Raw genomic sequence first — 57,671 nt, 5'->3', positions numbered from 1 at the left:
CTGAGGCAGAAACCGCACTCATCACATCGACAGATGCCTGTTTATCGCTGTCAGAAAACAACCGAATGCCGGACAGGCGGATATGAATGCTTGCGCGTTTTGTCTTGTTGCTCCGATGCGGACCAATGGGATGACGGACCCTTGCTATTTACCTTGCCAAAAGCGGCTATTTACTTGCTAATGGTAATCATTATTGCCTGTCAGCAAAAATTAAGTCGCGTGTCGCGGCCCAACGGAACGAATTTCCAAAATGTCAGACGTCAGCCGATTGGCGTGCGGCCTCAGCCGCCGCACTGTTTTTGCGCATCCTGAATTCAAGGCACGCGGTTTGCGTACATTCTTGCTGACGACGGTGGCAGGGATTGTCCTGACGCTCGGTGCAGACCGCGCCGATGCCGACGAATTCAACTGGGGTGGCGTCACGGGTCATTGGAGCAATCCGGAGAAGTGGGATGAAAACGCGGTTCCGACGGCTTCGGACACGGCGAATTTTTCGTCTGGAGATGGCTCGATTGAATCGGAACATTCCATCGATACGCTCAATGTGAGCGGGGCCTTTCTGGAGATCAATCCCGATGGCGTCCTCAATGTGACCACGCTGCTCAATGTCACGTCGGGTCTGTTCGTCGGCGACGGAAGCGTCAATGTCGGCGATGACGGCACGATCACCCAGTCTGGCGGTACGGTTTCCGGACTGCATATTTCGACACCGAGCTACACCCAGTCCGGGGGCGAAAACACCGCCTTCGTGACGGCGTCGACCTACAACCATGCCGGTGGCGTCATGGGTGGCGAGTTGATTGCCGATACCTATAATCTGACCGATGCGTCGGCAACCTCGACCAACGGCTCGATTGAGGCCTCCGTTCTTTTCGCGCTGTCACCGACAAGCGATACGGCAACGGTTGACGCGCATCTGACGGGCACGGGCTCTCTCGTCAAATCCGGCGATTCAACCGTCGTGCTCACCAATGCCGCCAACGATTTTACCGGCACTGTCTCGATTGAAGCCGGCACGCTTGAGGTGGTGAACGACGCGCTGCCCGACGACGCTACGGTCAGCATCGACAGCGGTGCAACGCTGGCGATGAAAACGTTCATCGAAATGGCGTTCATGGGAACGATGAGCGGCGAGGGATCGCTCACGAAAGAAGAAGACGGAATCCTCACGCTGGGCGGCGAAGTCGCGCTCGGGACGCTGGCGGTCAATTATGGCACGCTCGAGATCGGGACAGGCACGAGCAAAAACACCGCCTCATTCGGTTCCGTGTCAATCGGCGAGGAAGGGACGCTATATATCGCGACCGGCGCTACGCTGACGGTCGACGCCGCAGGCGACCTCACCAATAACGGCACACTCACAAATTATGGCATCGTCAACGACGCGCTCAAAAATACGGCCACCGTTGAAAACTACTTTGAATACAATGCCGATATTGCCAGCAATACCGGCAACATCCGCAACCAGGCTTCCGGCGTGTGGACCGGCGATGTCATCAGTAATGATAGAAACGTCAACAATTTCGGAAGCTGGATCGGCCAGGTTTCGGCTAACGAAGACGCCATCACCAATGACGGCACCGATGCCGTTTGGACCGGCGATGTGGAGACAAACCAGGGTGAGATCTCCAACCAGAATGGCGCCAGCTGGATCGGCGATGTTTTGGCCAACGGCGGTTCGATCAGCAATGAAGGCGAAGACGCCGTCTGGACAGGCGATGTGGCTGCGAACAGCGGCCGGATTTCCAACCAGGACGGCGCCGCCTGGAACGGCGATGTTCTCGGTAATACCGATACCATCTACAATCGGATCGACAGTACCTGGACCGGCAACGTGGTTGCCATGGATGAAGGCACCATCCAAAATTTCGCAACCTGGACGGGCGACGTCGAAAGCAATAACGGCTGGCTCTACCAGTTCAGCGGCGCGTGGGAAGGTGATGTTCTCAGTAATAGCCGCGCCATCCTCATCATGGGCGGCACCTGGACGGGCGACATTGTCACGAATGATGGCGGCATCGTCAATATCGCCGGAACCTGGACCGGTGACGTACTGGACAATAAAGGCACTGTCGATAACGACGCCGGGTCGATCTGGATCGGCGACGTTACCAACAACGGCGGGATCACAAACCGCGGGAGCTGGACCGGCGATGTCGCCGGAAATACCGGCGTCCTCTTCAACAACGGCAGCGAAGCCATCTGGACCGGCGACGTGTTGGCATCCACCAATCAGATCTCCAATCAGAATGGAGCCGCCTGGAACGGCGACGTTCTCGGCAACAACAATGTGATCTTCAACGAGAGCGGCAGCACCTGGACGGGTGACGTGGTCGCCAATGGCGGCGGCAGCAACAAGCTCGCAAATATCGACAATGAGGCGACCTGGATAGGCGACGTCAAGGGTAATGCCGTCGCGATCTATAATTCCTTCGTATGGAAGGGTGATGTGGCCGCCAATACCGGCAGGGTCCTCAATCTCAGCGGCGCATGGACCGGCGATGTCACCACCAATGCAGGCACCGTCAGCAACCGGAGCGGCGCAACATGGACCGGCAATGTCGCCAGCAATGACGGCACCATCGAAAACCGGGCCGGCGGAACCTGGACCGGCGACGTATTGGCAAATGACGGCATCATCAGCAACAAAGGCATCTGGGCCGGCGCCTTCACCAATGCCGGCACGGTCAACGCCGAGAACCGGATCAACGGCGATTTCGATAATAGCGGCGTCCTCAATGTAACTGGCTCGCTGGCGGGCATCACGACATTGAACAACAGCGGCATGATCGACATGCGCGGCAACGGCGCGGCGCAAACGTTCTCGGCCGCCAATGCCACCTTCGGACCGCAATCGATTTACGCGCTCGACGTAAATGCAGCCGGCAATAGCGATCTGATCGCCGTGACCGGCACTGCGGAGCTGGGCGGCAGCGTCCGCGTCGCCGCAGCGACGGGCACGCCCTACAATGAGAGCACGATCTTCACCATCCTCACCGCCGGAAACATCGTCGGCGAATTCCAGTCGGTCACGACCGATCTGGCCTTTCTGGCGCCGCGGCTGAGCTATGCGACCAATGCCGTCGAGCTCACACTGTTGCGTAACGATGTCGGCTTCGGCTCCATCGGCACGACCGCCAATCAGAATACTGCGGGAACCGCCGTGCAGGCGCTTGGCAATGGCAACGAGCTTTATGACGCCGTTCTCTGGCTGAACTCCGATCAGGCGGCGCAAGCCTTCGACGCGCTTTCGGGCGAGGCCCACAACTCGGTCGAAAGCACCAATGTGGAAAACGCCAGCCCCCTCGCGGACATGCTGATCGACCGCATGGATGCCTCCCTCGATGTGCCGATGGGTGGTAACGCTCGCGTCGCGTCACTCGATGCGGGATTTGTTCCTTCGACGCCAGGACAGAGCGCAAAATTCTGGGGTCAGGTCTATGGCAGGCAGAGCAGCGTCGGTGCAAGCAGCACCGCCGGTTCTGACTCAAAGTCGGGCGGCTTCGCGGGCGGCTTCGACGACGCCTTTGGCGACTGGCGCCTCGGTCTCATGCTCCATCTCGGCCGGAGCCGCAGCGATGTGTCGGCTTTAAGTTCTTCCGCCGACAGCACCGATTACGGCCTTGGTGCCTATGGCGGACGAAAGTGGGGCGACACAAGGCTCTCGCTGGGCGCAAGCTACACGCGCCACGACATCAGCTCCGAGCGCCACATCGCGTTCCTGGGCTTCACCGACAAGGTCTCGGCCGATTATAAGTCGGGTACGGTACAGGTATTCGGCAAGCTGTCGCAGCGTTTCAATGTTGAGACAGTGTCCCTCTCGCCCTATGCAAGTCTTGCCTATGTGCGCAACGATACTGACGGCTTCACCGAAACCGGCGGAGCGGCTGCGCTCTCCAGCGCCGACAATCATCTCGACGCCGTCTTCACCACTCTGGGCCTTGAAGCGGAACGAAAATTCCGCATGGGCGACACCAGGTTGGCGGCGAGAGGAAAGCTCGGCTGGCGTCATATCTTCGCGGACGCGCCGGTCGCTTCCTACCGTTTTGCGAACGGAGCCGACTTCACCGTTTCCGGCGCACCGATCAAAGGCAATGCGATCGTCGCCGGTGCGGGGCTTGATATCAACGAGGTTTCATCGCTCGATGTCAGTTATGAGGGACGCGTCGGCGGCGTCGAAGGCCATGCCTTGATGGGCACATGGGCGATGCGCTTCTAAAGCGGCATTTTTCGATGGTCGAAAAGTTGGAGAATGCTTTGCGAAGGTCGGCATCCCGGCCGGAGATTGATCTTTATACTGATCTTCTCTGATCGCCGCCCGTAATTCTGACGCGAGAGGCCAAGCGCCGCCGAATGCCCGTTTTGGCTCTCGTCACATCGATACCGGCGACGGTTTGAGCCGGGGTATCTCAGACCGTCAGCCGCGTCGCGCCGCCTCGATCGCAGCGACGTCGATTTTCTTCATATCCATCATCGCCTCGAACGCGCGTTTGGCTTCGGCGCCGCCGGCGGCCATCGCCTCGGTCAGCACGCGCGGCGTGATCTGCCAGGAGACGCCCCATTTGTCCTTGCACCAGCCGCAGGCGCTTTCTTCACCGCCATTGCCGACGATGGCGTTCCAGTAGCGGTCCGTCTCCTGCTGATCGTCAGTGGCGATCTGGAACGAGAAGGCCTCGTTGTGTTTGAACGCGGTTCCGCCATTGAGGCCGATGCAGGGGATGCCGGCGACCGTGAATTCGACCGTCAGTACGTCGCCCGCCTTGCCGGACGGGTAATCGCTGGGCGCTCGGTGGACAGCACCCACCGAGCTGTCTGGAAAAGTCTCGGCATAGAAGCGGGCCGCAGCCTCGGCGTCCTTGTCGTACCATACGCAGATCGTGTTCTTGGCGATTGCCATTGCTTGTCCTTTCGCTTCTGAGGTCCGCCCCGACCCGGCTTCCGCCATACTCGAACGCGGTACACCGCAAACCGAGAACGCGCCGTGCCATATGCCGTTCCGGCAGCCACTCCCGAATTTGCTGCATAAGAGCAGAATTCCAAAATTCGTCCCAGTTGGCGACTTCCCTCGGAGCATGGATGCGGCTGTCCGGATCGACGGAATTTAGCTCCGCATGCGGCTGAAACCCCGGGGTGAGATCTTCATGGAGCGGGTTTGCAGAAACGGCTCAATCTCTCGCATGAAATCGCTCGAATTCGAACGAGGCATCAGCCTTCAGGCATCCGTGATGCGGATGCCTTATTCGCCGGTTTCAGCATCCCGCATCGGGCGACGGGCGCATTTTGATATCCCCGAAACAGCGGCGGTCGCGGTTACGCTGCGCGGTATCGCTTCTTGCCGAGTTCGCGGGCGGCCAGTGTCGCCTTCGCTGCGGAGGGGAATGAAGAGCCTTCAAGCGCCGAGTAGCGCGGGCTCGATGCATAGAAGCGGTAGTCCTCGCCTGTCCGGACGATGATCCCGGCGGCTTCATTATTCACTTCGATTACAAACGCGTCGGTCATGATTATTCCTCCGGCTTGCACGCGTTGAACGCATGCGCTGCCAATGCGCTCCATGGCGCTTTCAGAAAAATGAGGGGTTGGAGAGCGGCTTTGGTTCAGCCGCGACAACACATGTGCCCGACGCGACACATGTATGAGGTGCTCAATTTATTCATGAAAACGGGCATAGTGACCTCGTTCTCCGTTGCCGGATGCGGGCATAACTCGTCGCATGGCCGTCAGATCGGACGGCGAAACGGGGGATTGAAATGCGTTGTCTGCGTCGATCCTTATACTCTACTAATAAAGTAGAGTAAAGCCATTTTTCAGGCGACGCCCCTGATCGCAAGATTCAGCGGTAGTGAATTTTCACCGCCAAACGATTGGAAAATAAAGACTTTTTCAGGATTCGCCCATTAGGGTCGGAGGGCGTCGCAAGAGGCAATGAGGCTGAGGCGACTTCAGAGGATGCGATGAACGAGGCCATCATATCGCCGGGCTGCGCGCTTGCCGTCGATCTTGACGGTACGCTTTGCCGTTCCGATACGCTCATCGAAGCGCTGCTGGTGCTCGTCAAGGCGCAGCCGATGAGCCTGTTCCTGCTTCCCTTCTGGCTTTTCAAAGGCAAGGCGGGTTTCAAGGCGGAGATTGCGCGGCGCGTTTTGCTCGATGCGGCGGCGCTTCCCTATAATGAGGAAGTCGTCGATTGGCTGCGGGCCGAGCATGCGGCCGGGCGGCGAATCGTGCTCGCATCGGGTGCGGATCGCGCGATCGTTTCATCGGTCGCAGCGCATCACGGCATTTTCGAAAGCGTGGTGTCGAGCGACGGCGTAACGAACATGACCGGTCATGCGAAGGCCGAAATGCTGACAAGGCATCTCGATGACTTCGCCTATATCGGCAATGACCATGCAGACCTGCCCGTGTGGACGGCGGCGCGAATGGCGTTTCTCGCAGCGGCTTCGCACGACAGCGAAAAGGCGCTGTCCCGCAAGGTTTCTTTCGCGCGCGTCTTTCGCGCCGGAGGAGAGCGGGCGCCGTCGTTGCGGCTTTGGGTCAGGGCGCTCAGGCTTCATCAATGGGTCAAGAACACGCTGATGTTCGTACCCCTGGTGCTTGCGCATCAATTTCTGAATGGCGAGAAGATCGCGACGGTCGCGCTCGGCTTTCTCGCGTTCAACATATGCGCATCAAGCGTTTACGTGCTGAACGACTTGCTCGATCTCGGCGCGGATCGGCAACATCCACGCAAGAAATTGCGTCCATTCGCTGCCGCTGACCTGCCGCTTGCGCAAGGCGTCGCTGCCGTGCCTGTGCTTTTCTGCGCGGGCTTTGCGCTTGCCGTTTACGCGAGCCCGGCATTTGCATTGATACTTGCCGGCTACTATGCGCTGACATTGGCCTATTCCTTCGATCTGAAAAGGCGCGCCCTTCTCGACGTTTTCACGCTGGCGACGCTCTATACGCTGCGGATTATCGCGGGCGCCGTGGCGGCAGATGTGGTGCTTTCGCCCTGGTTGCTCGGGTTTTCGATTTTTCTTTTTCTCAGCCTTGGCGTCGTCAAGCGTGTGGCCGAAATCGAGTCCGGCCGTCAGCGCGGCGTCACGGAAGTTGCGGGGCGGGGCTATCGCGTCGACGATCTGCGGATACTCGAAATGCTGGGTGTCGCCGCCGGTTATGCAAGCGTCGTGGTTCTCGCGCTTTATGTTAGCGCGCCGGAGAGCCAGATTCTCTATCCGCGCCACGAGCTTTTGTGGCTCTTTGCGCCGCTGCTTCTTTACTGGATCAGCCGCATCTGGCTTGTCACGCATCGCGGCGAAATGCATGACGATCCGATTGTCTTTGCCTTGAAGGACCCGCCGAGCCGCATTGTCGGCCTGCTGGCAATTCTCGTGCTCGAATTTGCGGCGATCTGAAATATGGGTGGAACGGCAAACTGGGGCGGCTATCCCAAGGCGGTGCAGGAAATCCGCGCTATGCGCAACCGGCATGCACCGTTGCCGCTTCCCCAAACGGGGCCCGTTTTGCCCTACGGTAGTGGACGCAGCTATGGCGACAGTTGCCTGAACGATGGCGGCGCGCTTCTCGACGCGCGCGGTCTCGACAAGTTCATTTCATTCGATGAAGAAGCAGGCGTGCTTACTTGCGAGGCGGGCGTCACGCTCGGGTCGATCATCGATCTTGTCTTGCCGAAGGGGTGGTTCCTGCCGGTGACGCCGGGGACGAAATTCGTAACCGTAGGCGGCGCGATTGCAAACGATGTTCACGGCAAGAACCATCATCGCGAGGGGACGTTCGGACAGCATGTCATGGCGTTCGAGCTTTTAGGTTCCGATGGCGGACGGCGCGTTTGTTCAGTGCGTGAAAACGCGGATCTTTTTGCAGCGACCATCGGTGGGCTCGGCCTCACAGGCTTTGTCACTTGGGCGACGATCGGCCTCAAGCGTGCGCCCTCGGCTTTTCTCGTCGGCCAATCGATCAAGTTCGGCAATCTCGACGAGTTCTTTTCATTGAGTGCTTCGTCAGCATCTACTCACGAATACAACGTCGCCTGGATCGACTGTCTCGGGGCGGGCGCGTCGCTGGGGCGCGGTATTTTCATGCGCGCAAATCAGGCAAATGCTGAAGAGGTTTCGGCGCGTGGTGGCAAGGCGCGGCGTCATTTGCCGTTGATGGTTCCTTTCACGCCGCCGGTGTCGCTCGTCAACAGGCTGACGCTAAAGCCATTCAATTGGGCCTATTACAATCGACAGCAGGCGCGGAGCGTGGGCAAGCTTTGGCATTATGGCTCGTTCCATTATCCGCTCGATGCGATAGGTGGCTGGAACCGGATCTATGGGCCGAAGGGCTTTCTGCAATATCAGTGTGTTGTGCCCGCCGTCGATCAGCGCCGCGTGTCGGAAGCGTTGCTCGACGAAATCAGCCGTTCGGGGCAGGGTTCGTTTCTCGTCGTCTTCAAGACCTTTGGTGAATGCGCGTCGCCGGGCATGATGTCATTTCCGATGGCGGGGACGACGCTTGCGCTTGATTTCCCCATCCTCGGGCCTTCGACCTTCGCCCTGCTTGATCGGCTCGACGCGATTGTCGTTGAGGCTGGCGGGCGCATTTATCCAGCCAAGGATGCGCGCATGTCTGCGGAGGCATTCCGGCGCGGCTATCCTCGTCTTGAAGAGTTTCAACGGTTTATCGATCCGCGCTTCAGCTCGAGTTTTGAGCGGCGCGTCATGGGGAAATGCTGATGCTGCGCATTGCGATATTCGGGGCGACATCTGGCATCGCCGAAGCAGCGGCGCGCAATTTCGCCAAAGAGGGAGCGGCGTTCTTTCTGGTCGCGCGTGATGAAACGGCACTTGCCGATATGGCGAGCGACCTCAAGGTCAGAGGCGCCGCGGCCGTTGAGACGCATGTGGCTGACCTCGCCGATCTAGCGGCGTTGCCACCGCTTTGCGAGACGGCAAAGCAAGTGCTGGGGATGATCGATGTCGCCCTCATCGCGCATGGCGTATTGCCGGATCAGCAGGTATGCGAAACCTCCGCCGAGGCGACACTCGACGTTTTGCGTATCAATACGCTCAGTCCGGCGAGTTTGATGATCCATATTGGATCCATCTTGTCGGCGCAGAAAAGCGGCTCGCTGGTGGTTATCTCCTCCGTCGCCGGAGATCGGGGTCGACCCAGCAATTACATCTATGGCGCGTCGAAGGCGCTATTGTCGGTTATCGGCGAAGGCATGGCGCTGAAACTTGCCGCGAATGGCGTCAAGGTTCTGGTCGTAAAGCCCGGCTTTGTCGATACCAAGATGACTGCGGCTTTTCCAAAGGGGCCTTTATGGGCCTCGGCAGCTGACGTCGGCGGGGCAATTGCCGCCGCGGTCAAAGCCGGAAAGAGCGGCACTATCTATACGCCGGGCTGGTGGCGGCTTGTGATGCTCATCATCAAATTCGCGCCGGGCTTTCTGGTGCGGCGGCTGTAAGCCCTTCAGGCAACGCCTGCGCGAAGGAAGTCGTGAATATGCACGACGCCGACCGGCTTGCCATTTTCCACGACGAATAGGCTGGTGATCTTCTTCTCGTTGAGGAAGTTCAGCGCTTCAGAGACGAGCATTGTCGGCGGCACCGTCTTCGGCGACTTGTTCATGATGTCGCTGACGCGCTTTTCGAGAAGGTCGGGGCCCATATGGCGGCGAAGGTCGCCATCGGTGATGAGGCCGATCAAAGCGCCCTCCGCATCGACTATGCCAAGGCAGCCAAGACTTTTGCGCGACATTTCGATGAGCGCTTGCGTCATGGGTGTGTCGATGCCCGCAAGCGGCAACTGGTTTTCCTTGTGCATGATATTGCCGACATGGCGCAGCAGAGAACCGAGTTTTCCGCCCGGATGGAAGACGTGGAAATCGCTTGCCGTGAAGCCTTTGCGCTCGAGCAGGGCGACGGCCAGCGCATCGCCGAGAGCAAGCTGCATCGTCGTCGAGGTCGTCGGCGCTGACGTGGCGCGGCAGGCTTCTTCGACCTTGGGGAGCAGCAGGGCGATATCGGCAGCCTGGGCGAGTGCGCTCGTCCCCACGGAGGTCAGTCCGATCAGCGGGATCGAGAAGCGCTTCGCATAAGAGATGATGCTGAGAAGTTCGGCGGACTCGCCCGACCAGGAAAGGGCGATGATGGCATCGTCCTTCGTGATCATGCCGAGGTCGCCGTGGCTGGCTTCGGCGGGATGAACGAATTGAGAGGGAGTGCCGGTCGATGCGAGCGTCGCGGCGATCTTGCGCGCGATGTGTCCGCTTTTACCCATCCCGGTAACGATGACCCGGCCATTGACCGCAAAGAGGCACTCGACTGCCTGTGAAAAGTCGCCGTTCAACGAGGCGGCCAAGGCCTGCAGCCCGGCTATTTCGAGGTTCAGCGTCCGGCGCGCGGATGCGAGGTGGTCGGCGGCGGCGTTTTGGGATTGGGTCGGTGAAGTCAACGGGGCTTTCTCCCGGTGGTGTTTACGGAGCGCGGGTGGTTGGTCGAGGAATCATAGCAGGTTTCGGCGCGAAGGTCGGAAAGGCTTGATGTGCGCTTTTATTACGGCATGCGACCGCAATGGACTAGTTTGCCCGGTATCGGACGCGGGCAGGCGGTTTCATTCACGATCCTTTCACGGCGTCGCGGTTTAAAATGCCGGGCAACCGGTTAGAGTTCATGCGGCGCGCGGGCATGTCTCGCGCGGCGGGTCATCAGAAGTTCGAAGGTCAGGGATCCAGGGTGCTTGGAGGTATCGTCAGGCGTATTCGGGGCGTAATGAGCGGGGCAGAACCGCGGGCCAGCCATGTGCCGGAGGGGCAGCGTCTCTATGCGATCGGCGATATTCACGGGCGCGACGACCTGCTTGCCGAGTTGCTTGGGAGGGTCGAGGAGGATGCGCGCCGTGCAGGGCCCGCGCAAAACATCCTGATTTATCTGGGCGACTATATTGATCGCGGGCTCCAGTCGCGGCAGGTCCTTGAACGCATCGTGGCGGGTCCGCCGGACGGGTTCGAAGCCATCCACCTCAAGGGCAATCACGAGGCGGCGATGCTCGAATTCCTGAGGGACCCGGCATTCGGGCGGACGTGGAAATATTACGGCGGGCTCGAAACGCTGCATTCCTATGGCATTCGGGAACTGACACTTTCGGACAATCCGGAGGATTTTGAGCGAGCACGAATGCATTTCGAGGGTGCCCTGCCGGAAGCGCACCGACGGTTCCTCGAAACGCTTCCGCTTTCGGTCGCGTTCGGTGACTACTTTTTTGTGCATGCCGGCGTTCGACCGGGTGTGCCGCTCGAGCGTCAGTCGGAAGATGATCTGCTCTGGATCAGGGATGAATTTCTGGAATCGACATCATCGTTCGGTAAAGTCGTCGTGCACGGGCATACGCCGCGTGAGGATGTTGTGTTCCGCACCAATCGTATCGGCGTAGATACCGGCGCTTATGTGACGGGTGTTTTGACATGTGTGGTGCTGGAAGGCGCATCGCGGCGCCTGTTGCAGACCGGTGCGCATTGAGCGACGAACGGCGCATTGCCGCAGCCGGATTTAATCGTCTTTTGTCGGTGGTACAAAAGGTATTAAAGAAAGCGATTCCGGGGGCGCGGCAGTGATTTCGACGCCAAGAAGTTGAGGGGGATATGATGGTTCAATCCGCTGGCAGATGGATGCGCAGATGCGCAGCCTTGGTTGTTGCCGGTGTTCTGGTCGGCGGGCTGTCTGCCTGTGCGGGCGGCAATGCGGCCAGTGGCGGTACCGCTACCCTGCATCACCTGCAAGCCGAGGCCATTGTTCCCGCAAGTGCTCAGGATGGGGCGATCGACTATACGCTCGGCTCCGGCGACAAGCTGAGGGTCATCGTCTTTGGCGAGAAGGACCTCTCTGGAGAGTTCGACGTGACCGGCATCGGCAAGGTGTCGTTGCCGCTTATCGGTCAGGTTCAGGCATCCGGTCTGACGCTGAAGCAATTTGAAGAAGAGATCGCGGACAAGCTCAGGGAGGGCTATCTCACCGATCCCAAGGTCAGCGTCGAAGTTCTCAATTTCCGGCCATTCTACATTATCGGCGAGGTCAGCAAGCCGGGCCAGTATCCCTATACCAATGGCATGACGGTGCTGAATGCGGTCGCCGTGTCGGGTGGGTTCACCTATCGCGCGAATCAGGACCGGATTTTCATCACGCGGGGGGAGGGCGCCGAAAGCGAGTATCCCGCCAGCAAGGTGGTCAAGATACTGCCGGGAGACATCGTCCGTGTGCCGGAACGCTTCTTTTAAGAGGTGCGGGTCAGCGGAATGCGGGCCTGCCTCTCCGGATTCATTTCCAAATGGTTAAGGGCGGAGTTCACACTCGCTCAATGCGTGTTGCGATGCGGTGAACGAGGTGTGGACTTGCACGGATATAATTAATATTGATGTTTTAGCGTCAGTTTCACGTGCCGAAGCAGGGGGCCTTCAATGCTCAGGAAATATCTTCTAGCAGCCGCATGTGTGGCCGGCGTCGCTGGCGCGGCGGCGCTTACTCCCGTTTTGGCGGTCGAGAGCGGCTTGGCGAGTCTTTCCACTGACGATCAGGCAAAGCTCGATGCGCGCGTTGCAGCGGCCGAGCAGCTCGTCATCAGTTATGCCGAGGATTTCGACGGGCTCGTGGCGGCGGTTGAAGCCTTCATTGCCGGTGATGACGATCCCAAGATCGCAGCACATGCCGTGATCGTTGTTCTCACGCAACCAGGCAATGAGACGGTAAAACGCCTTCTGGTTAGCAATCCGTCGTTGAAGGACGCGATGGGCAGGGGTCTCGGTGCGGCAATTGCCGGCATCGGGCTCACCGATCCCGCTCTTGCGGCGACGTTGCAGGCCAAAGTGGTGCAATCGGGCGACGCGGCGCTAGCCTCCGCTGTCATATCCGGTACGGAGAGCAAGACGGCCTCATTGCAGCAGCATCTGCAGCAGCAGCGACATATGCAGGGCAAAGGTACGACGCCCGAGAACTCCGCCAGTCCGAGCTGATGATTGGCGTCGTCGTGATCCGGCTCCCTCGTTCGTTTTGTTGATTTGCCTATGTTGTCTTGTGGTGGTGCCGAATGCGTCGCTAAGACTTGTTTTTGCGGAGATTATTCATGCCATCCACATTCTCGAAAGCTCTGATCGTTTCCGTCATTTTCGGAACCGGCATTGGCAGCGCCTTTGCAGCTGATGCGGAGATGGTTGACCTGCGTGGCAGCATCAGGGATCGCGCGCGACCCAGCTATGATGCGATGGGCATTCGCGCCGGGGCGTTCACAGTATTCCCGTCGGCGGCGCTGACCGAAACCTATGATGACAATATTTATGCGACCGACACGAATACGGCGGATGATTTCATCACGACGCTCGGCGCTGCGATTGCCGTGAATTCGAACTGGAGCCGTCATGCGCTCAATTTCAACGCGGGTGTCTCCAAGTATGTCTATGCGGACAATACCGGAGAAAATCGCCTCGACTGGAATGTAGGGGCGGATGGTCATCTGGATGTGACACGGGACACGCAGTTCACCGGCAAGCTGGCCTATGCACAGCTGCATGAAGATCGCGGCGATCCGAATGCCCCCTTGGCGGCGGTTGAGCCGATCGAATACGAATTGTTCAGTGCCAATGCGAGCTTCATCCAGCGGTTCAACAGGCTTTCGGCTCAGCTCAGCGGCGGCTACAGCGATTACGACTATAAGAACGTCGCTTCGACAGGCGGCGGCATCATTGACCAGAATGATCGCGATCGCAGGGAGTATGAAGAGTCGCTGCGGCTCGGTTACGATGTGTCGCCGGATACCAATGTCTATGTTCGCGGCACGCTCAATCAGCGCGACTACAAGCTGTCGACGCCGGTCGTAGCCGTCAACCGCGACTCCGACGGCTACGCGCTTGTCGTCGGTTCCGATTTCCGCCTGTCCAGCCTTGCGCAGGGCGGAATTTTCGTCGGTTATCAAAAGCAGCGCTATGACGATGCCAGTTTTTCGGATGTCAGCGGCTTGAGCTATGGCGCCAATGTGGAGTGGTATCTGACGCCGCTCACGACGGTGACTTTCAACGCGGCCTCGACGGTCGAGGAAACCACATCCGTCGGCGCCTCAGGTTATCTGTCGCAGACCGGCGGGATACGGATCGATCACGAATTGCTGAGGAACCTGCTCCTCAATGGAGAAGTCTCCTACACCAACTCCAAATATGAGGGCATCGAGCGCACCGACAATACGCTGAGTGCGGGCCTTGGCTTTGACTATCTCGTCAATCGCAATTTCACTCTAGGTCTTGGCTACAACTACACCGACCGGAAATCTGATGCGGCGGGTGCGGATTACAAGCGGAATCAGATCGGTCTCACGTTGACGGGCAAACTCTGATTTGGCAGGGATAACCCTGACGACCGATGAATTGGGCAGGAGCGCATTCGGGCGTGTCCTGCCTTTTTCATTTGCGGTACCGATTTGGCGAGCGTCATCGCCGTATCGGGCCGTGGGGGAGGTCGCGGTTGGGGGAATTGAATGAATGCACAGCTCAGGAATGCCCGGTTCGGTGAGGGAGCATATGGCAGTCTGCATACAGCGGATGGGGCGAGCATCCTGGAGTTTGACATTCGTGGCCTGCTACGGGCTCTGCATCGTCGCATGGGCGTCATTCTCGGGGTTGTGTTCGGGCTGACCTCACTGGTGCTGGTCGCGGTGTTTCAGGTGACGCCCTTGTATACGGGGCAGGCGCTTGTTCTGATCAGCTCGCAGCGGACACAGGTTGTCGATATGGAGGCCGTTATGTCCGGCCTCTCGACGGATTCCGTCGCAATCGACAGCGAAGTCGAGATATTGAAATCGCGCTCCGTCGCGCGCCGGGTCATCGAAAAGCTCGGGCTGATGTCCGATCCGGAGTTCAACAATGCGCTCACGCCGCCGACGATTTTTGACAGGTTTAACCCCCGCATCTGGCTGAAGGCGCTGACTGGCGGTGGCGTTCAGGCGAGCGAAGAAGAGCAGCGCGAACGTGAGATCAATGCCGTCATCAACAAGCTGGTCGATCGGGAATCCATCCTCCGCCGTCGCCTGACCTTCGTGATCGAGGTCAACGTAAAATCCGAAAGCCCGCAAAAAGCCGCGAAGATCGCCAATGCGATCGCGGAAACCTATGTCCTCGACCAGCTTGAGGCGAAGTTCGACGCGACGAAGCAGGCCAATGAATGGCTGTCGATGCGGCTCAGCGATCTTCGCCAGCAGGTTCAGGAGTCCGAGCGTGCAGTGGAGATCTATCGTTCCGAGCAGGGTCTGGAGGGGACCGACGGCGCGACGATCAACGATCAGCAACTCTCCGAGCTCAATGCGCAACTCATTCTGGCGCGCACCGATTTTGCCGAGAAGCAGGCCAAATATGAGCGTGCACGGCAAATTCTGAATGCGGGCGGAAGCATTGAATCGGTTGTCGACGTGCTTCAGTCGCGGACAATCGCCGATCTGCGCCAGCGTGAAGCGGAGATGGCGCGGCAACAGGCTGATCTTTCATCGAAGTATGGGCCGCGGCACCCCTCGATCGTCAATATTGAAGCACAGCGGCGCGACGTTGAGCGCCAGATCAGCGCCGAAGTGCGGCGCATTGTGGCGAGTATCCAGAACGAGGCAGTCATTTCGCAGTCGCGCGTCACGTCCTTGCAGGCAAGCTTGCGTGAATTGCAGGACAAGGCGGGGCAGAACAATCAGGCATTGATCCGGTTGCGCGAACTTTTGCGCGAAGCGGCTGCGAACAGGGCCGTTTACGAATCCTTCCTCGGCCGTTTCAAGGAGACTTCGCAGCAGACCGATTTTCAGACCTCGGACGCGCGCCTGATCTCATCTGCGACGCCTCCTCTCGGGGCCACCTACCCGAACAAGACGCTGGCGCTCGCTGCGGCGTTTTTTGTGTCCCTGCTGCTTGGCTGCGGGCTGGCGTTGCTGCTGGAGCGGCTCGACAATGGCCTGAAGACGGGTTCCGAGATCGAGCAAGCGCTTGGCATGGCATGTCTTGGCTCTATTCCGGAAACACCGTATGAAACCGACACGAGCGGCAATCGCATTGAGCCACAGCATTATGTGCTGATGAAGCCTCTGTCGGCATTCTCAGAATCGTTGCGCAGCCTGCGCAGCGCCTTGTCGCTCTCGAACGTCGACAATCCGCCGAAGGTCATTCTTTTCACCTCGGCGCTCCCCGATGAAGGCAAGACGACGACGGCGGTGAGTTTTGCTCGCGCCGCGGCGCATGCGGGTATCCCCACTCTGCTGGTCGATTGCGATCTGCGGCATCCGTCAGTGCATAAATTACTGGGCGCATCGGTGCCGAAGGCTGGCGTGGTCGAGTTGCTCGCAAACCATGAAAGCCTTGAACGGGCGCTGAATTTCGATCGTGACTCGGGGCTGTCATGGATCGGAGTTGCTTCAGGCGCAGCCAATCCGCCCGATATATTGGGGTCGGCGCAGATGCGCCTGTTCCTCGCAGAGGCGCGGCAGAAATACAGTCTCGTCCTTCTCGACACGGCGCCGGTTTTGCCTGTCGCGGATTCGCGCGTGCTCTCCAAGCTTGCCGACAAGGTTGTCTTTGTGACGCGCTGGTCGCAGACCCCGGCGGATGCGGCGCAATCGGCGGTGAAGGAACTCAAAGGCTTTGGCGCCGATATGGCCGGCGCCGTGCTGACCGTCGTTGATACGGCGAAACAGGCCAAATATGGCTATGGCGATAACGGGTACTACTATCGCCGCTACGGCAAATATTATGCAAACTGACAAGCGAGTGGGCGGGCAAGCGGTCGCTCTGGCCGCGACCGCCTTCGGCTTGGCGCTGCTCGTCCTGGCGGTGCCTCGCATTATCGCGCATGGCTCGATTGTGCCCGTCACGTTTAACCTCGCCCTCGACAAGGCGGATGCGCTGGCCTCGGTGAGGGAGAGCTACAGACGAGCGCTGCGATGGCAGCCCGCCGATGCGCAGCTGCATCAGGATTTTGCATTGCTGTCGCGGAGTTTGATCAACAATGCCGCCAATACCGATGAGATCGAAGAGGCGGGCGATGCGTTTTACGCGACCGTGATGTCCGGCCCTGCGCGCGGCTTTGCATGGAGCCTGCTGGCGGGATTTGAACAATCTCGCGGGCAGAGCACAGGCCTTTATGCCGACCACTTGCGGTTGTCAGCGTTGCTCAGCCCCTATGAAACTTCGAGCATGGTGCAACGTGCGACCGTGATCGTGTCTGCCTGGGCGGACATGCCGAAAGACCTGCGCGATCTGGCGCGGCGTGACCTGCGTCGCATGTGGCTCACGCAGGGCTCGCCTCGGACCACATTGATTACTCTTTATCTGCAGCTCGATTTTGCCGAGCGCGCGCTGGTTCGTGAGCTTGCTTTCGAAAACTTGGAAGAGCTGAAACATTTCGACAGGCAGCTATTGCGAGCCGTGCGAGGCTGATATCCGGCGGACGTCTTACGCCGTAGTGCGCCACGACTGGCTGACGGCGAGGCCCATGAGATAGGCGTAAAGAACTGAAACGGCCGGTATCTGAAGGCTGAAATCGACCATGGAATGGAGGCCGACCAGAATGGTCGCGGCAACGCCGAGCGTTGCGAACAATCTGTCACGCCGACGCTCCACCATGCCGCGCGCGGTGCGGATGGCGAGCAGAAATATGGACAAGTTGAGCGCGAGCATTGCCGGAAGGCCGAGCTCGAGGGCGTTTTCGAGATAGGAGTTGTGAGCCTTGTCCCACAGAAAATGTGAACTCAGATCGGGGCTGCGATAGGCCGGAAACACGTCCGAAAATGTACCAAAGCCGGTTCCCGTCCATGGCGTCGTGGTGATGGCGCCGAGAACGATTTCGAAAATCTCGAAACGTGCATTCTCCATTGGCAGTGCGTCATTGGCAGCATAGCGAAGGGATAGTGCACCTCCGGCCACAAGAAACGCGACGGACACGATGGCGATGGTGACCCCAAGCATGGCAAGGGCCTGTCCGGTGCGAGGCCCGCGCCAGCTGATCTGACTTGCCGCAACAAACAGCAATCCCGCACCTGTCGCGGCGACACCGGCGCGGGAGGCGCTCAGCAGAAGCGCGATTGCGAGCGAAATGAGCGCAAGCGTCATCCAGCGCGAATGCATGAACATATGCTCGATCAGCATCGCGGCCTTTACGCGTGCAGGCCTCGCAGCCGACAGAATGTGGCGCATTTGCGAAATGAACAGGCCGAAGGCACAGATGAGGCAGAGGCCCGAAAAAGTGGCAAAGGAATTGCGGTTCACAAATGTCGAGGTAAGCGCATCCCTGTAGGCCCATTTTCGGTAGATGGTGATCCACTCATTGCCGCTGACATAAACGACAATCCCGTAAAGCGCATAGGTCGCGCCGATGGCGATGACGGCGCGCAGGGCGAGCATCGCCGCGGCTGGATCGCGCGTGAGTTGAAGGCTGAGCCAGAAGATCGCCGCATAGGCAAGCAGGTTCATCAGGCCGCTTAGGGTCGCGCCGGGATTGACCGAGATGTAGCTGCCGATGTTGTCATGGAGCGCCTCCGAGCCTGTCTGCCATATGGGGTCAGCTAATCCGGTGGGTGCCCATGGCATTGCCTGAATGAAAATCCAGAGGCATACGCCGCCGTAGAGAATCAGCGGCCACAGGATTTTACGCGGCTTGATCGGCAGGCGGCCTGTTCCTGGTATTGCCACGCTCCAGCCAATGAGCAGCAAGCCGGCGAAGGCGGAGAGCAATGCCGCAGGCAGCGGGCGGTTGCTGGCCAGAGGTAAGGGTGCGAGAGCCACGAGAGCGATCAAGGCGCCATGCAACCATTTTTCAGCGGACAGGCGAGAGGGGGCGAGCGAGGTGGCCGATCGAGCGTCTTGCTTGCCGGGATCGGCGCTGGTTACCAGGTCCGGCATATCTCTTCCGCTTCGTTTCTCATGCGCCCTTCCTGTATTTCCATCAGGTCAGGACTATTCATATCCTTACACGGATTGGATTGAACAGCTCTTACATTTTCGAACGCATATCGGGTAGTCTGCCGCACGATCACCCATTCGATCTCTGTTCAAAATCGGAAGCATGCTCCGCGTGAGAATGATTGAGCCGCAGCACAAGATCACCTCGAGCCATAAGGCTTCGAGACGGTTGACCGATATTCCAACCGTGGCGGTCGATGGCGGTGGCGGGCTCCAGTGGCGGTTCTACGATGGGAATCTGGACGCGCTGATAAGTCATATATTGCAAGGGCGGATGTCCGGCGTGGCCGCGACCGTTGCTGTGTGCAATGTGCATATGTTCATGGATGCGCGGCGCGATCGGGGTCTCGCACAGGCGATCGGGTCGACGAGTTTTGCGATATGCGACGGCCAGCCTATAGCGTGGCTCGTGAGTATTCTAAAGGGGCGCAAGGTTCCGCGCATCACCGGTCCGGACCTCTTTGAGCGGATCCTGCTTGACCATCTGGAAACAATGAAAGTGGCTCTTGTGGGCGGCACGGAGCAATTGCTGGAGAAAATCTGCTCCAGATTGGACCCGGTTCATCGACGCAATCTCCTGACCATCGACCCCGGGCAGGTGCCGGCACATGCGACGCCGACTGTGGAAATCATTTCTGCGCTGAATCGCTTCGGGCCGGATATCGTTTTCGTAGGGCTCGGTTGCCCCAAGCAAGAAAAGTGGATGAGTGAAGCAGGGCGGCACGTGAGCAGCACATTTATCGGAGTTGGCGCCGCGTTTCAGTATTTTGCCGGGGATATAAAAAGAGCGCCAGATTTCGCGCGCCGGTCCGGTCTCGAATGGGCCTATCGTTTGATACAGCAGCCACACCTTCTGGCACGCTATGGACGAACGAATATCCCGTTCCTGTTCGTATTGCTCGCCGCCGAATGGGCGCGGCTGATACGGCGAGGCAATACGCGCGGATGACGGCCGCTTCTCCACAAGGCGGTGCCGGATCGAAACCGCGCCTCATCATGATCTGCCATTTGCCACCGCCGATGACCGGCGCGGCAATGGTGAGCCAATATGCGGTCAACTCCTCACGTTTGCGCGAAATGTTCGACTGCGAGGTGATCCCGATTCAGATGGCCAGCAATGTCGGAGAACTCGGCGGCATGCGGCTTTCGAAAGTATGGAACTCGCTTGCGATCCATATTCGGCTGCTTCGCCTTTTAATGTCGCGTCGGGTCGACGCCGTTTACATTACGGTTGCCATCAGCGGATTTGCGCTACTGCGCGACTATATGACGGCTCTCATCTGCAGGGCGTTCGGAATCAGGCCGATCCTCCATATGCATATGAACGGCGTCAGCGCGCGCCATGATAGATCGCGACTCTATCGCGTGCTTTATCGATCGCTTTTCGGCGCTGCCGAGGTCATCCATCTGTCGCCGCTTCTATGCCGAGACGTCGCGTCTCTAGTCAGGCCGGAACGTCTTCATGTCGTCGCTAACGGTGTTCCGGATCCGGGGTCCGCGGCGGACGCGATGGCGCCCTTTCATGAAAACCCGCGACCACCAACCGTGCTGTTTCTATCAAACATGTTGCGAGAGAAAGGCGCGCTCGATCTTCTTGCTGCGAGCAAGTGCCTCCACGACGAGGGGCATGAGCATCGCCTTGTTTTCGTAGGTGCGGAAGCGGACCGGGATGTTGTCGTCGCGATCCGCGAGGCGACACGAACGGATGGCCACAGGGTTGCCTTTACCGGGCCTCTTTATGGGCGCGAGAAGGATATGCTGATGGGGCAGGCCGATATCTTTGCCTTTCCCAGCTACTACGAACATGAATGCCAGCCTCTCTCGATCATTGAAGCGATGGCAAACGGCCTTGCCGTGGTCGCGTCGCGTGCGGGCGGTATACCCGATCTCCTGCGAGACGGCGTTGACGGTCTTTTGTTCGACGAGCGCGATATTGATGGGCTGGTCGATGCGTTGCGGCGTCTTGTGAGCGACGCGCGATTGCGCCAGGCATTGGCACAGGCCGCACGGCGGAGCTACCTCAAGACCTATACGGTCGAGGCTTTTGAAGAGCGCTTCGTCGATACAATCGCGCAAATCGTAAAAGCGAGCGAGCAGGCATGACGCAAACGGAGCGAGGCAAGGCGGGGAAGGCCCATGTCGTGATGTTTGCCTATTGCGACATCACAAAAGACGAGGGCGGCATATACACGAATGATAACTACTCGGACTTCGTGAACGAACTATCGGGCTTCGTCGGGCGCATGACCTTTGTCGGGGCGAAGGCGCATACGAAAAATCCCGTGCACTACAAGGATGGGAAGAGCCTCTATCGTCGGCCGTTGCGTCACGAAAACCTGACGGTCAGGCTGGTGGGGGAATCCGGCGGAAGCCCCCGGCTCTGGCCAACGCTCAAACGCGTGGCGGCCAAGATGAGGGCGCTCTGGGCGGTGATTAGCGACGCAGACATCGTGTATCTCACCGTGCCGCATGTCAGCGGTCTTATTGCTGCTGTCCTCTGCCTGATCCGCGGCAAGCCATATGGGTTTTATGTCGGTGCCGATTGGGTGGAACTCATGGACCATTCGGAACGAAGTGGCGAATGGCGGCATGGCTTCAATTCATTGCGGCGGTGGTTATCGTTACTCGGCGATCGCGTGCTGTCGCGCCATGCAGATTTCATCATCACCGCAGGCGACAAATCGCTGAACAAGTATAAGGCGCTCAATGCGAATACCCATGCGGTTGTTCCGATGGTCAACGTCGCACCGCAGGAATTCCGCTTCGGCAGGCAGGAAATGCGACGCGATCAATATCGTTTGATTTTCGTCGGTGCGCTGATTGCGCGGAAAAACGTCCACAAAATTCTGGAAGCGGTGGCAGAGCTTGATCGACGCCGACCCGGCGGCGTCATTTGTCACTTCGCCGGGCATGGCCCGTCCGATTATACGGAGCGGCTTGAAGGGCTCGTCGACGATCTCGGCATAGCGCATGCCGTCATCTTTCATGGGCGCGTGACCGACAAAAAAATTCTTCAGGATCTCTATCACGACGCCGATGTTCTTCTTCTGCCTTCCGCTGCTGAAGGCTTTCCGCGAGTGATTTACGAAGCCCTGTCGCAAGGCTGTCTGGTTGTCGCGAGCGGCATCGAGACGATTACGGCCATGCTGAAACCAGATACGGATTTCATGGCGATCGATGCGGAGCGCGCTTTCAGTATGGTTGAAGCGGTGGAGCGGCTTTATGGCGATCCGAAGCTCGTTGAGCGCATGAGAGTTCGAAACGAGGATTTCGTCCGCGACAGAATTGTCAGATCTACTGCAGCCAGGCAGTTCGTCTCTGTTGTCGAGACGACACCGTCATTGTGGAGCAATTAAGTGTGACCGAGGCGATTGCCGGGTTATTGCGCCTCGACATATAATGACGATGGCGGAACAAATTATGGGTGCGCTGCTGGCAGATGCCCCGATGAAGTTGTTGATGGGGCGATGGCAAACGAATTGTCTGTGGCAGAATATGCGCCGGAGCGACGGCAGAAGATCGCGGACTATGTCATCTGGACATTCTTCATCCTGTTTTCGCTCAAGACGATTACCATCGCGGACAAGACAACGCCGATCAGGCTCGTCGTCTATGCATTGCCGCTATTCGCCTTTGTTTACGCCGCTTGGAAGCCCGGCAAGATCTATCTAAACAAGGACGTTGTTGTCGCGCTCGTACTGATGACCTCCGCCTGCGTGCTTTCGGTCATTTTCTCAGGCAGGCTCACGAGTACTTATGCCGAGTTTCTGTTTCTGATCGCCGCACCGCTTTGTTTCGTCGTCAGCTACAAGATCGATAATGAATCGATGAAGCTGCTTGCCGGTGCAGTCGTTGCGCTTTGGGTCCAGTCGCTCATATTCACGCCGAAAGGTTCAGGGCTGGGGTTCAGTCTTCTTGAAACGTCGGGGATGGCGACGGAATCGACCTACTGCTTCCCGCTGGCGGTCATCACCCTCTACTTCCTGCTGAGCAAACAGTATCGCTGGGGGTTGGTCATGGCCTTCGTCACGATCCTTGCCTTCAAGCGCTCGGCCATATTGGGAATTTTTCTCGCTCTGGGCGCCTATATGATCGTGAGCCGGTTCAATCTTGGGCGCTCAAGGCAGACCGCCCTCTGGATCTCGTTTTCGGTATTCATTGTGGGCGGCATCATGGCTTTGTCACTCGTCACATTATTCGAGGCTGTCGAATATACCGGTTCGATAAATGCGCTCACGGCCGGGCGTTACAACGTCAACAAATTGCTGCTGATGTTGTTCGAGCAGAGTCCGGCCATCAACTTTCTGTTCGGACATGGCTGGGGTTATACGACGGATACAATCGCTTCACTTACGCGATGGGGGCAGCCGCATAATGATTTTTTCCGGGTCATGCTTGATCAGGGCGTCATCGGGTTCAGCCTGATTATGGCCGGTTGGGTTCTGGTGTTGCGTTCGGGCGTCTACACCGTGCCGCTGGCCGTTTTGATGGCGACGTTCCTGCCGTTCGACAACACGCTCATATATTTGCATAGCAGCCTGATATTCGTTTTTGTCGCGAACGCGCTGCGACAGCTCGACGAACAGGCCGGGACTCGCGTTTCATCGTCGCCATTCGTGGTCGAGGATCGCAATGCTGTTGCCGCAGGGAGTCGATAGATATGGCGGATGATCTGACCGGATCTGGCCTGCGGCCGACTTCAGCAAACAGACCGGGCAGCCTATGGCGCCTTATCCGCAGCGATATTCATGCGAACAGGCGGAATTGGAAGGGTGTGTTTCTTCTCGTTCTCTATCGCTTCGCGCATGCTGTCGTCGACGCGCCAGCATATTTAAAGCCGTTCGGCTGGTTTTACATCGCTTTCTACAAGTTGCTGACGGAGCTTCTCATCTGCACCGAGATCCATTGGCGATGTGAGATCGGTGAAGGCGCGCGCGTCTATCACGGCTACGGCCTTGTCGTTCATAGCGACGCGAAGATTGGCGCACGGGTCGTTTTGCGTCATGGTGTGACCATCGGTGTCAAGGTGACAAATGGCGAGGCTCTGGCGCCGAGCATTGGCGACGACGTCGATATTGGCGCGGGAGCCATTATCCTTGGCGGTATTCGGGTGGGCGACGGCGCGGTGATAGGGGCGGGCGCCGTCGTGACGAAGGACGTTCCGCCGCGAGTGGTGGTTGCAGGCAATCCCGCTCGAGTGATCCGGACAGTTTCATGACGTCGCAAATCGTTTTTCTGACACGCTTTGTCCCACACTATCGCGTTCCGCTATTGCGTCGGCTGCATGCCGAGTTAGGCTGGATTGTAGCGACCTCGGCGGAGGAGGGTGCGCAGGGGCTGAAGCTCGCGACAGAGGATGAGCCGTTCATCCGGAGATTTCCCTTTCGATTCCCGCGACCAGGCGACCCTTTCACGACGATCGTGCCGGTCGGCCAGATTTTGAAGGAGACCGGGGCGAGCGCCATCGTCTCGGAATTCGGACTGCGCATGAGTTCGACTTATGGGCTGCTCGCTCGTCGCCGACTTGGCGGCGTGCCGGTCATGTTCTGGACACATGGCTTTAACTCGTCGCGTGGCGAGACTTCGATGAAGGATAAAGCGCTTCAGGGAGCGGCGCGGCTTCTGCTGCGTCAGGCTGATGGCTGCGTCTGCTATTCCGAGCCGGGCCTTGAGCGCCTCGCGCAAGTCATGCCTCGCGACAGGCTGTTTGTCGCGCATAACACAATGGACCTTGCGCCATTGCAGGCGTCTGCCGCTCGTCTGGGCAGGCTGGAGGTTCCCGGCGGTCCGCATCTTCTGAGCGTTGGGCGAATGCTGGCCGACAAGGATTTTCCTTTGCTCATACGCGCCTTTCGGCGTTTTCGTGCGCAATGTGCGCCGGACGCCACGCTCACGCTGGTCGGCGACGGGCCTGACATGCCCGCGGTGCGCGCGGCTGCGGGCGACGGCGTGGGCATCAGGCTTCTCGGTTCGATCTATGACGAAGAAATTCTGGCGCGGGAATTCATGTCCGCCGATCTGTTTGTGTATGCGGGGGCCGTCGGCCTTGCCGCCAATCACGCGCTGGCTTTCGGTCTGCCGGTGATGATTTTTGAGCAGACGCCGCAGGGGCCCCTGCATTCACCTGAGGATGTCTATGTTGTCCCCGGCGTGAGCGGCGTGCGGGTGAAGCCCTATACGCAGGAAGGGCTAGTGGCGGCGATGGCGGAATTTTTCACCCGCCACCCGAACCCTCGGGCGGCATTCGGTGCGAAGATCGCCGAGTTTGTCGAAGAAAATTTGAGCCTCGACCGGATGGTTCGTGATTTCAGCGCGGTGACGACGTTTCTGAACGGGCGCGTTTGATTCAACGTGCTGCGAGTTCGGCGACAAATGCGCGGAGCGATCGATCAATGTCGCCCGCGTCATCATTTTCGATTTCGACGATGCGACCGCCGCGTTGGCGCAGGACTTCCGTTCCGATCTCGACGATCCTGCCCATGCGCACGAAAGCTTTCTCGCGACCATCCGCCGTCAGCATCCTCATGCGATATGGGTATCCGCGTTTTTCAAGGCGTGCCTTCGCAATGTCGAGCGATGAGGTGGTTGTGACCACTACAGCGTCGGGAAGCGGCATGGTTGAAAAATATGCCCTGGCGTTGCGTTCGAGATGGTCTAGAGGATCGGTATGGTATCCGTAGAGCGAAATGGCGCGCTGGCTGAAACCTTCGTCGCGCAAGAGGAATTTAAGGTAGCCGGGATTGTCGAGCGCCATTTGATGGGACCAGATTATTTCCATCATCATGCCGAGCAGATAGATGTCGCCATTGCGGATCGGAGAGATGCGACTGCCTTCCGCCTCGAAAATTGCTTCTGAGAAATCACGATGCAGCGTGGAGAACTTCTGGAAGGCATCGAACTTCCGCCCGGCGAGTGTGCTGGGTGGCTGCCGTAGCAATGGGAAAATGTACTTTCGCGGTATCAGTGCGAGAAGGCGCGCACGCAATGCCGAGTGTTCCGAGCGTAGCGAGACGGCGAAAGCGCGTGCCTCCACCGAGTTGAACGGAAGTTTCAGCGCCGCGAGTTCGCGTGACAATCGGCGGTAGACATGGGTCTTGCCGGTGCCGGGGAGTCCGAGAAATTCTATATAGGCTGGCATCGTCGACGTCCGGGCGATCATTGCGACCGGAGACGGTCTGCGGCGGCGCGCATGGCAGCCGCGAAGACATCGGCAAGAGGTTTGGCCGGATCGATATCGACAACCCGTGTTGACTGCGAAAATTCGAAATCAATGACGCCCGATTGCTTGCGGGCTATCCACTCTTCCGTCATTTCCGGACGGCGCGCTGCCATGATTGCGGGATCGCCAATCAATCGAATTGCCAGATCGGGAGGACAGGTGATGGCGCGCTCGTAGCTCGCATGCTCCCATCTCACGAGTGCTTTCATGAACGTCGATTTGAATTTTTCTTGCGGCAGAAGCGGTCCGTCATTGTATCCGCGGATTTTCGTTTGCGGGTAGCGGTCGCATATGACGATCATTCCCCGCTTCTTTGCCCGCGCCGCATGTCCCAGCCTGATCCGTTTTTCGAGTGCGAGCGAGAGGCACCAGAGGGTGTTGAATGTCGTCCCAGCAATACCTCTCCGTTTGTCGACCTTCGGCGTGGAAGCTGAGGGAGTGACATCGGGAATTCCGTCTCGGCGCAAGGCTTGTTTGAGCTTCAGGAGCGGCCAGCGGAGCAGGCTGACATCGCCGATGCCGGAGCCCATATAGAGAGGCCACACGTCGAATTTCTTGGCGAGCTCCTGCGACAGGAGCTTGTGCAATGTCGACTTTCCGCTGCCATCCGCCCCCAGAATCGCGATTATGATGCCGGTGTCGGGAAAAGTACGACGCAGGGGGAAGCGCCTGATGCCGAGCTTGCGTGCGATGCGGGTGGCCAGTGTGCCAAGGCCCCGCGACCAATTCTCGGCTAGCGCCCGAAACGGCCCGAAGCGCCGATGGTGGCGGAGGGCGGGCTTGGCAACGGCGCGGAAGGCGCGAATGTCGGGGATGTTCCACCCTTTTTTTAGCAATGCATGCAAAGACGCCGAGGCGGCCTTGCCGATATGCTCTCGTGCGAGTTTCAGAACGTCGTCAGGATTGACGCGCTCTCTCAGCCAGGCGAGTTCCCCGGCGGACTTGGCCGCGTCTTTCATCGGATGGCCGAGGCTCCCGAGCACTTGCGCCGAGGGCTTCAGCTTGATCGCCTCTCGAATGACGAGGAGCAGATATTCCCATGCCGGGGCCGCCCGACAGATGTGGTTCGTCTGATCCAGAATGCGCGTCGACAGGAGTTCTGCCTCCCATGGCAGCCTGTAGGTCTTCACGCTCGTTTCGCCCAACACGAGCTGATAATGCGCCTGCAGATGGACAAGTTTTCCCGTTGTCGGATCGATGCCGATGAAATCCTCCACGCCAGGATAGCGGCGGAGCCAGATCGCCCGACTCTTGAGGAACCCCATGCGTGCGAGCAAAGCCTCCACGCGCTGGATATCTTTTTCGTCGAAGAGCACGTCTAGATCCGTGTCGCCCCGGACAGCGACATCAAGGCTTTCGTTGCTTTTCCAGTGGCAATAGGAAATTCCGGCCTCGTCCATACGCTCGGCAAAGTCGCGCACGATAGCCAGTCTCGGGTCAGTATCGGCAGTGTGCGTATGGGCGAGATTCAAGGGCGGATTGTCCTTCGGAAGCATGACGATTTATCTGGAGGCGATCGTCAGGACTGTAACTTCGGGATTGAGCTGGAGCAATAATTGTCGGCGTTTATATGTTCTTTCGGACCTTTATCATCTGGGCGAATTGTTCTGTGCCGGGCATAATTCAAAATCGATTGTCGTTTGAGGTTGTCTGTATGCAGTTGTTGCGATCATTCCGGATGATCCGTCGGGATGTCCGGAAGGATGTTGGAGGAGCGCTTCTGCGTCATCTCCTGTTTCAGGTCAGGAAGACTTTGGGCAGGCGTTTTCCGATGACCGTGAAGATATCGAAATCGATTTTGTCCGACGACAGCTTCACGGGCACCGTTGCCGTGATCAACAGTCATCGCGATGAATATGAATATAACAATATAGGTTTTCTGACGTCGTACTTCTCCTCTGAAGGCGGAGTGTTTTTCGACATAGGGGCCAATATTGGATCATATGCGCTGGTGCAGGCGGAAAATCCGAGTGTAAGGGTCGTCGCTTTCGAACCAATGGCGCGCACATTCCAGAAGTTGAGCAATAATATCAGGCGCAATGCACGCGAGAACATCATTGCGCTCAACTGCGCAATATCCGATCGCAATGGCACTATTAGCATGACCGACAATAAGGAGAGTGCCGTCAATCATGTCGTCAGCTCAGATGATGCCGGGTCCGGCGCCGTGGAGGTGGCTTGTCGGACTTTGGCGAGCGTTTGCAACGAGATCGGCCTCGTTCCCGATATTGTAAAAATGGATATTGAAGGGCATGAAATATCGGCCCTTGATGGATTTGGGAATGTCACTGCACACATCGCCGCCATTATTGTCGAGCGTGGAGAACGGCCCGAAATTCGGGAATTTTTCGATGATGCAGGATTTATCGGGCCGGTCTATTTCCATCGGGAGGAAGGCGTCATCAATTCGAGCCCGCCGATCCGTAAAACGGATTCGCTGTTTTTGAACCGGGCAAGGCTCGACGACACGGGACGTCGGCTCGGATTTGAAATTCGGGATATCGGCTAACCCGTATATGGATATTTGTGAACGCGACCCGCGCGAAATCTTGTGGCATATAGGCGCCGAGACGGAACCGTGTAGAGACGATTGAAAGAGGGGCGGCTTGGCGGTAAAGGCCGGACGCATTGTCGGCGGGTTTGCGTGGGTAATGACGGGCGAGGGGCTGAAGACGGCGCTTCAGCTCGTTTTGCTTTTCGTTCTCGCGCGCCTATTGACGCCGCATGATTTTGGCGTTCTCGCCTTGCTGATGATCCCGACAGGCTTCATCGAAATTTTTGCCAATATGGGCACGAGGCAGGCCCTTATTCAGAGGCCGGTGATTACGTCGGATCATCTGAGCACGAGTTTCTATCTCAATGTCGCAAGCGGATTTCTGATCTGGGGTCTTCTCGTCGCGGCGAGCGGGCCTATCGCCGTGTTTTTTCGCGCGCCGGAAGTCGAGGCGTTGCTGCCGGTGATGGGGGTTATCTTTCCGATCAAGGCGCTCAGTCTCACGTCGCAGGCCGTGCTTTACCGCAATCTCGGTTTCCGCAAGCTGACGATGATTGACCTTCTTGGCTTTACCGTCGGCAATTTCAGTGTCGCGCTGCTCATGGCCTGGCTCGGATATGGCGTATGGGCGCTGGTGTTTGCGCTGGTAGCGCAGACGACGATCAGCACCGTGGCGCAGATCGCCCACGTGCGGCATCCGCTGTGTCTGAGAATTTCTCCGGCGGCGGCCAAAGAGCTGCTGTCATATGGCGGCTGGATTTCGGTCGGGCAAATTGCCAATTTTCTCGGGAACAAGGGCGATAATCTCATCGTTGGCCGCTATTTCGATGCTGCCGCGCTCGGTATCTACACGCGCGCTTTTGGCATTGCGATGCTGCCGCTCAATCTCGTCGGTAGCTCGATCAATACGGTGCTTTTCCCGGCCATGGCGGAGGCTCAGCACGACAGCGACCAACTGCGACAGATATTCAGCCGGGCCATCGCAGCCGTTGGCATGGTGGTCCTGCCTGCATCGGTTGTTGCGGCTGTGCTTGCCAATGAACTGGTACTCGTTGTGCTCGGCGCCCAATGGCAAGAGGTTGTGCTGCCGTTTCAGATATTGATTGCCATCACCTATTTCCGCACGAGCTACAAGATCGATGAGTGTCTTTCAAAAGCTGTCGGCAAGGTTCGGCTTAATGCCGGACAGCACATCCTCTATGGAGCGATGGTCATTGCCCTTTCCTTTGCCGGCAAACCTTGGGGTATTGCAGGCGTTGCGGGCGGCGTGGTGACGGCCATTTTGTTGAACTTCGTCTATCGGCGGATATCGAGTCTGCGGCTTCTCGATTTGGGCTGGCGCGATATCGTGCACGAATATCTTCCGGCGATCGTTCTTGCGATACCGCTTGGCGCAGCAGCGGGGATAGCTCGCCATCTCGGCGTCGAACTGGAATGGCCGGCATGGGGAACGTTGTTGCTGGCCGCAGCCGTTATGCCGCCCGTTTTCGGCGCGGCATTTCTTGGCATGCGGCGGCTTGGGCTTGCCGATGACCTGATCTGGTTTTATGCGCGCATCCGTGGACGCATGAAGCCGCGGGCTGCTTGAGGAAGGGCGTCTTTAGCGCCTATCTGCCGATGCTGGTGTAGGTCAGGCCGTGGCGTGAAACATCGGCAGGATCGTAGATGTTGCGCAGATCGATCATGATCGGCGTTTTCATCGTCTGCGCCGCGCGCTTCAGGTCCAGTGCCCGATAGGCGTTCCACTCGGTAACGATGACGACAGCATCGGCACTTTCCATGGCCTCGTAAGGACCGTCGCAATAGACGACAGCTTGCGGAAGCATGTGTCGTGCTTCCTTCATGCCTTGCGGATCATGCGCGCGGACAATCGCGCCTTTTTCAATAAGCCCCGGCACGATATCGAGCGAGGGCGCGTCACGCATATCGTCCGTCTCCGGTTTGAACGTCAGGCCGAGAACGGCGACCGTTTTGCCCGCGACCGAACCTCCGCAAGCAGCCACGATCTTGTCGACCATTTGCAGTTTGCGTCGCGTGTTGACCTCGACGACCGTTTCGACGATGCGCACAGGCGCGCCGAACTGCTGCGCAGTGCGCACCAACGCGACAGTATCTTTCGGAAAGCATGAGCCGCCATAACCGGGCCCTGCATGTAGAAACTTCTTGCCGATGCGGCCATCAAGGCCGATGCCGCGCGCTACGTCCTGCACATTCGCGCCGGCCTTTTCGCAGAGATCGGCTATTTCGTTGATGAAGGTAATCTTGGTCGCGAGGAAAGCATTGGCGGCATATTTGATGAGTTCGGACGTACGGCGGCTGGTGAAGAGGATCGGCGTTTCGTTGAGGAAAAGCGGGCGGTATATGGCCCTCATAACGTCGCGGGCGCGTTCGTCCTCGGCGCCGACGACGACGCGATCGGGGCGTTTGAAGTCGTCGATTGCCGCGCCCTCGCGAAGGAATTCCGGGTTCGAGGCGACGGAAAAATCTGCGTCAGGGCGGACGCGCCTGATAATGGCCTCGACCTCGTCGGCGGTGCCGACGGGCACGGTCGATTTGGTCACGACGACGGTGTAGCCGGTCATCGCTTTCGCGATCTCTTCGGCGGCAGCGTAAACGTAGGAAAGATCGGCATGGCCGTCTCCGCGCCGGGTTGGCGTGCCGACAGCGATGAAAACAGCTTCGGCGCCTTTTACCGCTTCTGCGAGATCGGTGGTGAAGGAGAGGCGCCCGGCAAAGCGATTGCCGTTCACCAGGACGTCGAGGCCGGGCTCGTATATGGGGATCTCACCGCGATTCAGCGCTTCGATCTTCGAGGCGACGGTATCGACGCAAGTGACCTCGTGTCCAAAGTCGGCAAAGCAAGCTCCCGATACCAGGCCCACATAGCCTGCACCGATCATCGTTACCTTCATAGCGGGATCCTGTTTACTTCAAAGTTACAAGGCGTGAGCATAGACAACGGCATGCAAGGCATCAGACAGGGCGTCACAGTGCGGGTGGCGTGGCGCTGATGTCTTGGCGGCAATTCTCATGGGCGAATGTAGAGAATGGCGCTATCATTTGCATAAAGTTTATCGGCCCGTCATTGGATTTGGTGAAGACGCCTGGAGACTATTTATTCTGGCCTGTCCGGCGTCAATATATTCGACCCTGGATTGGACAAGACGGTCGGTTGGAGAAAGTGTGAATGGCGATCTTGGTCACCGGGGCCGCGGGGTTCATCGGTAGCAATGTGTGCAGGCATCTCCTTGACCGGGGCGACGAGGTTGTCGGGGTTGATAACGTCAACAGTTACTATGATCCGGCGCTCAAAGAGGCGCGCCTTTCATCCCTGCTAGCGGACAAGAATTTCAGCTTTGTTAGGGGCGATATCGCTGAAGCGGGAATGCTTGCCGGCGCGGTCAAAGGGCGCAAAATTACCCGGATTGTCCATTTGGCAGCGCAGGCGGGCGTCCGCTACTCCATCGAGGAGCCTCGCGCTTATATTCACTCCAATATTTCCGGACACCTCGAAGTTCTGGAATTAAGCAGGCATCTCGACCATTTCGAGCATCTGGTTTATGCCTCGTCCAGTTCTGTCTACGGAGGGAATGAGAAAGTCCCGTTCAGCGAGACGGATCGCGTCGATACGCCGGTCTCGCTTTATGCTGCGACGAAGAAGGCCGACGAATTGATGAGCCATGTCTATGGGCATCTTTTCGATATTCCGCAGACAGGGCTTCGCTATTTCACAGTTTACGGGCCGTTCGGTCGGCCGGATATGGCCTATTGGAGCTTCACCAAGAATATCATCGAGCGAAAACCCATACGCGTTTTCAACAATGGCGAGATGTGGCGCGATTTCACCTATATCGACGATATTGTGAAAGGCACGGTCGCGGCGCTTGATGGGCTCCCTCGTGCAGACGGGCCCCGGCATCGGATCTACAATATCGGCAATAACCAGCCGGAAAAGCTTTCACGCTTTATCGATATTCTCGAAGAAATCATCGGTATCAAAGCGATCAGGGAAATGGCGCCGATGCAGCCGGGCGATGTCGTGCGAACCTATGCCGACATTTCGGCGATCCAGCATGATCATGGATTTCAACCGACGGTCTCTCTGGAAGCCGGGTTGAAGTCCTTTGTCGGCTGGTACAAAGCCTATTTCCAAACTGGAGCCTAATTGGCGATCAAGTCTGGTATTATAACTGTCGTCTTCTTTATACTTACCGGCTACCGCTGCTTTTGGGCGCGGAAGATGGAATGCGCCTAGGAGCAATATAATGACGAAGAAAGTTGCCCTCATAACCGGCATTACCGGTCAGGACGGGGCGTATCTGGCCAAGCTTCTTCTCGACAAGGGATACATCGTGCACGGCGTCAAGCGGCGTTCTTCGTCGTTCAACACCGCGCGGATCGACGACCTGTATGAAGACCCGCATGTGGAAAGCGCGCGGCTTCTTCTGCACTACGGCGATCTCACCGACGCAACGAACCTTATTCGCATCGTGCAGGAGACCCAGCCGACCGAGATTTATAATCTCGCGGCACAGAGCCATGTGCAGGTAAGCTTCGAGACTCCGGAATACACAGCCAATTCGGATGCGATCGGTACGTTGAGGCTTTTGGAGGCGGTGCGTATTCTCGGCCTTGAGAAGACGACGCGCTTTTATCAGGCGTCGACCTCGGAGCTTTACGGCAAGGTGCAGGAAACGCCGCAAAGCGAGCGCACGCCTTTCTATCCGCGCAGCCCCTATGCGGCAGCGAAGCTCTACGCTTACTGGATCACGGTGAATTACCGCGAAGCCTATGATATGCACGCTTCGAACGGCATTCTCTTCAATCACGAGGGGCCGACACGCGGCGAGACCTTCGTGACGCGCAAGATCACAAGAGCTGTGGCGGCGATCGAACTCGGTCTGCAGGATGTTCTTTATCTGGGCAATATCGACGCCAAGCGCGATTGGGGTCATGCGCGTGACTATGTCGAAGGCATGTGGCGGATCGTTCAGCAGGACGAGGCAGACGACTATGTGCTGGCCACGGGCGAGACGCATTCGGTGCGCGAATTCGTGGAGTTGGCGTTTGGTGAGATCGGCCGCAGCATCGTCTGGAAGGGCGAAGGCGTCGATGAAATCGGCATCGATAAAAAGAGCGGCAAGACAGTCGTGAAAATCGATCCGCGCTACTTCCGCCCGACGGAAGTCGATCTGTTGCTCGGCGACCCACGGAAAGCGCATCAGAAGCTTGGATGGAAGCATACGACGACCTTCCCCGAGCTTGTGTCAGAGATGATGGCGAGCGATCTCAAAGCCGTTGCGCGGGAAGACGGACGGAAGGCACGAAATGACTGAGTCCTATTCGCTCAAGGACAAACGTGTTTATGTGGCGGGTCATCGCGGGATGGTCGGCTCCGCGATCCTGCGTCGCTTGCAAACGGAAAATTGCGAAGTCTTGACCGTCGGTCGCGAGCAGGTGGATTTGCGCCGTCAGGCTGAAGTTGAGGACTGGATGGCGGCGATGAAGCCGCAGGCGGTTTTCGTGCCGGCGGCGACCGTGGGCGGCATTCTTGCCAATGATACGCGCCCTGCCGAATTCATCTACGACAATCTGATGATCGAGACGAATCTCATCCATGCGGCCTGGCGGGTCGGGGTTGAAAAGCTGCTCTTCCTCGGATCGTCCTGCATCTATCCGAAAATGGCTCCGCAGCCGATGCGAGAGGATGCATTGCTGACCGGCCCTCTGGAGCCCACCAACCAGTGGTACGCGGTCGCGAAGATTGCCGGCATCAAGCTTGTTCAGGCCTATCGCCGTCAGTATGGCTGCGATTTCATCTCTGCCATGCCGACCAATCTCTATGGGCGGGGCGACAATTTCGATCTGCAGTCTTCGCATGTACTGCCGGCGCTGATCGCCAAGATGCATTCGGCAAAGATTGCGCGCGCATCGTCGGTGACGATATGGGGGTCGGGCACGCCCAAGCGCGAGTTCCTCTATGTGGATGATTGCGCCGATGCGCTCGTCTTCCTAATGCAGGCCTATTCGGACGAAGACCACATCAATGTCGGTTCGGGCGTTGACGTCACGATCCGCGAGCTTGCCGAGATGGTTAAGCGGATCGTCGGTTTCGAAGGGGAAATCGTAACCGATCCGTCCAAGCCGGACGGGACGCCGCGCAAGCTGATGGATGTGTCCCGGCTCACGCAGCGTGGCTGGAGCGCTCGGACGAGCCTTGAAGACGGGATCGCCGAGGTTTATCGCTGGTACAATAGCGAATTGCTGACGGCAGGATCCTGATCGATCCTGCCGGACAAAGCCAATGTCCGGCACCGGATGCGTCAGGAAAAGCGCTTAACGCGGCACACTTACAATAGTGTCATCTGGTTGCAAAAGTGCTAGAAAGCGCGTCGCGGCCCGGACAGGCGGGCGGCCACCCCAACACGGATAGACCGCCTTGTCCCCTGTGCTTCCATTCAAAGATGTCGTCCGTCCGCCGGTTGCGCTGATCACCGGGATCACGGGGCAGGACGGCGGCTATCTTGCCGAACTTCTTCTGGCGCGCGGCTATGTCGTGCATGGAATGGCGCGTGATGTCTCGCGGCTCGACCGGGAGCGTTTTGGTAGCGCTGGCGAACTCAGGCAGCGCCTTGTCCTTCATAGTTGCGACATGGCGATGGGCGATGCGGTGCATCGTCTTGTGCACGAGACGATGCCGGATGAAATCTACAACCTCGCGGCGCAAACGCATATTCAGACGAGCTTCGAAGACCCGGCCTATACGACCGATGTCAACGCCACCGGAACGATGCGTCTTCTCGATGCAGTCATAAAGCTCGATCCTGAACGGCATATTCGCTTTTATCAGGCGTCGAGTTCGGAAATGTTCGGCGATGCGGAGGGCCGCGTACAGAATGAAGAGACGCCGCTTCATCCGCTCAACCCCTATGCGGTTTCCAAGCATGCCGCCTTTGAGGCGACAATAAATTTCCGCGAAGCTTACGGTCTGCACGCCTCGAACGGCATTCTGTTCAATCATGAGAGCCCCTATCGCAAGCCGAGTTTTGTCACGCGCAAGATCGCCCAGGCCGTTGCCGCCTGGTATGTCGGGCAGGGTGAATGTCTGAAGCTCGGCAATCTCGACACGCGGCGGGATTGGGGCCATGCGGCGGATTATGTGCGCGGCATGTGGCTTATGTTGCAGCAGCCTTTGCCCGGCGACTATGTGCTGGCGACGGGCCGGGATCATTCGGTGCGCGAATTCGTCGAGACGGCTTTTTGTGAGATCGATCGCAAAATCGTCTGGCGTGGCGAGGGAGCGGCTGAAGAAGGCTTTGACGCTGCGACGGGCGAGCGGCTCGTTGCCGTGGATCCGCAGTTTTTCCGCAGGATCGACGTCAAGGGCACCCTGGGGGATGCATCTAAAGCCCGTCGCGTGCTTGGCTGGACGGCGAGCATAAGTTTTGCGCAGCTTGTGCGTGAAATGGTCGAGGCTGATGTTGCCCGCGCCGAGCTTGGTCTTGCCCGCCTGTCCGGAGTGACGGCCGGCGATTAAGCCGGCGACCTTTCCGTCGTTTCTCGAAGATCTTCACACGTCTGAATCTTGCCGGTTGCCAAGTTCATGCTCTTCCGAGCTGGGCTTGATACTTCAATGTCTGCGAGTCACACCAAATATTTTGCGTGGTCGATGAGACTCATCAGATTTGGAGTTTCTTTCTGTGTCGAGACGATGACATTATGTGCAAGATTCTTGGCGCAAGGTCATTTCGACGGTCTGCATACCAATGAATGCTGCATTGCCCTGTGGGGGGTAAATCGGGGGGCGCGATAGTCAGACGCGATGCGGTCTGGTCGTTCGCGGAGGGGAAGTGCGAGTATGGTGCGGACAAGGAGCGATGGGTAATTTCGATAGCGGTTTCGAACATGGGGATAGAGGCTCTGCGCCATCGGATCGTTCAGCAAGGAGGGCTGCGCCGGAAATTTTCGGCGAGGGTAGCGCGTCGTCAGCCTATCTGCGTGCGGGGAGCGTGCAGCGGCCGGGCGTGCGATCCGAGAGGGTCATTGGCGACATCGTCGCCGCAATCGATTTCGTCCTAATTGCCGGTGCTGCCGCGGTCGCAAAGTGGGCCTATATCGGCATGTATCTTGGCAGCCGCCAGCATGTCGAAGCCTATTTCGGCCTTGGCCTGATAGCGGGCTTTATCGCCGTCGCGGCATTTCGGTCCCAGGCACTCTATTCAATCGAGCTTCTCAGGCGCTTCAGCGGCACGGCGCGGCGCGTTTTATTCGGCGTCGGGATTGCGACGGTCGCAATTTTGAGTGTCGGCTATTTGCTCAAGGTGCTTGAGGAATTGTCGCGCGGCTGGACGGTGACCTGGCTTGCTGGCGCGGCATTGCTGGTCGTCGCCAACCACTATCTTGTATCGCAGCTCATCCAAAGTCGGATGGCATCGGGATGGTTCAGGCGCAATGTGGCCATTTACGGCAGCGGTGAAGTTGCCGGGAAGATGATCGAGCATCTCAACCGCACCAGCAGGAACTACCGTATTCTCGGTGTGTTCGATGATTTGCCGGACGGCGTCACGCCGCATGTGGCTTTGTCGGGTGGACTGTCTCACCTCATTCAGATGGGGCAGACAGCTCACATCGACGAGGTGCTGATCGCGCCTCCGTTTTCCGGCGAGCAGAATATTTCCGAAATTGTTGCGCAGCTATCTGTTCTGCCGGTTGATATCAGGCTTTGCCCCGACAAGGCTGCCTTTCACATTCGGCCGCTGGGGCTTGTCAATTATGACGGTGTTTCTGTGCTCGAACTTGTTCGGCGGCCGCTCGATGACTGGGGACCGATCATAAAGACGGTTGAGGATCGTGTTCTCGGAATCATCGCGCTCGCCGCAGCATCGCCACTCATGCTTCTTGTCGGATTGGCAATCAAGCTCGACAGCGACGGGCCGGTCTTTTTTCGACAGCGCCGGCACGGCTTCAATCATCAGATCATCACTGTGCTCAAGTTTCGTACGATGCATGTCGCTGAAGACGGGCCGGTCGTGCCGCAGGCGCAGCGCGACGATCCGCGTGTTACCCGTTTGGGCAAGTGGCTGAGGCGGACGAGCATTGACGAGCTGCCGCAGCTCATCAATGTCATCCGGGGGCAAATGTCGCTTGTGGGGCCGAGGCCGCATGCCCTCGCGCATAACGAGCAATATTCGGCATTGCTCGTGACCTATGCGAACCGGCATCGAATGAGGCCGGGGATTACCGGCTGGGCGCAAATCAACGGGCATCGCGGCGAAACGGACACGCCGGAAAAAATGCACAAGCGAGTGGAATGCGACCTCTACTACATCGAGAACTGGTCGTTCTGGCTGGATTTGAGGATCCTGCTCCTGACGCCGATTTATGTGTTTTTCAGTAGAAACGCATATTAGAGAGGCGCGTCACTTGCCGACGAGCTTGTCGAGCACGGGGCGGAACTTCGGTGCAATGTCGGGCCGGTCGAGTGCATAGGCCACATTGGCGGCAAGGTAGCCGATCTTGTCGCCGCAATCGTAAGTCGTGCCCGCAAAGCGATAGGCGAAGAAGTCCTGATCGGCGAGAAGCGCGATCATGCTGTCGGTGAGCTGGATTTCGCCGCCTGCGCCGGGCTTCTGCTTTTCGAGCCAGGCAAAGATTTCAGGCTGCAGAATATAGCGGCCCGAAATGATGAGGTCGGAGGGTGCGTCTTCGATCTTCGGCTTTTCGACCATGCCGCTGATGCTATGCGTGCGTTCATCGAAGCTCTTGCCGAGTGCCACGACGCCATAGCGATTGACGTGTTCGTGCGGCACTTCCTCGACGGCGACGATGTTGCCGCCATGCTTGTTATAGGTGTCGATCATCTGGGCGAGGCAACCCGGCTTTCCGTGGATCAGCATATCGGGCAATACGAGGGCGAAAGGTTCGTCGCCGACGATCTCGCGAGCGCACCAGACCGCGTGTCCGAGGCCCAGCGGCTCCTGCTGACGCACGAAGCTTGCAGCGCCAAAGGTCGGACGGCTCGCCTTCAGGATTTCGATTTCGGCGGTTTTTCCCCGCGCCTTGAGGGTCGCTTCAAGCTCATAGGCGAGGTCGAAATGGTCTTCGATCGCGCCCTTGCCGCGTCCGGTCACGAAGACGAAATGCTCGATGCCGGCCTCGACCGCTTCTTCCACCGCATACTGGATGACCGGCTTGTCGACGACGGTCAGCATTTCCTTGGGGATGACTTTGGTGGCGGGCAAAAACCGCGTGCCGAGTCCCGCGACCGGGAAAACGACCTTGCGAACCTTCCTCTGGGCCTTCGACGTCATGCTCTTCCTCTACGCATCTTCCGCGGACGGCAACCGTCCAAAATTCAGCAAATCATCTTTGACAGGCAAATTGTGTCGCATGAATGGCGGGCTTCCCGCAAGGAAACGGCTCCACTTCCGATGCGGTTCAAGGCGGGCGTCGGCTTTTGTTTCGGAGTAGAAATGTTATGATGCGGCTGTCCCCGTTAACTGCCTTGCGCGATCCATTGTCGTCGCGGCATCCCATGGGGCTGCAAACATGATATTCTCCTGCCGCATCGGCGCAGGGGGCGCCTGCGCGAGAGGATTGATTTAGTGAGCATTTATCCGGTGATCTTGTCTGGCGGGGTTGGCTCCCGGTTGTGGCCGACGTCGCGTGCTCTCTATCCCAAGCAATTGCTGCCGCTCGTCTCTGAGCAGACGATGTTGCAGGAGACGGCGCGACGCGTGACCGATCCTGCGCTTTTCGCCGCACCCATCATTGTCTCGAACGACGAACATCGTTTCATCATTGCGCAGCAGATGCGTGAAGCGGGACTCACGCCGCTTGCTCATCTTCTGGAGCCTGTGGGGCGCAACACTGCGCCTGCCGCTGCCGCAGCCGCTGCCTTTGTGCAGACGCATGAGCCAAAGGGCATTGTACTGATCTTGCCTGCGGATCATCACATTCGCGATGTCGATGCTTTCCGCGCCGCCGTTGCGCAAGGCGCAAAGCTTGCGGGTGAGGGCAAGCTCGTTACATTCGGCATCGTGCCCTCCGCGCCCGAAACGGGCTATGGCTATATCAAGCGTGGAGCGTCGCTCGGGCATGGCGCTTTCGCGGTTGAGCGTTTCGTCGAGAAGCCGAACCGCGAGACGGCGGAAACCTATCTCGCTCGAGGTGGCTACGATTGGAACGCGGGCATCTTCATGTTCCGCGCCGATGTCATTCTCGACGAGATGCACAAGCATTGCCCCGAGATTGCGGCGCGGGCCGCCGAGGCCGTATTGAAAGGCGCACGCGATCTCGATTTCCTGCGCCTGCAGCCGGAAGCCTTTGACGCCTGCCCCTCGGATTCGATCGACTATGCCGTGATGGAGCGGACGACACATGCCGCCGTTGTCCCCGTCGAAATGGGCTGGAGCGACATCGGAAGCTGGTCGGCGCTGTGGGAAACGGGCGCGCAGGACGAGATGGGCAATGTCGTTTCCGGCGACGTGATCTCCATTGATACGAATGATTGTTATATCCGCGCTGAGACTGGGCTTGTCGCGACGCTCGGCGTTCGCGATCTCATCATCGTCGAGACGGGCGACGTGTTGCTTGTCGCCGACCGTAACCGTGTGCAGGACGTGAAGAAGATCGTCGAGCGCATCGCCGCCGATGGACGAACCGAGCACCAGATTCACAATCGTGTGCATCGCCCCTGGGGCTTCTATGAAGGCCTCGATGCGGGCCCGCGTCATCAGGTCAAACATCTGATGGTGCGCCCCGGCGCATCGCTCTCTCTGCAGATGCACCACAAGCGCGCGGAACATTGGGTCGTCGTGAAGGGTGTGGCGCAGGTGACGGTCGGCGACGAGGTCAAGCTTCTGCAGGAAAACGAGTCGACCTATATCCCCGTTGGCACCAGACACCGGCTGGAAAATCCGGGGACGGAGCCCTTGAGCATCATCGAGGTGCAATCGGGCAGCTATCTGGGTGAAGACGACATTGTGCGCTTTGACGATGTCTATGGCCGGAAATCCGATGCCTCGGCTGCGGAATAGCGGGTTTAACGCATGAGTTACAAGCAACGCCTTGCCGGTGAGGCTGAGCGTCTTCGCGATACGCGCATTCTCTGCGTTGGCGACGTCATGCTCGACCGCTACGTCTATGGCGATGTTGAGCGTGTGTCGCCGGAAGCGCCGATCCCTGTTTTGAAGGTCAATGAAGAGCGCGCCATGCTTGGCGGCGCGGGCAATGTCGTGCGCAATCTTGCGGCTCTCGGCGCCCGTGTCTCATTCATCAGCGTTGTCGGCCCCGATGAAGCGGGTGCGGAAATCGCGGATATGCTCAATGCGCTTCCGCAAACTCAGGCTCGCCTCGTGACGGAAGCGACGAGGCGCTCGACCGTCAAGACGCGCTACGTCGCGATGAACCAGCAGATGCTGCGCGCCGATCACGAGACGGTGGCGCCTTTAAGCCTCGCGCGGCAGGAAGAATTGCTCGGTCATATCAGGGCTCTGTTGCCTGCCTCGCAGGTGCTCGTTTTGTCTGACTACGGCAAGGGCGTGCTGACGGCTGCGGTTTGTCGTGCGGCCATCGAAGAGGCGCGTGATCTCGGCATTCCTGTCGTTGTCGACCCCAAGGGGCGCAATTATGCGCGTTATCGAGGCGCCAGCGTCATCACGCCGAACCGCCGCGAGCTGGCGGAGGCGACGGGTCATATTCTCGCCGATGAAGGCTCCATCGTTGCGGCGGCGCGTGAACTCACCGAACAATGTGGCATCTCGTCTGTGCTCGTGACGCGCAGCCAGGAAGGCATGAGCGTGATCGTCGATGACGGCACGGTGACGCATCTGCCCGCCGAGGCGCGCGAAGTTTTCGACGTATCGGGCGCTGGCGACACGGTTGTCTCGACGCTTGCCGCTGCTCTCGCTGCGGGCCTGCCTCTTGTCGACGCAGCGGGTCTTGCCAATGCCGCGGCCGGGCTTGTCGTCGGCAAGGTGGGTACGGCGGTTGTCTATCGCGACGAGCTGGCTGCGAAGCTGCGTGAACGCAAGTTCACCTCCATCGACCAGAAAGTGGCGACGCAGCACGGCGCGCAGGATATTACAGCCGCATGGCGCAGGCGCGGTTTGCGTGTGGGCTTCACCAATGGTTGTTTCGATCTTCTGCATCCGGGCCATGTCGCGCTGCTCGCTCAGGCGCGCAGCCTTTGCGACCGGCTTGTCGTCGGGCTCAATAGCGATGCCTCGGTGACGCGGCTCAAGGGACCGACACGGCCCATTCAACCCGATGTGGCGCGCGCGACGGTGCTTGGCTCGATGTCCAATGTCGATCTCGTGGTGCTGTTTGAGGAAGACACGCCGCGCGAGTTGATCGAGATGCTGCGTCCCGATGTTCTCATCAAGGGCGGGGATTACACCGTCGAGACGATTGTCGGCGCGGATTTCGTGCAGTCCTATGGTGGCCGCGTTGAAATCATCGATCTCGTTCCGGGCTTCAGCACGACGAAGACCGTCGAAAAAATGAACAGTTAGACAGTCATGTCGCTTTTCGTTCATCGGCATGAAAAGGCGGACGGACGAGAGCTTCTGCTTTACGGGCGCGCACCGCATCAAGGCATTGCCGGGCCTGAACTTGAAGCGGCACCGGCCGGCCGTTCGCATTTGCGATGGCATCCACTCAGGCAGGAATGGGTCGCCTATGCAGGGGCAAGGCAGGCGCGGACGTTTCTTCCGCAAGCGGCGGAGTGTCCGCTTTGCGTCTCTCAGGCGGGGCGCATAGGAGAAATCCCCTTTTCCGATTTCGAGATCGCAGTTTTTGAAAATCGTTTTCCGGCGTTTAGTGCCGATGCGGAAATGCCTGATGCCATTCGCGGACTGACGCTCGCGCAGGCGGGCGGACGATGCGAAGTCATTGTCTATTCCCCGGATCATCGGTCGAGCCTTGCGGGGCTTTCCGACGAGCGGCTGGAGCTGCTGATTGAAGTCTGGGGCGCGCGCGTCAAGGTGCTGCGGGATATGGGTTTTGTGGCCGTGCTGCCGTTTGAAAACCGGGGCGAGGAAATCGGCGTCACGCTGCATCATCCGCATGGCCAGATTTATGCTTTCTCCTTTCTTCCGGCGCAGCTTGCCCGAGCGGCGAAGGCGCAGGCCGAAGCGCCGCTGATCGCGCAACTGATCGAGACACTCGATCCGGCGCTGATATTGCGAGCGGGGCAGGCGGCGCTTTCCTTCGTGCCGCCCTTCGCCATGTATCCTTATGAAGTCTGGCTGGCACCACGCCGCCGGGTTGCGTCGCCTGACGAGTTGACGGATACGGAGCGCAGCGATCTGGCTCAAGCGCTTGGCGACGCCATGCGCAGGCTCGATGCGCTTTTCGATGCGCCCATGCCCTATATCCTCACTGTGCAGACAGCGCCTCAAGGATTTGAGGATACGTTTCACATGACGATTGAAATTCATCCCTTTCGGCGCGACACGAACAAGCTCAAATATCTCGCAGGTGTGGAGCAGGGCGCGGGCGTATTTCTTGTCGATGTGCTGCCGGAGGAAGCGGCGCGCAGGCTTCGGGCGGCGAGCGCATGAGGGACGATTTTCAACGCCTCTTTGGCAGAGAGCCGGAGGCCGAAGGCGCGGCGCCCGGCCGGGTCAATCTCATTGGCGATCATACCGATTATGCGGAAGGCTTCTGCTTGCCGATGCCGCTTGCGCATGAGACGCGGGTGGCGATGGCGCGGGCATCGCGTTTCCGCGCGGCGAGTCTCACCAATGGAGAAACGAAAGAGTTCGATCCGGCGGGCCCGCCGCGCGGCGACTGGACGGATTATGTCGCTGGGCCGATTGCGGAACTGGCAAAGCGCGGGTTTGTGTTGCCGCCTGTCGAGGTTCTGGTTCGCTCGGATGTGCCGCAGGGCGCGGGTGTTTCATCTTCAGCGGCGTTGGAGGTAGCTGTCATACGCGCCGCATTGTCATTGCTCGGTGCGGAGATGAGCGATGCCGACATCGCTCGGGCAGCGCAGGCGGCGGAGAACATCTATTGCGGCGTTCAATGCGGCATACTCGATCAGATGGCATGCGCGGTTGGCCGTCCCGGCGAGGCGCTGCTTCTCGATTGCCGCGTGAATGAAGGGCGGCTCGTCGCCGTGCCGCCGTCATTCCGCTTTGCCGTGATCCATTGTGGGCAGGAGCGACGGCTTGTCGATGGTGCCTACAATGCACGTCGGGCGTCCGTTGAGGCTGCGGCGCGGTTACTCGGTCTGGTGTCTCTGCGGGATGCGACGGTGGAGGCCGTGGCAGGGATTGACGATGCGGAGATCGCCAGTCGCGCGCGTCATGTGGTGAGTGAAAATGCGCGAGTGCTGGCAGCCGTCGAGGCGCTCCGCTCGGCGGATGCGCTTCAGTTCGGCGATCTTATGGTGGAGAGCCATCTCTCGCTTGCCAGAGACTATGAAGTATCCACATCGGCGCTCGACCGTTTGGTCGAGACTGCCATCGCGGCGGGCGCTTTCGGCGCGCGGCTGACCGGGGCGGGTTTCGGCGGCTGCATCGTTGCACTCATTGCGCCGGGCGAGGCCGAGCGCTGGTGGGCGCGCGTGCAGGCGGAAAACCCGAAAGCCTGGGCCGTTCAGCTTTAATGCGGCGGGTGGCCTAGTGGAATTTCGGCAGCCAGTCGCCATGCGCTTCGATCAGATCGTCGACCATGTGCCATATCTGATCGAGCGATAGCTCTGCCGCGACGTGCGGGTCGAGCATGGCGGCATGATAGATATGCTCGCGTTTGCCGGTCGCCAGCGCCTCGACGGTCAGCGCCTGCACATTGATGTTCGTCTGCATGAGTGCCGCGAGATGCGGCGGGATAGCGCCCGCCCGTGTCGGCGTGATGCCGTTGCTGTCAACGAGGCAGGGCACTTCCACGCAGGCGCCGTCGGGCAGGTTGTCGATCAGGCCGCGGTTCGCGACATTGCCATTGATCGTTGTCGGCTTGCCGGTGACGACTGCGCGCATGATCCGCGCGCCATATTCGCCGGAGAAACGCACGTCGATCTTGTTCGCGCCGATGAAGTCACGCTCCTGCGCTTCCCATGCCGCGATCTGCTCTTCGCAGCGGCGGATATATTCATCAAGCGGAATGTTGAACTTCTCGATCAGGTCGGGCCGGTCGCGCTTGATGAACCAGGGCACATACTCCGCGAAATGCTCGCTTGATTCCGTGACGAAATAGCCGGTGCGGCGCAGCACTTCGTAGCGCACTTTGTTCGCGGCGGGTTCGCGGCCCTCCGCTGCGATCTGCTTCAGACGGGGATAAAGGTCTTCGCGCGTCCCGTCGGCATTCAATTTCTCAAAGCGCGTATAGAAGGACATGTGATTTATGCCCGCGCATTGATAGCGAATGTCCTTGTAGTTCACGCCAAGATCCTGCGCGAGTTCGTAAGCCGTGCCCTGCACCGAATGGCAGAGGCCGACATGGGCAATGTCGGGCGCGAGCTTCGACAGTGCCCAGCAATTGATCGCCATGGGGTTCACATATTGCAGCATCAGCGCCTTGGGACAGAGCTCGCGCATGTCGTTTGCAATATCGAGCAGCACGGGGACAGTGCGAAGGCCACGCATGATGCCGCCGATGCCCAGCGTGTCGGCGATGGTCTGACGGAGGCCGTATTTCTTCGGAATTTCGAAGTCGATGACGGTGCCGGGCTTGAAGCCCGCAACCTGGATCATCACGATGACGAAGTCCGAACCTTTCAGCGCGTCGCGGCGGTTCGTGGTCGCGGTGATTTTCGGCGTGACGTCGAGGGCAGAAGCAATCTTGTCCGCGACGATGCGCGAGGTCTTCAGGCGCGCCTCGTCTATGTCGTGAAGAGCGATCTCGCAATCGGCGAATATGTCGTTCAACAGAATATCGCCGACGAGGTTCTTCATGAACACCGTGCTACCGGCACCGATCAGGCAGACTTTGGTCACGCGTTTTCCCCCAGACAACAAGGGCATGAGCATCGGCCAGCTTGCGCGGCTCGTCAATTACGGCCAACTTTGGAGGCGTCATTCAGGGGGAGAAAACATGGCGAGCGATGTCGCAATCGGGGTTTGCTATTACCCGGAGCATTGGCCGGAGGCGATGTGGGCGGACGATGCGCGGCGCATGCGCGAGGCGGGGATTTCGCGGGTTCGCATCGGCGAGTTCGCCTGGTCGCGGCTTGAGCCCGATCCGGGCCGCTATGAGTTCGACTGGCTCGCGCGCGCGATCGACACGCTGCATGAGGCGGGGCTCGGCGTCATTCTGGGTACGCCGACGGCGACGCCGCCCAAATGGCTCGTCGATTCCATGCCGGACATGCTTGCCGTCGATCATCATGACCGCGTTCGCGGTTTCGGCTCGCGGCGGCATTATTGTTTTTCTCATATCGGTTATCGGCGGGAATGCGCGCGGATCGTCGGCGCGCTTGCCGAGCAGTTCGGACAACATCCGGCCGTCGTCGCCTGGCAGACCGACAATGAATATGGATGCCACAACACGGTGCGATCTTATTCCAGCAGCGCCGCGCTCGGCTTTCGTCATTGGCTGAAAGAGCGTTACGGCACAGTCGCGGCGCTGAACGAGGCCTGGGGCAATGTGTTCTGGAGCATGGAGTATCGGGATTTCTCCGAGATCGATCTTCCGACGGGCGCTGTCACCGAAACGAACCCGTCGCATCGCGCCGACTTCGAGCGCTATTCGTCCGATCAGGTGCGCGCCTTCAATCAAGTGCAGACGGAGGTGATCCGCGTCTTGTCGCCGGGGCGCGACATTCTCCACAACTTCATGACCTTCCATGTTGATTTCGATCACTACGAGGTGATGAAGGACATGGACATCGCGACATGGGATTCCTACCCGCTCGGCAGTCTGGATGTCTTTCCTGCCGACCCGAAGCACAAGGCGGCTTACGCGCGGACGGGCGATCCCGACATGCAGGCCTTTCACCACGATCTTTATCGCGGCACAGGGCGGGGACGTTTCGGCATCATGGAGCAGCAGCCGGGGCCGGTGAACTGGGCGGCCTATAATACCGATGCGCTGCCGGGCCTCGTGCGGCTCTGGGGCATGGAAGGCTTCGCGCATGGGGCGGAGATGGTCGCCTATTTCCGCTGGCGTCAGGCACCCTTCGCGCAGGAGCAGTTTCACGCCGGGCTCAACCTGCCGAACAACGAACCCGACCGCGCCTATTTCGAAGTGCAGCAGCTTTCCCGCGAATTGGCGCATCTCGGCGCGCTCGGCAAACCGGCACAGGCGCGGGTCGCGATTGTCTATTCCTATGAGGCGCAGTGGCTGTTGCGCGTCCAGCCGCAGGGACAGAATTTTTCCTATATCGAGCAGGTCTTCACGATTTATCGGAGCTTGCGCGGGCTGGGGCTCGACATCGACATTGTCGGGCCGGATGCGGATTTGTCCGCTTATGCCTTCGCCATAGTCCCGTCGATGCCCTATGTGCCCGAAAAACTCGCGGCGTCGCTCAGTGCCTTTCAAGGCACTCTTCTTGTCATGCCACGCACGGGGAGCCGCACGCGCTCGCATCATATTCCCGAGAACCTTGCGCCCGGCCCGCTTGCTGGGTTGCTGGGGATAAAGGTCACGCGCGCCGAGAGTTTCCGCAGCTATGCAGCCGTGCCCGTTCTCTATGACAACGAGCCGCACAAGTTCGACCGCTGGCGTGAATTTGTGACCGGCGAGGCAGAGGTCGTGGCGCGGACGGGCGACGGGCATCCGGCGCTGACGCGGAAAGACCGCGCCTATTATCTCGCAGGGTCGCCGGATGCGGTGTTTCTTGAACAGCTGATTGTGCGTCTGGCCCGTGAAGCCGGATTGAGCGTCGAGGCATTACCGACGGGGTTGCGGACGAGGGTTAGGGGGGATTACCGCTTCGTCTTCAACTATGGTCCAGAGCCTGTCGATGCGACGGCACTTCTGGGTGGTGAGCTTGTGCTTGGCGAGCGTCTTCTCGATGTCGGCGGCGTCGCGGTGGCGCGTGGGCGGCATTAACCAGAGATGCAAGCTCGCCTCGCGACTTTTTGGCCCGGCATGTTAGCTTGGGTAACTGTTTGCGTTGGAGCTTTGCCCTTATGACGATCGCCTATCCCCGCCGCCGCTTCGTTCAACTTGCCGCCGGCGCAACCGTGACGCTGTTTGGTCTTTTGCTTTCGGGTTGCGCCGATGCGGGCACGCATGTGCGCGTGCCTGAAACGCGCAAGCCCATGGCGCCGCCGGTCAATGCCGACAATCAGCGTTTTGCCGATTGGCTGACGGAGTTTCGGATCGAGGCGATGAAGGAGGGGATCAAGCCGCAGACGTTCAACCGCGCCCTGGCAGGTGTGGCGCCGGACGACAGTGTCGTGGCGGCGGATCAGAACCAGCCGGAATTCGTGAAGCCCGTATGGGAATATCTCAAGGGCGCACTGTCAGAAAAGCGCGTGGAGCGCGGCCGCGCGCTGCTTGCCGAGAACAAGTATCTGCTCGACCGGCTGGAAAAGGCCTATGGCGTCGATCGGCATGTGATCGTGTCCATCTGGGGGCTGGAATCGAATTTCGGCGATTTTATGGGAACGCAGAGTGTCGTGCGTTCGCTGGCGACGCTGGGCTTTGAGGGCCGCCGCCCGACTTACGGGCGGACGCAGCTTATCGCGGCGCTGAAGATCATCGAAGCCGGTGACGTGCAGCCTGAAGAAATGCTCGGCTCATGGGCCGGTGCGATGGGGCAGACGCAGTTCATCCCGACGACCTATCTCGCGCATGCCGTCGATTTCGATGGCGATGGACGTCGAGACATCTGGCATTCGACGGCGGATACGCTCGGCTCGACCGCGCAATATCTTTCCGTCTCGGGCTGGGAGGCCGGTGGCAACTGGGGCTATGAAGTGACGATGCCTTCCGGCTTCGATTATGCGCTGTCCGATATGTCGGTGACGAAGTCGGTCGGCGAATGGAGCAAGCTCGGGCTAAAGCGTGCCGACGGGCGGGCCTTTGCTGCGACCGACACGCAGTCCGGCGCGTCGCTATTCCTGCCCGCCGGGCATAAGGGACCCGCCTTCCTTGTGCTGAAGAATTTCAAGACGATCCTCGTCTATAATAATTCGACGTCATATGCGCTGGCTGTCAGCCTGCTTGCCGACCGTTTCCGTGGTGCGGGCGAGATCAGGGGACAATGGCCGCTCGACGAGCGACCGCTGACCCGTACCGAACGCGAGGAATTGCAGGCGCTGCTCACGGCCAAGGGCTATGACCACGGAAAGGCGGATGGCATTATCGGGTTCAATACCCGCAAGGCGATCCGCTCCTATCAGGCGTCGGTCGGCCTGCCGCCGGACGGCTATCCCACCTCCTCGTTGCTGGAAAAAATGCGATCGAAGTGACGGGGCGGAGTTCTGCGCTATAGTGTCCGCCCATGAACCTGCGCCAGATTCGCTATTTCATAGCAGCTGCCGAAACCGAGTCCGTCTCTCGCGCGGCGCAGGAGCTTGGGATTTCGCAATCGGCGATCACCTCGGCCATTCAGGCGCTTGAATATGAAATGGGCGCAAGCCTGTTCGTACGCCATGCCAAAGGGGTGCGGTTGACGCATGAGGGGCACCAGCTGGTGCTTCACGCGCGGCGCATCATGGGCGCGGTTGCCGATGCGCAGCGAGCGGTGAGCGTTCGGCCCGAAGCCATGTCGGGCGATCTCAATATCGGCGTCACCCATATGGTGTCGGGCTACTACCTCGCCGATCTGCTGGCGCGGTATCGCCGTGTATTCCCGCAGGTCGATGTGCGTGTGGTCGAGGACGAGCGCACATATCTTGAGCACTTGCTGGTGAATGGCGAACTCGATGTCGGGCTGCTGCTCGTGTCGAATTTGCAGGATCGGCAGGCGCTTGAATCCGAAATTCTGATCCGTTCGCCCTGGCGCATCTGGCTTCCGGCCGGTCACGAGCTGACGCAACAAAACGTTCTGGCGCTGAGCGATATTGCGACGGAGCCGCTCATCATGCTTGCCGTCGACGAACTGATCGAGACGACGACGGCCTATTGGCAGGAAGAGGGCATGACGCCCAATATCGTGCTGAAGACGGCGTCCGTCGAGGCGGTCAGAAGTCTGGTCGGCATGGGCGTCGGGCTGGCGACTTTGCCGGACATGGCCTATCGCCCCTGGTCGCTCGAGGGCGACAGGCTTGAAGCGCGCGAGCTTGCCAATCCCATTCCGACCGTCGATGTCGGGCTCGTATGGCGGCGCGGCGCGCCGCTTCGTCCGACCGCCAGCCAGTTCCTCGACATGTGCCGCGAATACAGCCCGCCCGCTACAAGGCGCCGCGGGGCGGGTGCGTGAGCGGAGGCTCCGTTATCTGATTTTCAGAACGAACCCTATTGATTTTCCGATTTTCAATTCGTTATTCGCTGTCCTAGCATTCCTTGACGGTCCGCCAGATTGCTTGCCTGAAACCGTTCAAAGTCCGCAAGCTTTTGATTTTGAATGAGTTCCGGTCTTGTGGCGGCCTCTTTAGGGGAGGGCTGTTACATGCAGACCAAGCTTTTCATTGGCGGCGAGTTCGTGGCCGGAGAGGGCGCGATCGAGGAGATATTGAACCCGGCAACCGGGGCTTCGATCGCCAAAATTCCCTCCGCTTCCAAAAGCCAGATCGACAAGGCCGTGGCTGCCGCGGCGCATGCTTTTCTGAGCTGGGGCCGCACGACGCCCGCCGAACGCTCCGCTCTGCTGCTGAAGCTTGCCGACCGCATAGAGGCCGATGCGGAAGGCTTTGCGCGGCTTGAAAGCCAGAATTGCGGCAAGCCCTATAATCGTGTGCTCGAGGACGAAATCCCGGCGATTGTCGATTGCTTCCGTTTCTTTGCGGGCGCGGCACGCTGCATGACGGGGAGTGCGGCGGGGGAGTATCTTTCAGGCTTCACCAGCATGATCCGGCGCGATCCCGTTGGTGTCGTCGCCTCGATCGCGCCCTGGAATTACCCGCTGATGATGGCGGCGTGGAAAATCGCGCCAGCCCTTGCCGCGGGCAATGTGGTGATCCTGAAACCCTCCGAGCAGACGCCTCTGACCGCGCTGAAGCTTGCCGAGGTCATGGCCGAACTTTTCCCGGCAGGCGTCTGGAATCTGGTGCTTGGGCGCGGCGACACGGTTGGCGCGCCGCTCGTGTCGCATCCGGGCGTCCATATGAGTTCGCTGACAGGCGACATTGCGACGGGCCGCAAGGTGCTGGAGGCGGCGACGGGCACGCTGAAGCGCACGCATCTGGAACTGGGGGGCAAGGCACCCGTTATCGTTTTCGACGATGCCGATATAGAGGCGGTGGTCGAAGGGGTGCGGACTTTCGGCTATTATAATGCCGGTCAGGACTGCACGGCGGCTTGCCGCATTTATGCAGGCGCGAAGATTTACGACAAGCTCGCCGCCGATCTCACCAGTGCCGTCTCGACGATAAAGTTCGGCGGGCCGGATCAGGAAGGCGCCGAGATCGGCCCGATCATCAGTGAACGTCAACGGGCGCGGGTTTCGAGCTTTGTCGAACGCGCGCGCGTTCTGAAACACATAGAAGTGACAACCGGCGGTAAGCCAGGTGTCGGCAATGGCTTTTTCTACGAGCCGACCGTCATCGTCGGCGCCCGCCAGGAAGATGAGATCGTGCAGCGCGAGGTCTTCGGGCCGGTCGTATCGATCACGCGGTTCAGCGACCCCGACGAGGCGGTCAACTGGGCGAATGATTCCCAATATGGCCTGGCTTCGTCCGTCTGGACACGCGACATCAGCCGCGCGATGGCGACGGCGGCGCGGCTTCAATATGGCTGCACCTGGGTCAATACGCATTTCATGCTGGCCAATGAAATGCCGCATGGCGGCATGAAATCATCGGGATATGGCAAGGATCTTTCGGCTTATGCGCTGGAAGATTACTCAGTGGTACGCCACGTAATGGTGAAATTCTGAACGCGAGGGCGGAGAACGCAGTGAGCAGTTTCACCGTGCATACATCGCAGCAGGCCAGCGCGAAAGACGCGGAGGTCGCGCCTGTGATTGTGCGCCTCGCCGCGGTTCATAAATCCTATAAGGACGTCATCGCCGTCGATGGCGTCGATCTGGAGGTGCGGCGCGGCGAGTTCTTCACGCTGCTTGGCCCCTCCGGCTCGGGCAAGACGACATCGCTTCGGCTCATTGCCGGTTTTGAGAAACCTGATCGCGGCGTCATCGAGTTGAACGGCGCCGATGTCACGGGGCTGCCGCCTTATGATCGCGACATCAACACGGTGTTTCAGGATTACGCGCTGTTTCCGCATATGACGGTTGCGGAGAATATCGCCTACGGATTGCAGGCAAAAGGCGTCGGGCGCGAGGAAACAACGGAGCGTGTCGCAGAGGCTTTGCGGATGGTGCGGCTTGTCGATTACGGCGCGCGCGCACCGTCGCAGCTTTCAGGTGGGCAGCGTCAACGCGTCGGGCTTGCGCGCGCCATCGTCAACCGGCCAAAGGTTCTGCTTCTCGACGAACCGCTTGGGGCGCTCGATCTGAAGCTGCGGCAGGAAATGGAATCGGAGCTGAAGCGCATTCAGGCCGAAGTCGGCATCACATTCATTTATGTGACGCATGATCAGGAAGAGGCGCTGACCATGAGCGACCGTATCGCCATCTTCAATCTGGGCCGCATCGTTCAGGTGGGAACGCCGATCCAGGTTTACGAAGAGCCGGCCAATGAGTTCGTCGCGGATTTCGTCGGCACGTCGAATATTTTGCGGCGCGGCGGCAAGCGTCTCGTCTTGCGACCGGAGAAAATCCGTATTGCCCCTGAAGGGGAATTGTTCGACGAGGCCGGGCTTCACACAGAAGCGGGACGGCTCGTCGAGATCATCTATGTCGGCCATTTCACGCGCTATGTCGTGGCGCTTGACGATGGAATAGAAGTGATCGCGGTCCGTCAAAATGTCGATCGGTCCGGGGCCTGGCTTCATGTGAAGCCGGGCACGCGTGTTCAAGTTGCTTGGCGTCCAGACAATCTGTTTGAACTTTCGTGAAAACAAGGAGGGACGATTACCATGATGAGCAGAGTGACTAGATATGCCGCGACAGGGGCACTCCTCGCCACGGCAGTTGCGTTTTCCGTCTCGGCATTTGCTGAGCCGGCGGCGCCGAATTATCCAAAGACAATCGGAGCGGGCGAAGGCGCACTCAACATTGTCGCCTGGGAAGGCTATGCAGAAGATGCGTGGATAAAGCCCTTCGAAAAGGAAACGGGCTGCATCGTCAATCGCAAATATGCGGGCTCGTCCGATGAAATGGTCGCGCTGATGCGGCAGGGCGGCGGCTCTGAGTATGATCTCGTATCGGCATCGGGCGATGCGAGTCTCAGGCTCATTCTTGGCGGCAATGTGCAGCCGATCGATGTGAAGCTCATTCCCGATTTCGAGAACTTCGTGCCGGATCTGAAAGCGCCGCCGCACAACACGCTGAAGGGCGTGCATTACGGCCTCTCCTACGAGTGGGGTCCGAATGTGTTGCTTTACAATACGGAGAAGGTGGCGACCGCGCCGACAAGCTGGGGCGCGATTTATGATGCGCAATACAAGGGCAAGGTAAGTGTGCCCGACAATCCGATCCAGATCGCCGATGCGGCGCTCTATCTGTCGAAGAAGGATCCGAGCCTCGGCATCACCGACCCGTATGAACTCAATACGAAGCAGCTTGATGCGGTGGTCGCGCTGTTGAAGACACAGCGCCCGCTCGTCAAGAAATACTGGGCGCTGGCGTCGGACGAGATCGAGCTGTTCAAGAATGGCGACGTCATCATCGGTGCCGCCTGGCCCTATCAGACCAATACGCTGAAAGCGGCGGGCTCCAAGGTTGCGGATTTGATCCCCGTTGAAGGAGCGACGGGCTGGGCCGATAGCTGGATGCTCTCGGCAAAATCGAAGCATGTGAACTGCGCCTACAAGTTCATGGCTTATGTTTCGACGCCTGACGTGCAGGCGCAACAGGCGATCTATTTCGGCGAGACGCCCGCGAACCTCAAGGCTTGCGAGGCGATGGACAAGGCCGATGCAGGCTCTTGCGCCAAGTACCATCTCAATGAAGCGACGACCTACATCAAGCAGATCAAATTCTGGAAGACGCCGCAGGAAACCTGCAGCAACGGAAAGAAGGACTGCACAAGCTATACGACCTGGCAGCAGAAATGGCAGGAGATCAAGGGTTGAACAGCCGTTCCGATACGGCAGTCGGCTCGACGGCGGGTGCTTTTTCCAAAGGCATCCGCCGTATGTCGGCGGCGTTGTGGAGAAGGCCGGCGATTGGCGCCGGTTTTCTGCTCGCGCCGCCACTTGCCTGGTTCATTCTGATTTATCTCGCGGCGCTCGCCGCGCTTTTCATCTCTGCCTTCTGGACGGTGGACAGCTTCACCGGCGAGATCGATCGCACCTGGACGCTCGCCAATTTTGAGACGATCGTTTCGAGCGATATTTATCGGCGGATCGCGATACGCACGATCTTCATGGCGGCGGCGGTCACGATTACGGATATCATTCTCGCATTTCCTTTCGCCTATTTCATGGTGCGACTTGCCGGTCCGCGGCAACGCGTCGTGCTTTTCACCCTTGTGCTTGTGCCCTTGTGGTCGAGTTATCTCGCGCGCGTTTATGCGTGGCGTTTGATCTTCGCCAATGACGGCGCGCTCAACTGGGTGCTTCGCCAGCTTGGATTCGAGGGTGTCGAGATCGGCTATACGAACTGGGCGATGTGGATCGTGTTTTCGTATATCTGGTTGCCGTTCATGATCATGCCGATCTATGCGGCAATCGAGCGGATACCCTATTCGCTGTTCGAAGCCTCGCAGGATCTTGGTGCGAAGGCCTGGCGCACATTTTTCAAGGTCATTTTGCCGCTGGCGCTTCCCGGCGTCATTGCAGGTTCGATTTTCACTTTCTCGCTGACGCTTGGCGATTACATCACGCCGGTTCTCGTTGGCGGACCGGGCTCGGATTTCATCGGCAATGTCGTTTATGCAAATGTCGGCATCGCCAACAATATTCCATTCGCGGCGGCCTATGCGAGCATTCCGCTTGTCGTCATGGCTGCCTATCTGGCCTTTGCGCGCCGGACCGGCGCGTTCGATGTGATGTGAGGAGGCGATCATGGAAACGAGAGCGGCACGGATCGCACTGACGGCATGGGTTATTTTCGTGCTGCTGTTTCTCTTCATCCCGATCGCGATCATTCTTGTCTATGCATTTAACGCATCGAATATTCAGAGCTGGCCGATTGCGGGTTTCTCGCTGCGCTGGTTTGCGTCGGCCTATGAGAACCAGGAGATCAGGACGGCGCTCGCTCTGTCGCTCAAGGCAGGTCTGCTATCGACCGCCATTGCGGTTTTCCTCGGCTCCGCCGCCGCGCTTGCGGTGCACCGATATGAATTTTTCGGCAAGGATGCCGTCTCCTTCATGGTGGTCTTGCCCATTGCGCTGCCGGGCATCATCACCGGCATGGCGCTCAATTCATTCTTTGTCTTCTGGGGACTTGGGCTTTCCTTCTGGACGATTGTGATCGGCCACGCGACCTTCTGCATCGTCATCGTTTACAACAATGTCATCGCGCGATTGCGCCGCGTGCCCAAATCGCTGGAAGAAGCGTCGATGGATCTCGGCGCCGATGGATGGCAGACGTTTCGTCGTGTGACCTTGCCGATGATTTCAACGTCGCTCGTCGCGGGCGCGCTGCTGGCATTCGCGCTCTCCTTCGACGAAGTGATTGTGACGACGTTTACGGCGGGCGCGCAGAACACTCTGCCGCTCTGGATTTTCGGCGCGATACGGCTTGGCCAGAAGCTGCCGGAGGTGAATGTGGTCGTGCTTATCGTGATGACGCTGACATTTGTGCCGGTGCTGCTCGCCTATCGCCTCACCAATCAGGCCGGACCGATGGTGAAATAGAGCGGGCGAAGCGATATCCCCAATTATAAAACTCGGCATGCCTCCCATCTCCCGCTGGAACGTGATCCATGCGGGAGAGGGCGATGAGCGGGATTTCAAAATTTTCCGGTTTTCCACCGGCTGGCCCGCTGAGCTGGCCGCTGGACAAAAAGCCGGTCTGGCGCGGCGGCAGCCCCGATAGCGGTGAGCAGGGTCCGCATCTTGGCTGGTGGCATGCAAAGGCGGCGCTGGCGCTCGATTTTTTCAATGCGCGGATGATGCGTGGCGGCGAAGAGTTGCCGCTGGCGTCGGTGGTCGCCACGTTGCGCTCTTCGCCGCATTTGCTGGCCGATGCGCAGGGCATCCATCACTCATTCGCGGCCAATGAGCTTGCGACCATTGCGGGTCGGGGCGCTTACATTGGCGGGCAGATGACGCCGCTCGTCGTGCGCAATTCCGACCTTCTGGTGGGCTGGAGCAATTCGTCGGCGCCGCTCACTCATTCAGACGCGGGCGGTATGGCGCTGGGGATATTCACGCGTACGCTGCTTGTTTCTTCGGATGCCACCAACACGAGGCATAGGCGCATTACGCTGCCGAATGCCGTCAAAAGCGGCGACACCTATACCGTCATCGCTCACTATCAGTTGGGCACGAGCGGGAATATTCTCGTCTTCCTCGAAAATCAAAGCGGGGGAACTTTCAGCCGTGTCGCGGGCAATGTCGCCGCGCCGATTGTGACCACGATGGATGCGGGCGCGATTTCGAACCTTGCGACGGTTCTGCTGCCGGATGGCGTGACATATCGCACGACGTTTCACTGGGTTCCGAATTTCAGCGACATCCCTCGCGTCGGCATGGGCCCCTACAATACGAGCCCATCAGGCGGCACGGTGATAGCGCTCGGTATGGATATTCATCCGGGCAGGCTTGCGACGCCGTGGATCGTGAGTGAAGGCTCAAGCACAATGACGTCGTCGCGCCTCGCCTCCGATGTGCGCGTAATGGCGTCGGGCAGCGAACCCTTTGACGGATATGATGCGGCGGGCCTTGCGAGCGGGAATACAATTCTCTTCGAAATGTCCCTGTCGGAACTTGCGAGCGGAACGAACCGTAGTCTGCTCAATATTGCCGGTGGCTCGGGTGAGCATCAGGCTGTCTATCTTGATGGCGTTGCGAACGAGCTGCGGATTGCGACGAAGAAAGGCGGCGCGACACCTTTCACAATCGGCGTGCCGATGGTTGCTGCGGGCAATGTCCGCGTCGCGGCGCGCTTTGTCGATGGAAGTTATCGTCTGCGGCGCAGCGGGGGCGGGGTGAGTACCGGCACGTCGGCGGTGACGGGTGCGATGCCGTCACCACTGACGACGATCTATCTCGGTCAGGCGGACAATTTGAGCGGCCATCTCAATGGCATCATCAAGCAGGCGCAGATATGCCGCCCGCTGACCGACGGCGAAATGGATGCATGGGTGGCAGCGTGACTGAGTTTCCCTAGGCCACCAGCGAATAGCGCGGCACGTTGCCGATGCCGCCATAGAGGTCGAAGCCGCGTGCCAACCATGCGTTGAGCTTGTCGTCTTCTGCAAGCATCGGCAGCGTGCAGATGGCGCTCGCCCAGAGAAAACCGCCCAGCGCGATATAGTCGGCGTAGTTCGGTGTGTCGCCGCCGAGGAAGGGCGCAGAGGCCAGTGCGGCGCGCATCGGGCGCAAGGCGTGGCGCAGCTCGGGCAGGCGCGCGTCGCGTCCTTCGACGAATTGCTCAAGCGTTTTTCCGCCGAGGCGGCTTTCGCGGCTCTGGCGGAAGTAGGGTTGGTCCTCGGGGCGTGCATGATTGTGGATGTCGAGCACGCAGAGACTGAACATGCGGTTCATGATTTCGAGGCCGAACCAGCCATCGAAGAAGCGCGCCATCGCGCGTTCTTGCGGCGACGAGAAAATCGCGGGCCGATCCGGATAGGTCGCATCGAGATAGTCGGCAATTGCCCAGCTATCGCAGACCGTCTTGTCGCCATCTTCGATGATGGGGACGGTCTTGAATTTGCCGCCGCAGATATTGGGAATTTCGGTGAAGCCGACCGGGCGCGTTTCGACGTCGAGACCCTTATGGG

General features: G+C 59.0%; 45 protein-coding genes and 1 pseudogene. 36 read left to right on the top strand and 10 right to left on the bottom strand.

Features of this window, described 5'->3' with window-relative positions; all coding sequences use genetic code 11:
* The first annotated feature begins 328 nt into the window (after positions 1 to 328).
* Positions 329 to 4,219 (top strand): autotransporter domain-containing protein, encoded by a 3,891-nt coding sequence (locus WA943_RS03320; RefSeq protein ID WP_424468417.1) that lies wholly within the window; start codon positions 329 to 331, stop codon positions 4,217 to 4,219.
* Between the two features lie 198 nt (positions 4,220 to 4,417).
* On the opposite strand, the gene WA943_RS03315 is transcribed toward WA943_RS03320, so the two are convergent.
* Both WA943_RS03315 and WA943_RS03310 read right to left on the bottom strand, forming a co-directional pair.
* Positions 4,418 to 4,897: a VOC family protein gene (locus WA943_RS03315; RefSeq protein WP_424468416.1), complete on the bottom strand. Its 480-nt coding sequence runs from the start codon at positions 4,895 to 4,897 to the stop codon at positions 4,418 to 4,420.
* A 413-nt stretch (positions 4,898 to 5,310) separates the two neighbouring features.
* Positions 5,311 to 5,499 carry a hypothetical protein gene (locus WA943_RS03310; protein WP_424468415.1) on the bottom strand — a complete coding sequence of 63 codons (189 nt, stop codon included), beginning with the start codon at positions 5,497 to 5,499 and terminating at the stop codon, positions 5,311 to 5,313.
* 452 nt (positions 5,500 to 5,951) lie between these two features.
* On the opposite strand from WA943_RS03310, the gene WA943_RS03305 reads away from it, so the two are divergent.
* Genes WA943_RS03305 through WA943_RS03295 form a run of 3 tightly spaced genes read left to right on the top strand, consistent with a single transcriptional unit; the run spans position 5,952 to position 9,451 of the window.
* On the top strand, positions 5,952 to 7,394 hold the full coding sequence (locus WA943_RS03305) for a UbiA family prenyltransferase (protein WP_424468414.1): 1,443 nt from the start codon (positions 5,952 to 5,954) through the stop codon (positions 7,392 to 7,394).
* A 3-nt stretch (positions 7,395 to 7,397) separates the two neighbouring features.
* Positions 7,398 to 8,717 (top strand): FAD-binding protein, encoded by a 1,320-nt coding sequence (locus tag WA943_RS03300; RefSeq protein ID WP_424468413.1) that lies wholly within the window; start codon positions 7,398 to 7,400, stop codon positions 8,715 to 8,717.
* The gene (locus WA943_RS03295; RefSeq protein ID WP_424468412.1) at positions 8,717 to 9,451 is read left to right on the top strand and encodes an SDR family NAD(P)-dependent oxidoreductase; all 735 of its coding nucleotides are present in this window, start codon (positions 8,717 to 8,719) and stop codon (positions 9,449 to 9,451) included. The genes WA943_RS03300 and WA943_RS03295 overlap by 1 nt, the downstream gene beginning before the upstream one ends.
* A gap of 5 nt (positions 9,452 to 9,456) precedes the next feature.
* Here WA943_RS03295 and WA943_RS03290 read toward each other — a convergent pair whose 3' ends face one another.
* The gene (locus tag WA943_RS03290) at positions 9,457 to 10,440 is read right to left on the bottom strand and encodes a KpsF/GutQ family sugar-phosphate isomerase (protein ID WP_424468411.1); all 984 of its coding nucleotides are present in this window, start codon (positions 10,438 to 10,440) and stop codon (positions 9,457 to 9,459) included.
* Between the two features lie 233 nt (positions 10,441 to 10,673).
* Between WA943_RS03290 and WA943_RS03285 the strand changes: the two genes are divergently transcribed.
* The 6 genes from WA943_RS03285 to WA943_RS03260 all read left to right on the top strand — a co-directional run bounded on the left by WA943_RS03285 (position 10,674) and on the right by WA943_RS03260 (position 17,431).
* Positions 10,674 to 11,504 carry a metallophosphoesterase family protein gene (locus tag WA943_RS03285; RefSeq protein WP_424468410.1) on the top strand — a complete coding sequence of 277 codons (831 nt, stop codon included), beginning with the start codon at positions 10,674 to 10,676 and terminating at the stop codon, positions 11,502 to 11,504.
* Positions 11,505 to 11,671: 167 nt separating this feature from the next.
* Entirely contained in the window at positions 11,672 to 12,259 is a 588-nt protein-coding gene (locus WA943_RS03280) for a polysaccharide biosynthesis/export family protein (RefSeq protein WP_424468409.1), read from the top strand.
* A 270-nt stretch (positions 12,260 to 12,529) separates the two neighbouring features.
* The gene (locus tag WA943_RS03275) at positions 12,530 to 12,991 is read left to right on the top strand and encodes a hypothetical protein (protein ID WP_424468408.1); all 462 of its coding nucleotides are present in this window, start codon (positions 12,530 to 12,532) and stop codon (positions 12,989 to 12,991) included.
* A 110-nt stretch (positions 12,992 to 13,101) separates the two neighbouring features.
* A complete protein-coding gene (locus tag WA943_RS03270; protein WP_424468407.1) occupies positions 13,102 to 14,361 on the top strand; it encodes an outer membrane beta-barrel protein in 1,260 nt (419 codons plus the stop codon).
* A gap of 141 nt (positions 14,362 to 14,502) precedes the next feature.
* On the top strand, positions 14,503 to 16,755 hold the full coding sequence (locus WA943_RS03265; protein ID WP_424468406.1) for a polysaccharide biosynthesis tyrosine autokinase: 2,253 nt from the start codon (positions 14,503 to 14,505) through the stop codon (positions 16,753 to 16,755).
* Positions 16,745 to 17,431, top strand: a complete 687-nt coding sequence (locus WA943_RS03260; protein ID WP_424468405.1) for a hypothetical protein — start codon at positions 16,745 to 16,747, stop codon at positions 17,429 to 17,431. The genes WA943_RS03265 and WA943_RS03260 overlap by 11 nt, the downstream gene beginning before the upstream one ends.
* A 15-nt stretch (positions 17,432 to 17,446) precedes the next feature.
* Here the strand turns inward: WA943_RS03260 and WA943_RS03255 are convergent, their stop codons facing one another.
* Entirely contained in the window at positions 17,447 to 18,892 is a 1,446-nt protein-coding gene (locus WA943_RS03255) for an O-antigen ligase family protein (protein ID WP_424468404.1), read from the bottom strand.
* Between the two features lie 178 nt (positions 18,893 to 19,070).
* Here WA943_RS03255 and WA943_RS03250 point away from each other — a divergent pair, with 178 nt between their 5' ends.
* From WA943_RS03250 to WA943_RS03225, 6 genes and pseudogenes are all read left to right on the top strand, one after another.
* Positions 19,071 to 19,901, top strand: coding sequence for a WecB/TagA/CpsF family glycosyltransferase (locus WA943_RS03250; RefSeq protein ID WP_424468403.1), 831 nt, complete (start codon positions 19,071 to 19,073; stop codon positions 19,899 to 19,901).
* Complete coding sequence (locus WA943_RS03245; protein ID WP_424468402.1) at positions 19,898 to 21,055, top strand: glycosyltransferase family 4 protein; 1,158 nt, start codon at positions 19,898 to 19,900, stop codon at positions 21,053 to 21,055. Before WA943_RS03250 ends, WA943_RS03245 begins: the two co-directional genes overlap by 4 nt.
* On the top strand, positions 21,052 to 22,308 hold the full coding sequence (locus WA943_RS03240; RefSeq protein WP_424468401.1) for a glycosyltransferase family 4 protein: 1,257 nt from the start codon (positions 21,052 to 21,054) through the stop codon (positions 22,306 to 22,308). Before WA943_RS03245 ends, WA943_RS03240 begins: the two co-directional genes overlap by 4 nt.
* A gap of 111 nt (positions 22,309 to 22,419) precedes the next feature.
* Positions 22,420 to 23,610 carry an O-antigen ligase family protein gene (locus WA943_RS03235; RefSeq protein WP_424468400.1) on the top strand — a complete coding sequence of 397 codons (1,191 nt, stop codon included), beginning with the start codon at positions 22,420 to 22,422 and terminating at the stop codon, positions 23,608 to 23,610.
* 398 nt (positions 23,611 to 24,008) lie between these two features.
* A pseudogene (locus tag WA943_RS03230) lies at positions 24,009 to 24,158 on the top strand (DapH/DapD/GlmU-related protein); the annotation flags it as partial.
* An 8-nt stretch (positions 24,159 to 24,166) separates the two neighbouring features.
* Entirely contained in the window at positions 24,167 to 25,297 is a 1,131-nt protein-coding gene (locus WA943_RS03225) for a glycosyltransferase family 4 protein (protein WP_424468399.1), read from the top strand.
* A gap of 1 nt (position 25,298) precedes the next feature.
* Here WA943_RS03225 and WA943_RS03220 read toward each other — a convergent pair whose 3' ends face one another.
* Both WA943_RS03220 and WA943_RS03215 read right to left on the bottom strand, forming a co-directional pair.
* Entirely contained in the window at positions 25,299 to 26,090 is a 792-nt protein-coding gene (locus WA943_RS03220; RefSeq protein ID WP_424468398.1) for a hypothetical protein, read from the bottom strand.
* A gap of 17 nt (positions 26,091 to 26,107) precedes the next feature.
* A complete protein-coding gene (locus tag WA943_RS03215; RefSeq protein WP_424468397.1) occupies positions 26,108 to 27,643 on the bottom strand; it encodes a hypothetical protein in 1,536 nt (511 codons plus the stop codon).
* 299 nt (positions 27,644 to 27,942) lie between these two features.
* Here WA943_RS03215 and WA943_RS03210 point away from each other — a divergent pair, with 299 nt between their 5' ends.
* Positions 27,943 to 28,680 (top strand): FkbM family methyltransferase, encoded by a 738-nt coding sequence (locus WA943_RS03210; RefSeq protein ID WP_424468396.1) that lies wholly within the window; start codon positions 27,943 to 27,945, stop codon positions 28,678 to 28,680.
* A gap of 97 nt (positions 28,681 to 28,777) precedes the next feature.
* Positions 28,778 to 30,253: a lipopolysaccharide biosynthesis protein gene (locus WA943_RS03205; RefSeq protein ID WP_424468395.1), complete on the top strand. Its 1,476-nt coding sequence runs from the start codon at positions 28,778 to 28,780 to the stop codon at positions 30,251 to 30,253.
* A 19-nt stretch (positions 30,254 to 30,272) separates the two neighbouring features.
* Here WA943_RS03205 and WA943_RS03200 read toward each other — a convergent pair whose 3' ends face one another.
* Positions 30,273 to 31,577: a UDP-glucose dehydrogenase family protein gene (locus WA943_RS03200; RefSeq protein ID WP_424468394.1), complete on the bottom strand. Its 1,305-nt coding sequence runs from the start codon at positions 31,575 to 31,577 to the stop codon at positions 30,273 to 30,275.
* A gap of 275 nt (positions 31,578 to 31,852) precedes the next feature.
* On the opposite strand from WA943_RS03200, the gene WA943_RS03195 reads away from it, so the two are divergent.
* The 5 genes from WA943_RS03195 to WA943_RS03175 all read left to right on the top strand — a co-directional run bounded on the left by WA943_RS03195 (position 31,853) and on the right by WA943_RS03175 (position 38,075).
* Positions 31,853 to 32,830: an NAD-dependent epimerase/dehydratase family protein gene (locus tag WA943_RS03195; RefSeq protein ID WP_424468393.1), complete on the top strand. Its 978-nt coding sequence runs from the start codon at positions 31,853 to 31,855 to the stop codon at positions 32,828 to 32,830.
* A gap of 100 nt (positions 32,831 to 32,930) precedes the next feature.
* Positions 32,931 to 34,001, top strand: a complete 1,071-nt coding sequence (gene gmd, locus WA943_RS03190; RefSeq protein WP_424468392.1) for a GDP-mannose 4,6-dehydratase — start codon at positions 32,931 to 32,933, stop codon at positions 33,999 to 34,001.
* On the top strand, positions 33,994 to 34,947 hold the full coding sequence (gene fcl, locus WA943_RS03185) for a GDP-L-fucose synthase (RefSeq protein ID WP_424468391.1): 954 nt from the start codon (positions 33,994 to 33,996) through the stop codon (positions 34,945 to 34,947). Before gmd (WA943_RS03190) ends, fcl begins: the two co-directional genes overlap by 8 nt.
* Positions 34,948 to 35,113: 166 nt before the next feature.
* The gene (gene gmd / locus WA943_RS03180; protein WP_424468422.1) at positions 35,114 to 36,202 is read left to right on the top strand and encodes a GDP-mannose 4,6-dehydratase; all 1,089 of its coding nucleotides are present in this window, start codon (positions 35,114 to 35,116) and stop codon (positions 36,200 to 36,202) included.
* Positions 36,203 to 36,689: 487 nt separating this feature from the next.
* Positions 36,690 to 38,075 (top strand): undecaprenyl-phosphate glucose phosphotransferase, encoded by a 1,386-nt coding sequence (locus WA943_RS03175; protein ID WP_424468390.1) that lies wholly within the window; start codon positions 36,690 to 36,692, stop codon positions 38,073 to 38,075.
* A gap of 9 nt (positions 38,076 to 38,084) precedes the next feature.
* Here WA943_RS03175 and galU read toward each other — a convergent pair whose 3' ends face one another.
* A complete protein-coding gene (gene galU / locus WA943_RS03170; RefSeq protein WP_424468389.1) occupies positions 38,085 to 38,975 on the bottom strand; it encodes a UTP--glucose-1-phosphate uridylyltransferase GalU in 891 nt (296 codons plus the stop codon).
* A gap of 294 nt (positions 38,976 to 39,269) precedes the next feature.
* Here galU and WA943_RS03165 point away from each other — a divergent pair, with 294 nt between their 5' ends.
* From WA943_RS03165 to galK, 4 genes are read left to right on the top strand one after another with little or no spacing between them, the layout of a single operon-like run.
* Positions 39,270 to 40,703 carry a mannose-1-phosphate guanylyltransferase/mannose-6-phosphate isomerase gene (locus tag WA943_RS03165; RefSeq protein WP_424468388.1) on the top strand — a complete coding sequence of 478 codons (1,434 nt, stop codon included), beginning with the start codon at positions 39,270 to 39,272 and terminating at the stop codon, positions 40,701 to 40,703.
* A 12-nt stretch (positions 40,704 to 40,715) separates the two neighbouring features.
* Positions 40,716 to 42,179, top strand: coding sequence for a D-glycero-beta-D-manno-heptose-7-phosphate kinase (rfaE1, locus tag WA943_RS03160; RefSeq protein ID WP_424468387.1), 1,464 nt, complete (start codon positions 40,716 to 40,718; stop codon positions 42,177 to 42,179).
* 6 nt (positions 42,180 to 42,185) lie between these two features.
* Positions 42,186 to 43,229 carry a galactose-1-phosphate uridylyltransferase gene (gene galT, locus WA943_RS03155; RefSeq protein ID WP_424468386.1) on the top strand — a complete coding sequence of 348 codons (1,044 nt, stop codon included), beginning with the start codon at positions 42,186 to 42,188 and terminating at the stop codon, positions 43,227 to 43,229.
* A complete protein-coding gene (gene galK / locus WA943_RS03150; RefSeq protein WP_424468385.1) occupies positions 43,226 to 44,278 on the top strand; it encodes a galactokinase in 1,053 nt (350 codons plus the stop codon). The genes galT and galK overlap by 4 nt, the downstream gene beginning before the upstream one ends.
* Before the next feature lie 13 nt (positions 44,279 to 44,291).
* Here galK and WA943_RS03145 read toward each other — a convergent pair whose 3' ends face one another.
* Positions 44,292 to 45,605 (bottom strand): alpha-glucosidase/alpha-galactosidase, encoded by a 1,314-nt coding sequence (locus tag WA943_RS03145; RefSeq protein ID WP_424468384.1) that lies wholly within the window; start codon positions 45,603 to 45,605, stop codon positions 44,292 to 44,294.
* 97 nt (positions 45,606 to 45,702) lie between these two features.
* On the opposite strand from WA943_RS03145, the gene WA943_RS03140 reads away from it, so the two are divergent.
* The 9 genes from WA943_RS03140 to WA943_RS03100 all read left to right on the top strand — a co-directional run bounded on the left by WA943_RS03140 (position 45,703) and on the right by WA943_RS03100 (position 57,044).
* Entirely contained in the window at positions 45,703 to 47,661 is a 1,959-nt protein-coding gene (locus WA943_RS03140; RefSeq protein WP_424468383.1) for a beta-galactosidase, read from the top strand.
* An 80-nt stretch (positions 47,662 to 47,741) separates the two neighbouring features.
* The gene (locus WA943_RS03135; RefSeq protein WP_424468382.1) at positions 47,742 to 49,028 is read left to right on the top strand and encodes a lytic murein transglycosylase; all 1,287 of its coding nucleotides are present in this window, start codon (positions 47,742 to 47,744) and stop codon (positions 49,026 to 49,028) included.
* A 32-nt stretch (positions 49,029 to 49,060) separates the two neighbouring features.
* The gene (locus tag WA943_RS03130) at positions 49,061 to 49,981 is read left to right on the top strand and encodes a LysR family transcriptional regulator (RefSeq protein WP_424468381.1); all 921 of its coding nucleotides are present in this window, start codon (positions 49,061 to 49,063) and stop codon (positions 49,979 to 49,981) included.
* Between the two features lie 189 nt (positions 49,982 to 50,170).
* On the top strand, positions 50,171 to 51,595 hold the full coding sequence (locus WA943_RS03125; RefSeq protein WP_424468380.1) for a gamma-aminobutyraldehyde dehydrogenase: 1,425 nt from the start codon (positions 50,171 to 50,173) through the stop codon (positions 51,593 to 51,595).
* A gap of 83 nt (positions 51,596 to 51,678) precedes the next feature.
* Entirely contained in the window at positions 51,679 to 52,674 is a 996-nt protein-coding gene (locus WA943_RS03120; protein WP_424468421.1) for an ABC transporter ATP-binding protein, read from the top strand.
* Between the two features lie 21 nt (positions 52,675 to 52,695).
* On the top strand, positions 52,696 to 53,853 hold the full coding sequence (locus WA943_RS03115) for an ABC transporter substrate-binding protein (RefSeq protein WP_424468379.1): 1,158 nt from the start codon (positions 52,696 to 52,698) through the stop codon (positions 53,851 to 53,853).
* Positions 53,850 to 54,776: an ABC transporter permease gene (locus tag WA943_RS03110; RefSeq protein ID WP_424468378.1), complete on the top strand. Its 927-nt coding sequence runs from the start codon at positions 53,850 to 53,852 to the stop codon at positions 54,774 to 54,776. Before WA943_RS03115 ends, WA943_RS03110 begins: the two co-directional genes overlap by 4 nt.
* 10 nt (positions 54,777 to 54,786) lie before the next feature.
* Complete coding sequence (locus WA943_RS03105) at positions 54,787 to 55,581, top strand: ABC transporter permease (protein ID WP_424468377.1); 795 nt, start codon at positions 54,787 to 54,789, stop codon at positions 55,579 to 55,581.
* 83 nt (positions 55,582 to 55,664) lie between these two features.
* Entirely contained in the window at positions 55,665 to 57,044 is a 1,380-nt protein-coding gene (locus WA943_RS03100) for a phage head spike fiber domain-containing protein (protein WP_424468376.1), read from the top strand.
* A gap of 10 nt (positions 57,045 to 57,054) precedes the next feature.
* On the opposite strand, the gene WA943_RS03095 is transcribed toward WA943_RS03100, so the two are convergent.
* Positions 57,055 to 57,671, bottom strand: a 617-nt coding sequence (locus WA943_RS03095; RefSeq protein ID WP_424468375.1) for a glutathione S-transferase family protein, incomplete at its 5' end; no start/stop codon positions are given.

This window comes from Parvibaculum sp. (assembly GCF_049651025.1).
Lineage (GTDB): Bacteria > Pseudomonadota > Alphaproteobacteria > Parvibaculales > Parvibaculaceae > Parvibaculum.
This window is presented reverse-complemented; position numbering and strand designations above follow the sequence as displayed.

Bases quoted from the DNA above. Each gene is read 5' to 3' on its own strand.
- galT (WP_424468386.1), top strand. From the start codon at position 42,186: ATGTCGCTTTTCGTTCATCGGCATGAAAAGGCGGACGGACGAGAGCTT.
- WA943_RS03105 (WP_424468377.1), top strand. From the start codon at position 54,787: ATGGAAACGAGAGCGGCACGGATCGCACTGACGGCATGGGTTATTTTC.
- galK (WP_424468385.1), top strand. From the start codon at position 43,226: ATGAGGGACGATTTTCAACGCCTCTTTGGCAGAGAGCCGGAGGCCGAA.
- WA943_RS03310 (WP_424468415.1), bottom strand. From the start codon at position 5,499: ATGACCGACGCGTTTGTAATCGAAGTGAATAATGAAGCCGCCGGGATC.
- WA943_RS03240 (WP_424468401.1), top strand. From the start codon at position 21,052: ATGACGCAAACGGAGCGAGGCAAGGCGGGGAAGGCCCATGTCGTGATG.
- WA943_RS03100 (WP_424468376.1), top strand. From the start codon at position 55,665: ATGAGCGGGATTTCAAAATTTTCCGGTTTTCCACCGGCTGGCCCGCTG.
- WA943_RS03250 (WP_424468403.1), top strand. From the start codon at position 19,071: ATGATTGAGCCGCAGCACAAGATCACCTCGAGCCATAAGGCTTCGAGA.
- WA943_RS03265 (WP_424468406.1), top strand. From the start codon at position 14,503: ATGAATGCACAGCTCAGGAATGCCCGGTTCGGTGAGGGAGCATATGGC.
- WA943_RS03260 (WP_424468405.1), top strand. From the start codon at position 16,745: ATGCAAACTGACAAGCGAGTGGGCGGGCAAGCGGTCGCTCTGGCCGCG.
- WA943_RS03115 (WP_424468379.1), top strand. From the start codon at position 52,696: ATGATGAGCAGAGTGACTAGATATGCCGCGACAGGGGCACTCCTCGCC.
- WA943_RS03225 (WP_424468399.1), top strand. From the start codon at position 24,167: ATGACGTCGCAAATCGTTTTTCTGACACGCTTTGTCCCACACTATCGC.
- WA943_RS03300 (WP_424468413.1), top strand. From the start codon at position 7,398: ATGGGTGGAACGGCAAACTGGGGCGGCTATCCCAAGGCGGTGCAGGAA.
- WA943_RS03210 (WP_424468396.1), top strand. From the start codon at position 27,943: ATGACCGTGAAGATATCGAAATCGATTTTGTCCGACGACAGCTTCACG.
- WA943_RS03130 (WP_424468381.1), top strand. From the start codon at position 49,061: ATGAACCTGCGCCAGATTCGCTATTTCATAGCAGCTGCCGAAACCGAG.
- WA943_RS03135 (WP_424468382.1), top strand. From the start codon at position 47,742: ATGACGATCGCCTATCCCCGCCGCCGCTTCGTTCAACTTGCCGCCGGC.
- WA943_RS03305 (WP_424468414.1), top strand. From the start codon at position 5,952: ATGAACGAGGCCATCATATCGCCGGGCTGCGCGCTTGCCGTCGATCTT.
- WA943_RS03140 (WP_424468383.1), top strand. From the start codon at position 45,703: ATGGCGAGCGATGTCGCAATCGGGGTTTGCTATTACCCGGAGCATTGG.
- WA943_RS03315 (WP_424468416.1), bottom strand. From the start codon at position 4,897: ATGGCAATCGCCAAGAACACGATCTGCGTATGGTACGACAAGGACGCC.
- WA943_RS03270 (WP_424468407.1), top strand. From the start codon at position 13,102: ATGCCATCCACATTCTCGAAAGCTCTGATCGTTTCCGTCATTTTCGGA.
- WA943_RS03125 (WP_424468380.1), top strand. From the start codon at position 50,171: ATGCAGACCAAGCTTTTCATTGGCGGCGAGTTCGTGGCCGGAGAGGGC.
- WA943_RS03235 (WP_424468400.1), top strand. From the start codon at position 22,420: ATGGCAAACGAATTGTCTGTGGCAGAATATGCGCCGGAGCGACGGCAG.
- WA943_RS03285 (WP_424468410.1), top strand. From the start codon at position 10,674: ATGTCTCGCGCGGCGGGTCATCAGAAGTTCGAAGGTCAGGGATCCAGG.
- WA943_RS03295 (WP_424468412.1), top strand. From the start codon at position 8,717: ATGCTGCGCATTGCGATATTCGGGGCGACATCTGGCATCGCCGAAGCA.
- WA943_RS03200 (WP_424468394.1), bottom strand. From the start codon at position 31,577: ATGAAGGTAACGATGATCGGTGCAGGCTATGTGGGCCTGGTATCGGGA.
- WA943_RS03245 (WP_424468402.1), top strand. From the start codon at position 19,898: ATGACGGCCGCTTCTCCACAAGGCGGTGCCGGATCGAAACCGCGCCTC.
- galU (WP_424468389.1), bottom strand. From the start codon at position 38,975: ATGACGTCGAAGGCCCAGAGGAAGGTTCGCAAGGTCGTTTTCCCGGTC.
- fcl (WP_424468391.1), top strand. From the start codon at position 33,994: ATGACTGAGTCCTATTCGCTCAAGGACAAACGTGTTTATGTGGCGGGT.
- WA943_RS03220 (WP_424468398.1), bottom strand. From the start codon at position 26,090: ATGCCAGCCTATATAGAATTTCTCGGACTCCCCGGCACCGGCAAGACC.
- WA943_RS03255 (WP_424468404.1), bottom strand. From the start codon at position 18,892: ATGCCGGACCTGGTAACCAGCGCCGATCCCGGCAAGCAAGACGCTCGA.
- WA943_RS03195 (WP_424468393.1), top strand. From the start codon at position 31,853: ATGGCGATCTTGGTCACCGGGGCCGCGGGGTTCATCGGTAGCAATGTG.
- rfaE1 (WP_424468387.1), top strand. From the start codon at position 40,716: ATGAGTTACAAGCAACGCCTTGCCGGTGAGGCTGAGCGTCTTCGCGAT.
- gmd (WP_424468392.1), top strand. From the start codon at position 32,931: ATGACGAAGAAAGTTGCCCTCATAACCGGCATTACCGGTCAGGACGGG.